The sequence below is a fragment of the Microcoleus sp. F4-D5 genome (genome assembly GCF_036704885.1).
Lineage (GTDB): Bacteria > Cyanobacteriota > Cyanobacteriia > Cyanobacteriales > Microcoleaceae > Microcoleus.
Genome location: NZ_JAUBSX010000043.1, coordinates 1 through 57,671, shown reverse-complemented (window position 1 = coordinate 57,671; position 57,671 = coordinate 1). Strand labels below are relative to the sequence as shown.

Below are 57,671 nucleotides of genomic sequence, written 5' to 3'. Positions count from 1 at the left end.
GCTGGGCAGCAAAATTCGCTTCTGGCATTTAGCCGTTGCTGTCATCACAGTAACAATGTTCCTGAATAACTTTCAAACCCCAGCACAAGCCATTTTTCTAAGCGGTCTCCAAGCATTTATGACCAATCTAGCAACCGAAGCTGGAGCAGCCGGAGGAGGAACAGCCATTGACGAATCAACCATCGCTTTAATTTTCAATGCCATTCGAGGCGTATTTCTCTTATTAGTAGCCGCCGCTGCTTTATTCTCTTACAACCAAGCGCAGCAAGGTAATGATTGGCGGCCAATTGTCACCCAAATTGCCCTCGCCTTCGGCATTGTAATTGCCATAGACGTTGTTACCTTCTTATTCGTCGGCGACGGTAGCGGTACTACAGCTCGTTTTGCCCCCAACCTGCCACCGCTGGGAGTAATTACAACTTTGACCTTTTAGAACTAAAAAAAAAGGGCGTTGCTGAATCAGGGTATGAATTCTACTTAGACAGAAACGCTCTCCTCGCAGAGATTAAGAGCTTGAAATATCGAGCGCGTGAAATTTCATACTTCAATTCAGCAACGCCAAAAAAAGGAGTCACCAATGGCTTTACGAGATCCAGAAAAAGACTTTATCAGAGTCAATAAAATCCTGGGCAAACAAGCAAGTATCGGGTTCATTCCTGCCAATCAAATTCTACCTTGGTGCTTCTTAACCGCCATTGCCTACACCTTAACAATGGGTCTATTTAGCCTGGGATTGGGTTGGTTCTTCACTGTCTCACTTTGGCTAATTGTAAGCTGGTGGCTCCTCACAGGGAATCAACCCCACCTCTTTACTGACAAATTCCGCAAGCCCCCCGGAGATGAGTGGTGTAGCGGCGACAGCTTCTATATTTCTCCCATCTCTTCCCTGCGCCCTCCTAGCATCCAAGGCAAACCTTACGATTCACAAATCCGCATCAAATTGAAACCCAAAATTGTACCCAATCAATATGGTGGAAGGAGCAAATTTATGCCTTTCCAAAATGAAATCAACCTCTGCTGTTTGGTGGAAATTGAAAAAGATGGCAGGCAAGTGTCTGGGATGCTCCTCAATAACGGAACTAGCTACCAACTGGTATTTGGATTCCGCCTCCGAGGACTTCACAACCTACTATTTAGGAACGAAGTATCGGCATTTGCAGCTTCTCTTGAAGAAGGAATGAAAGACATCCCACCCAGTGAAAAAATCACTTTCTGCACCGGCTGTTACAGCAGCGATGCTGCGAGGCAAAAAGAGTTAGAGCAATTGGCTGACACCGCTGAACTCCAACCCGTATCTGTACTGATCCGAAACGAACAGTACCGCCTCCGCCAACAAACTCATCAAGGCACTAGACAGGTTTGGGAGCAAATTGCTTTCTGTACTTGGACGGCCGATAACGAAGGCGAAATTATCTCCAGAGATTTCATTGGCAAAGCCATTGATGGAGTCAAAAAATTGTGCGATTCCATTGTGGAAACCATTGCGGGCAACACCCGAACTTACAGAGAGCAATTTTACACGAAGCTGCTACTCAACTCTTTTGAACAAGGATTCCTCCGCTGGGAAATTCTCCTGAATACCAAAATGGGACTCGAAATTAGTCCCATGAATTCCTCAGAGCTTTGGGAATGGCTGTGGCTGCGGTTTAACAGCAGTAAACCACCGCAAATCCCTCAAGTTGTCAAACTTGAAGAAACGCCTTCTGGCTATCAACTCAGCGAAATTAAGACAACTGACAAACACATTTCTACAGTTTTAATTGAAGGAACGAATGGCGTATCCTCTTGCCCCGAACACCGCAAGAGCAACAACCGCGTCTATCTAACGGGAAAGGGAAAAGAATGCGCTGTTCTGACAATGTATGACGCGCCCGCAGGCTGGATTAATACCCGCCAGCAATTGAAATGGATTTGGGAGGTGATGTCCTCAAGCTACGTCCGCGATACAGAAGCTTGGGTTGAAATTAGTGCCGGAAATTCTCTCGTAATTAATGATAATTTAGCCCGACAAGCGAAAGGAGCAAAAGCCGCTAGCAGCAGAGCTATAACTAAAGGACAAGGGCGCGATATTGGCGCTGAAATTAAACAGGAGGAATCTTTTGATGCCCAGCGCCGGCTTTACCAAGGAGCCGTACCCCTCAATGCAGCCGTTGCCTTTTTAGTGTACAGAAACACTGCGGAAGAATTAAGCCAAGCCTGCAACGTCCTCTCTAATAGTTTTGGAACTGCGAAAGTCATTCGCGAGCGGAACGTTGCCTGGGATATTTGGCTGCAATGCCTGCCCGTTACTTGGAAATGGTTGCTGCATAGCGGTTCATTTTTGAGCGAACGCCGCCTCACCCTCGACACTGAAACTGCCGCAGGAATTCTGCCGCTAACAGTTCCCCGCGACTTGGATAAAAAAGGAGTTGAATTTATCACTCATCGAGGCGGAAAGCCAATTTTTATTGACTTGTTCTACAGCCAAATTAGTCGCGCTTTAATTACTGGCGAATCGGGTTCGGGTAAGAGCGTTTTGGGTTGGCGTTTTGCCATTGAAGCTCTGGCGAATAACATCCCTGTTGTCGGGATGGACATCAGCAGCGGGGGTAACAGTACCTTCAAAACCGCGATCGAACTTTTGGGCGATCGAGGCGCATATTACGACATCAGCCAAGGGTCTAGCAATTTAGTAGAACCGCCCGACCTCCGCAAGTTCGACAAAGCTGAAAGAGAACGGCGGATGGAATCTTGGAAAGAATTTATCCGCAAAGCTCTGGTGGCGATCGCAATGGGCAAAATTCACAATCCCCACTTAGCCCAGCGGGTCGATTCGATTATCCTGCGAATGCTCGATATGTACCTCAGAGATCCAGAAATCATCGCTCGGTACAACAAAGCATTTGAAAAAGGTTGGCAATCTCCCGAATGGCAGCAAATACCAACTTTGCAAGACTTACTGAGGTTTTGCAGCAAAGAAAGGCTCAATCTTAAGTCCTTTGAAGAACTAGACAGACTAGCCATCAATCAAATCCTCAGCCAAGGAAATGCTTTGCTAACATCCCGCTTGGGAAAAGCGATCGGTCAGCCCAGCACATTTTCCCCAGAGCCGGCTGTTAAATTCTTCGCCCTATCGGGACTCTCTAACGAACAAGATGCCTATTTAATGGCAATTAACGCCCATGCTGCTTGCGTCCGCAACGCTCTTTCTCACCCCAAAAGCTTGTTTATTGGAGATGAATTGAGCGTCCTACTCAAAAAAGATGGTTTTGCATCAGTTGTCGGCGAACTCTGCGCCACTGGCAGAAAAGATGGCATAGCTGTTTTGCTATTGAGCCAAGATTTTGATGCTATCTGCGAATGTTCGGCAGGAGCACAAATTCTGCAAAATATGGTCTACCGAATTACTGGAAGGATAACCAATTCTGGGGTAGCAGCCGCTCACAAATATTTGGGGTACGACCCGCAAATTATCAGTTCAAATGCAACGGAATCTTTTCTGCCAAGAGCTGCTGACCTCTACTCCTGCTGGCTGATTGAGAAAGGAGGAAGATTTTGGCGATCGCGATTCTACCCCGGAGAGATGATGTTGGCATCAGTTGCTAACAATCAAAATGAAAAAGAAGCCCGCGATCGCATCATGGCTCAATATCCTCCTACCCTCAAAGGGCAGCTTCAAGGGCTAAAGCATTTCACCCAAGAATACATTGCAGCGGTGAAAGAAGGAAAAGGCTTCGATCGCATCGGTCAAAATTTAGAAATTGCCACCATAGCTACCAATGCTCAGCCAAAAATGGCATCCGATGTTCGCAGCAACAATTCTCAAGTTTTTGCAAAAATCCAAAAATAACTCCCATGAAATATCGACTTCAATTGATGCAGCAACCTGCTACAAAACTAGCAGCAGTTTCCCTGTTAGCCAGCTTGGAATTAATCGTTCAAGTCAGGCCAAGTTTAGCTCAAACAACTCCTCCTTTCGTACCCGGTACACAAGAAACGACCGTGAAATCTCCAGCCCAAAACATTTTGGTGCCACTTACACAAGAAGCGACTGTGAAATCTCCAGCCCAAAACATTTTCGTGCCAAGTACACAACAAGCGGCTGTGAGATATCCAGCCCCTACTGCTGGAAGTTTCTTAGCTCCCATTGAAGATGTTTTCAAACAAGTCAACGATTTTATCGGCGACATCCAAGGGTTCGTGCAAAACGAGCTATTTGGCTCTTTAAACGAACTCCTTTCCTCTTCTCTCGGAGCTATCCAAATTCCCGATTTGAGCCAAGTCAGCAGCCAAATTATTAAAGCTCCAACGTCCCAGACAGAAGGAACAAAACTGTCAGATTTACTCGAAACTAAGTCGAGCAAATTAGACGGCAAAGGTTCATATAACATCATGTCTGACTTAGACGCTCAAGCTCAGCGCAGCGCCGCTATCGGCATAGCTGACGGAGCAACCCTCAGCAAAGAAGCTCAAGAAAACAGCTTCCAAGTGTTAGAAGCAACTCGACAATATACCGAACAAAACGTCCAATTGGGCGAAGAATCGCAGAGCCTCGACGTTACTCAACAAATTCTCCAAAACCTCTCGCAACAGACTGCATTGAGCGCACAAGTTCAGATGCGAAATTTACAGGAATCTCAGCAAGCTCGCACAGATCGAGCCATTAATAACGTGCTGCTATCGCAAGCTGCTAAGGAAATATCCGCGCTGAACACGGGCGATCGCCGAGGCAGCACTGCGTCTGGAAACCAAGCCAGCTATCAGGCGGGAATGTTGATGCTCCCCGGCGGCGGCTACTTGGGAAAACCGAATGACAGCAGCACAACCTCACTTTCAACTAACAGGTTTGTCGCTCCCAATTAATGCTCCGAGCCGTTAAATTGAATCCGCGATTATCTGCCTAGTTTAGGTACAGACTGACAGTTTTGTCGAATACAAAGTTGAAGTTTTTTCCGAGGAAAAATGAAAGAATTTCTAGCACAAATTACACCCCCAACGAGTGGTGCAGAAGGGTCATCCTTAGACATCGTTAGCGAGTCAATTAACCTGGCTAAGACTACCTCAGAATCTTGGGACAAAGTTTGGATTAGCACGATTGACCCGATCGCTTCTGGGCTGTGGGTCGGTCTAGTATCGCTCGGCATCACCCTAGCAGCCGTCAGCATCCTGTTCTTAACTCTAAGCAGCGGAAAAGACATTATCGAAAAGCAGTCATGGTCAGAACTGGCAGCACTGTTCGTCTGGCCGCTCGTCATCATGCTGTTCCTCGGCGCTAACGGCAAATTGCTAGCAAATACCGTCATTTTTACCAGGAGTTTTGCCTACAGGCAAGTCCAAGGTGTCCTCGAAGCGCAACTAGGAGAAATGACATTTAGGGACGCGATCGCCAATGTCACTATCAGCAATATCGGCCGCCAACAACTAGAAAATCTCTACGGTGAATGCCGAAATAAAGTCGGACAAGAACTGCTAACCTGCTGGAATTCCAAGCAAGAAGCTGCTCGGAAAATTGTTAGCGAAGCTGAAAGGCAAGCCGCCGGCTCTGTCCCTCTGCAAGCGCTGCGGGCTTTTGGTGAAACCCTCTGGAATAATAGCTTGCTCGGTGCTGCTCAAGATGCCGCGACTTTTATAACTGACCCCGGTTCAGTGTTTCGAGAAAAAGCAATACCAATCATCCGATTCATTCTTTATAGCATCCAGTGGGCGTTTGTCAACATCCTTGAAGCAGCCCTTTTACTAACAGCATTCTTTTCGCCGATCGCGATGGGGCTGTCGCTACTTCCCTTGCAGGGCAGGCCCATTTGGGCTTGGGCAACTGGATTTCTGAGCTTATTTGGTGTCCAACTTGGATACAACATCGTTGTCGGGCTAGCAGCCACCGTGCTAGTCAATTCTGGAGCCGAATTAGCCAGCGATGTCGCCTTCCTCTTTTTTATCAGCATTTTCGCACCCGGCTTAGCCCTATTAATCGCCGGCGGAGGAGGAATTGCCCTGTACAGCGGCATCGCTAGCAATGCCAAACAACTCGTCGATGTTTTGAGCAACGCTATAGGAGCAGCCGCTAATTTGGCAATGAACAAAGGATTTAAGTGATGTCAATGTAACTCGGAATTGATAATTCGTAATTCGTAATTACCCACGCATAAATGCGGGGTAGTGAAAGTAAATCGTTTCTTGATAATTAGTATTTCGGAATTAGCGCTCGGTTTCTTTAATCCTGAATTATGAATTACTAATTAATAATTGCGAAATACTAATTATTTGAGCGCTCGGTTTCTTTAATTGCGAATTCCGAATAACTAATTGCGAATTACTAATTATTCGGTCACTAACCCTAGGTGCTTTTTGCGCCAGGACTGGAAAGTAGCTAAAGCTACTCGTGCCGTGTTTTATCCCTAACTTAAAACTACGGGTTTTTCACACTTACCGAAATGTTTTATGAAGCTACAAAGATTTTCACAAACTGCATTGTTGCCAGAAGCTAAAAATCTACTGGCATTGTGCTTCCTCATCCTAACTGGAGTAAATATCCTCGCCCTAATTCTGCACCTCTTCGTCGCGTACCGAATCAACTCGGTAGCTGCTATGAAGACAACGCAAGTCCAGCTAATCAACGGTCAGACTTATTACGTAGCAGAACGAGATCGGTTTTTTCGGTATCCCTCAGTCATCCAAAATTTTGTCAAAAATTGGGCAGAGTTAACCTTCAACTGGGACAATAAAATACCAGGAACTAACGATACAGATTCAGGGATTAAAGTCAATTCCAAACGAGTTCCTACCAGCACTTATTTTGCTTCGTTACTCCTAGAACCCAATTTTGGCAAAGCTTCTCTCCCTGACATCGCTGAACTCGTCCCCAATAAAGTTTTTACGGGTCAATTGCGAGCGACTGTCATCATTTCTTTTTTATCCGAACCCAGAGAAGTCCGTCCGGGCGAATGGGAAATTGACATGATTGCTACCCGGCTGCTCGTCGATCGCACGTCAGGAATTGATGAAAGAATTCCTTTCAATCGCACTTTCCGAATCAAAGCTGTAGAAATCCAAACCCCGCCGCTAGGTAGCCAAGCCTCAGCTTTTGAACAAAAAGTTTATGACCTTCGTTCGGCGGGCTTAGAAATCAACAAAATTACCGAATTTCAACCCAAGTAATAGCAGGTAAAAACATGAGCGAAAAAGAACTTCAACACGGGCGTGAATTTGATGGCGAACCTGATGAAATTGAAGAAATTTCCTACAATACGCCTAGCAGCACAACTAGCCACGCTTTTAATGGCAACAACTCCTCTAATGGAGCCAATAACTTTTTTAACAGTTCTAACGGCAACAACTCTTCTCAGGAAACCAATAACTTTTCTAACATTTCTAACGGCAACCACTCCTCTCAGGAAACCAATAACTTTTCTAACAGTTTTAATGGCAACAACTCCTCTCAAGAAACCAATAACTTTTCCAACTGTTCTAACGGCAACCATTCCTCTAATGAAGCCCATAACTTTTCCAACATTTCTAACAGTTTTCAGGCAGCTAACGCTCCCAATGGTGCTGGCAGCAATGGCAAAAAGTTGAGCCGTGAGGAAGAAAGAGAACTGGCCGGACATGACGGAGACGCCGATGAATTATTGGCCTTTGAACACAGAATTAAACAGGACAGCGAAGGAGCAGAAACCCGCTCTGTTTCTGAGAAACCCGAAGTTCGGACGTTTTCAGTATTAGTAGGTACTGGCGCAGTTCTCGGCATCTTGGGATTCTTTTGGTTTGTGTTTTTTGCTCCTAAACCCGTCCGCCAACAGGCAAAGACGCCGAACCCTAAACCTGCTCAAGTTTCTGAAGACGAGTCAGGAGAACTAAAAAGCCGACTGGCATTTCAAGATCAGCAGCGGGCGCTGGAAGTTCAGCCGCCTGAACCTAAAAATCGATCGACCCCAACTCCCAAACCGACACCTGCACCAAAACCTGCACCAGTCGCTAGAAGGTCTGAATCCCCGAGGCCGGTTCAAAATTTTAATCCGCCACCGCCAAGGACGGTACAGATGATTCCTCCTCCACAACCACCTGCACCGCGCCCTGCACCGCGCCTTGCACCGCCCCCGCCTCGCCCCCATCCGACGCCATTACCGCGCCCCGTACCGCCGCCCGCCGTGCTGGCACTTCGACCTGCGCCACCACCCCCGTCGCCCTCACCAGAAAAAGTAGATCCTTACGAGCGCTGGGCGCAATTAGCTTCTCTGGGGCAAAGCAGAGGTCAAGCAGTTAAAGAGCTAAATGCTGAAGGTATTTCTGCCAGTTCCGCAACTTTCCCTAGCCAGATCGCGCCGGGGATGACAGCGGCAAACTACCCTGCCGTGCCGCCAGCAATGCCAGTACCGGCACCGCCCCCCAGCACAGTAGCAATTGCGCCTGCAGCAGCACAGGCACCGCTCCCCAGTGCAGTAGCAGCACCGATACCATTGCCCCAACAGCAGCCGGTGCAGCCGATTTCTCAAAACCCGCAGTCAGTGCTAGTCAGTTCGCCAAAAAGCCCACAATCGACCGCACCAATGGAAGAGATACCCGCGATCGCAATTGGAGATCCTGGCTCGGCTGTAAACGCCAAAATCATGAGCCCTGGAGAAGCTGGAATCCTCAACCGCACAACTGCGGGCGAAAACACTGAAAGCAGCACAGCAATGAGAGAGATAGCCATCGGGTCATCTGTTCAAGCCAAGGTAATCGTGCCGATGATTTGGGACGAAGCAGGCCAAAGCCCGACAGCCGGAAGGTTTGCCGTCCAATTGACGGAGGACATAATGGCAACTGACGGGGCGATCGCCTTGCCATCTGGCACCGTCTTAATTACTCAAGTAGAAAATGTCACGCGCGGAAATCGGCTGGTTTCTCAAAGCGTGGTGGCGCTTGTTTACCCCGATTCTGCTGGCCGCATCCAACAAGTACCCATTCCTCCGGGAAACTTGATCGTTCGCGGAACCGATAACCAACCTCTCATTGCCGACAGTTTATTTGACAGAGGTTCTGAAATAGCCAAGGCTGATATTTTAGTGGGAATTCTCGGCAGCTTGGGGCGGGTAGGAGAAATAATTAATCGACCCGCCCAAGAAACTTTCAGCCAGCAGAGCGGCTTTTTTGGCAGTACGGCTGTTAAAACAACAACCTCGCCTGAACCTAACATTTTAGCAGCCGCTTTAGAGGGATTCTTTACACCTACTGCCCAACGGCTGCGAGAAAGATCGGATCGCGACGCGCAAGAACTTTTGAAGCGAGGCAACGTGGCGATCGTACCAGAAGGAACTCAAGTTTCGGTATTTGTCAATGCGTTTGTCACAGTGCAGAGATAACGGAGTTGACATTTTCCCCCCTTTCAAGGAACCGAGATTCCAAGAATCACTTCTCGGGCTTCCTCTTTCCACGACTCAGCTTACTCAGACGGGGCTTTATACAAAAATCTTGGAGGTAAGATAACCGTGAAAAAACTAACTCGAAAAATTCGTTTGGCTTTACTTTCTCCTGCCTTAATAATTGCCACTGCATTCAGCACCGTCAATATTGGACAAGCTCAAACATCGGCGCTAAAAATTGTAGGAAGAGATGCAGCAACAAATACAACTACCAACCTTCAAGTATGGTCGGGTCGTTCCAGCGTTATTGACTTTAGCCAGACTGGTGAAGTCATTATTTACATCCGCTTAGCAGATCCATCCAGGGCTGTCTTTAATACCGATGCTGAATTAAAAACTAACCGAGCTAGAACCATATTTGTCCAACCGATTCAACCCTTACAATTCCCTGGTGCTACAACAGCAAACATTACTAACCTATTCGTTAAAACTCGCTCTCCTGAAGGAATTGAACGCCTTTATACTTTCAATGTCGTTCATAGCTCCGGGGAACCTACTAATAATGGCATTGCCATCTCTACGGTAGTGCCCGGGCAGGAGCCAAGCGTAACTTTAGCAGACAATCGAACGGCGACGATCGGCGACATCGAACGGGGATTAGACATTGCCATCCTTCGAGGATACACGCTTCCCAATGACCCCGTTGTCTTCAAAGTTCGAGAGTTCATCGCTCTAGCTCGAAATGGCACAGCTATTGCTAAAGCTGCTGAAAAAACTAATCTATCAATGTCTGTTGTTATTTCACTAGGGCAGCTAGGGTTGAGTCGCGAACCTTTGTATGAAATTCCAAAAACACCATCTCCTTCGCTCCCCCCTTTAACTCGAACTCCAGGAAATTAAATCCGTTTGCTCAACCAGAAATTTCAACTTCGTATCGAGCAACAGTCCGGACAGTTATTAGCTCACAGCCTGAAATCCTTGATTTTTTGTTGGTAGCTTTGCTTTGATATCTGGGTAAAACCCGCTTTCTATGGTTGGCGCTCTAAAACTGTCCGAAGTCTCGATCGAGAACGTTATAGCTGGTAAAAGTATAGTCATCTATTACATGACATGGGAGGCATTAAGTCCCTCCCCTTTCACTTTTACTTTGAGCGGATTAACCCGCACATATTGCGGGTGGGGTCAACCCGGATTTAGTATTAGCTGTCATCGGTAACGTCTTCATGTGTAGAAACTGGTAATGGCTGCCCCACAGACAACAAAGTGCTTTGCGGTAACTTATTTTCTATCTGCCTTAACATTGCCTCAAGCTCTACTCTTGGACTGGTTTGTAGACCGAGACACTGTGCAATTCCATTAGCATCCGTACTCCAACGCTTATTAAGTTGGATGCGATAGCTTCCAGTTTCTGCTAGCAGTTCGTAAGAGTGAAACTGCATGGGATCTCCAAGGCGTGCCTCTTGAATATGTTCAAAATAAAATTCACGTTGCATATAATCAATCAGGCAATCTTGAACTACTAGAACAAGATGCTTGCTGAGATGTTCAAATGTATGAATTTTGTGGTGGAGTTGCATCAAGGTTGTTTTGGCAGTCATCTTCCAGTTCATACCAAATCCTTTTTTCGATGTGGTATCTACATCTCTCACTGTGATGCCTTGCTGTCGGAGAAAGCGCTGCCGTTCAGGCCACACCGTACCAGTAGTATCAAGAGTTTGCAGTTCAATGCCAGTAAAATCGATGACTTTTCCTGAACGTACAGAAGCGAGGCAGTAGTCAATACTGCCTCCAGGTACGGCAATTTCGGGAATGACTCGAAGTTCGTTACCAGGCTGGTGAAGTGTTAGCAAATGAAGGCAATCAATAAAAATTTGGCTGCGATCGAGAAGCCGAAATGGACAAATAATAATATTTCGGCCTCCTCTACCATAAGAAACAGTGCAAGTGCCAATGGTAATGTCTGGTTCGCTTTTTCGATTCTTAAGACATTTACGAGATAGAAAAGGACAGTGTTGACTAGAAGCAATATCGCTCCAGTCAAGCGATCGACTCGTAGGATGTCCGTACAATTCGATAACTTTGGTCATGTAAGTAGGCTGCACCTTTTACGAGCAACAGTGAGATATTCACCTGAGATATCAATTCCAATCGATCTGCGTCCTAGTTGAAATGCAACCTGATTTGTTGTACCTGTGCCTGCAAACGGGTCGAGAACAATACCAGCTTGCGGACAGGTAGCCAGAATGGGAATTTTACATAAGTCTTCAGGATAGGGTGAAAAGTGAATAGTACGCTTCTGGGTATCCTCTGGCAAGATATCCCAAACGTCACTGGGTTTACTGCCATTTGGGTGATATTTAAGAAAATAAAAACCGCGTTCAGCAAGTTCGCGCGCTCGCCCAGAAACTTTTGCTGAGTCAGAGTGTGTTGTTCTTTGCTGACCGCGAATAATCATACGAAAGTCAGATAGTTTACCGGCGCGTACTTCTTCCAAGACGAACTCAAGAGCTTTCAGAGCATTTATACGTTCTGAATCGCTAAGTGCTGTGGACAATTCAATTTGTCGGCGGTAGCGCACACCAGAAACGCCAGTTGCAGAGACTACAGAACCATTGACAACTTTGGCTTGTCCTGGTTTTGAACGAATTGCATCAACATCATAAAAATATCTATCTGCTTTGACAAAATGAAAAACGTGTTCGTAAATATTTCGGAGTTTGTCTTTTGCATTGTCAGGATTGCCTTTTACTTTGTTCCAAATCACACTATTGCGGAGAATCCAATTCTGTCGATCTATCATTGCAAGTGCAACTCGCCAAGGGATACCTACCATTGATTTCTGCTGGTAAGCATCTCCTATATTTAGCCAAAAAGAACCTGTTGGCTTAATAATGCGCTTTACTTCACCAAATATTTCCAGCAATTTATTAACGTATTCTTGCCACTTATCTTCAAGTCCAATTCCCCCATTGATATAAACTCTCTGTCCCCAATAAGGTGGAGATGTTATTACACAATCAATGCAATTAGGAGGGAACTGTTTTAAAAGTGTATAAGTGTCACCTTGTAAAAACAAAGGCTCACGTTCCAATGAAATGAGGTAGTCTTTGACCCTACCTATGCTTGGAGGAAGTTCGTTCTCCTCACCTATTGAAATATCGGATAGCTTCATTATTTTAACCCAAGCCGTACTTTGCCTTAATCTAACTGCAATTGCTGACTAATTCGGGTATTGTTAGCTCCCGAATCGGCTGCCAATACCAGTCGAGCGCGTCCGATCGATCTGTAGGGGTTGGTCGAGGAGCGCGCGATTTTTTGGAGTAGCCTCCGTTCGTTGTCTGAGAAGATGACACTCCTCGCGTAGAGATGGGGCATTATTACCAGCGATATTTCTGAGATTCGATAACCCGATCCAATCCAGTTTACAGTATGTTATCTAGTGTAACACCTATACAGGTTCCTTTTGTTCTAGCTGGTAAGTTATTTCTGCCTTGCTAGAGTAGAAACTTGGTTATTTTACTCTAAGTTTGACCTCAGTTCCTACTTTCCCATCTCAAATTTATCGGTCATCTTTTAGTAACTATCTCATTGAAGCTATAGCTATAGATAGGGGTTCAGCCATTTGCAAGTCTTCAATCAGATGATCGACCCACCCCTGATAAGATATGTATGGCACCTTAAAAACAGGTCTTAACTCTTCCCAATTCTTTACTTGAAAAAGATAGGGCGCTAACTCTTCTAAATAGGAACGACCGAACTGAAATCCCATGTCTAGATTCCGAATCTTCGACAGTAATTTCTCCGAAATGGAAGTTGTTTCAAAGATTTCTAATTCTGAAATACCCTTAACTGCCATGCTGTCAATTAACAAGACATAAAGCCTTTTACGGGATGTTATATCCGGTAATAAATCAGCTTTAATTCGTTGTAAAAATAATTCGCGCTTCTGGATTTGTTCGGCAGTTAGCGTAGCATTGAAATATTGAATAAATGGATCTTTTTCTGTTGTTAAGACGCTTGACGGTACTTCTGCTGTTGTGCTTTTTTTTTACGAGCGATCGCCTCGTAGGGATCTTCATCCCCTTCCGCATATTGCATCAACTCTGTCATAGACCAACCGATCGCATAGGCAAACTGCATTAACTTTTGCAGCCTTGGATCGGCTTTTCCCTCGCACCAGTTAGCCAGCGTGTTGAATGCAATTCCAGTCAGTCTCCCTAACTCCCTAGAGCTACCAACGCGCTCATCTTCCACCAACGCCGTTATTAACTGACCGAGACGTTTGTGGATTCGATTATCTGCTACTACATTTTCTTCTACTTTTGCTGACATTCCAGTTTCCAACTAGCCAATGAGTAATGGCAGGGGTGGTTAGACGGCCTACATTATACCAGGATAACTTATCTAACTGCCATCGCAAATCCCTGGTTTGAGGTAAGTACACATTTAAGGTATTTCGTCAAGCTCTAATTAGATGCGATTGCCCGGCGCGTACAAGTAACTGAGGGTGATGCCTCAACCTGACTTTAACAAATCTTTACTCGATCAAATTTATGGTCGGTTATATGATAGTTTGTGATCAATTTTATGACTATCCCTCCAACACAAGCCAATAATTGGCTTTTCTGATAGTCTACCCTTTCAGATAAAAATATTGCCTCACTCTAAACTCTAACCGAATCGCAAGTGAGGCTATTGGATGACTCAAAGCGAACAGTTAGTCAGAAAAACAACCTTAGAATCCCCATTCTGAACGTTTTTCTTTAACCGTATCGCTTCTTACAAATCAAACAACCGGGGCCTTTTAACAGTTATGACCACCGATCCTTTTCACAGTCGAAGCTTTCAGCCCTTTTGGGAGCCAGAGCTTTTAACCATTCTCGCAGCCGGAGCTTTTAACCATTCTCACAGCCGGAGTTTTCAGCCTTTTTCAGAGCCGGAGCTTTCAGCTCTTTTGGGAGCCAAAGCTTTTAACCCTTCTAGGAGCCGGAGCTTCCAGCCCTTTTGGGAGCTGGAACTTTTAACCCTTCTCAGAGCCGGAGTTTTTCATCCTTCTCAGAGCCGGAGCTTTTCACCCTTTTGGGAGTTGAAGCTTTTCACCCTTCTGGGAGCCGAAGCTTTTCACTCTTTTGGGAGCTGAAGCTTTTAACCCTTTTGGGAGCCGGAATTTTGAGCCCTTTTGGGAGCCGGAATTTTGATCCCTTTTGGGAGCCGGAATTTTGAGCCCTTTCCAGAGCCAAAAACTTTAGTGTTAGTCCTTCAATAATACCAAATCAGAAGCTCTGAATCAACAGATATGTTCTGGTAGCTCTAACATCTAGGACCTTTTTGCTTGAAACTCCGGCTCCCGCAAACCAAGCAAGCGTAGGAGCTTTCCATGCCTAACAACTCATCCCCTAGCAACCTAAATATTCGTCTTCTTCAAGGCTTATCCCGGATTCCTCAAGACTGGCAACTCTGCCTGCTCGACGGCAGGAAAGTCCCTCAAGGCACGGGCTGGCAGCAAAAACCGCTCAGTCCCGCCCAAATGAAAGAAGCTATAACTCTTGGCCAAATGGTAGATAGAGCCGACGGCACTCAATACCGCTGCTACCCCAAAGGATATGGGCTGATCACTGGAACTGCGATCGCTGCCAACGGGAGCACCTACTATTTAATGGCAGTAGACCAAGACGGAGCTAGTGCTAGAGCGAAAATCCTTGAACTGTCCGATGGCGAAGAATTACCCCACACCGTCGCCTTTACCTCCAATCGGTCCGGCCGCTGCCAATACCTATTCCTAGTCCCAGAACAATACGCCGGAGCTATCCGCACCAAAAAATTCCCCACAGGCGAAATTGGAGACGACGGCAAAGGCGAACAACTCGAACTGCGCTGGGCGGGGTTGCAATCCTGCCTGCCTCCCAGCGTCCACCCGACTACTGGCGAGTACGTCTGGCGTGTAGGCTGCGCTCCCGATGAAACGAGCGTGGCATTAGCCCCGCAGTGGATCGTTGAACAAATGCTGGCCCCAGCCCTGGGGGAATCAGGAAATTCTGAACTCCTCCCTCTAGAAGAAGCTCTAGAAGAAGCTGAAGCCAATTCTACCGCTCCCCGCCGGCGACACCTACACCGCACTCACCGCCCAGAACCGGAGTGGACTGATATCGATTGGGCGCTGTCCTACCTAGCCGCTCTGTCCCCGGCCCGTGCCGATAACTACGACGAATGGTGTGGGGTGGGAATGGTTCTCAACTCCATTGATGATTCTCTCCTCTATGAATGGGACAAGTGGAGCCGCTACTCCCCCAAATACAAGCCGGGAGAATGCGACAAAAAATGGAGGAGTTTCAAAAGCAGCGGGGTGGGCATCGGCACGCTAGCACACTGGGCGAAACAGGACGGGTGGACTTCACCATTTAAGGGGCACAATGCAGCCAACAGTCAAAAAAATGGACAGCAGAAAGCAACTCAAAACTCCCAGGACATTAGCAATGCTAGCGAACTAAATTCTAATAACCAAAACTCTGAAAAGAGCGATCGCACGAACGGCAGCAAACCTAATCCTGGTTCCTTTTCTAACGCCTCCAGTGTCAACAGCTCCAACAGCGGTCACTACTTGTACGATCGCGTCACTGACATTATTAACAGTGAAATCAACCCGCCCCAACAGACAGCCGCTTTTATTGAACTATCCGCCCGTGAAAGGTTTCCTTTGAAAGGAGTAAAAGATTTAGCCACCGAAATAGAAACCCATATCAGCTACGGAGAAACTCGCGCACAAGAAGTTCAAAAACTCAAAAAAATCCTCAATTACGGCCAACAGCAACTAGACATCGCTCAAATTCTGCCCGCTCCTCTAGCCCGAGCAGTTTTGACTAAAGCCACTTCTGACCGCATCGACCCCATTTACATTTACCAGTACCTTCTCTCCGCCTGTGGCAGCCAAATGGGGGGACATATTGGAATGATTGGCAAAGAAGGTGCAACAATAGCCGACAGTTGGGTAGAGTATCCTATCTTCTGGACAATGGTAGTTGCTTTAGCTTCGGCTGGCAAAAGCCAGACAATGCGCTCAGTTTTTGGCAGTCTCAAACAGCGTTACAAGCAAGCCAAATCCGCATACAATCTGCTCAAAGAAGAATTAAAAAAGCTAGAGGAAGCATGGCAACAAAAATCTACTCAAGAGAAAGAAAAACTCAAAAATAGCCCGTCAAATCCCGCAATTTTTAAAGCTTCAATGCCTTCGCCCGTACCCAAACGACTTATTGAAGGAGGAAGTCCCGAAGGCGTTCTGCGACGGATGAGCGAACTCCCTCCCAGGAGTGGCAGTGCTTGGGTTTTCGACGAATTGATAAGGTTGTTGAAGCTGGATCAGTATAAAGACAGGGGGGGAGATACTCGGCAAATCCTGCTACAAATGTGGAACTCGCCCGCAGATATTGAATTTGAACGGGCTGACGATAAAGATGCCTTTGAACTTAAAGATTTGTGCTTGAATTTGACAGGGGCTACTCAATTATCCAAAGTCCAACAATTGTTTAGCGACCCCGACGACGGCGATGGGCTAATCAGCCGCTTTTTAATCGCGGTGCCGTCAACTCCTGATAACTTTGCATCTTGGTCAGACTCGCAAGTTGCAATCTCCGGGGAATTGCAAGAATTGTACGACCACCTGCGATTGCTCCACGGCGATCTCCGAGAGCTAGCGGGGTTGCCTGCCGCTCGTGAAGGTGGAGAATTGCCCCCCGTCCTGCTGTCGTTTACGGCCGAAGCAAAGCAGCGGTGGCAGCGGTGGTGGGAAGAAGTCAGGCGCAAGCAACAAGCAGTGGAATTTGAAGACCCAGCATTTTTTGCTTATTTGGGCAAAATGCTGTCTCAAACCTTGAGGTTAGCCCTCCTGCTGCACTGCATGGAATTGAAATACGAAGAAAAGCCAAACCCGCTGCGCGTCGGCCTCGATACCTTAGAGCGGGCGATCGCCGCGGCTAAGTTCAGCATCGGGCAATTCCGCATCTTGCAAACGAATAACCACGCCTCCGATTCGGCCGGGGCCCATCTCTCCTTAATTTACACCTATGCCCTGCGGAAGGGAGAGGAGGTTTCAGCCGCTCAAGTCCAGAACAGCGTCTTCAAGCGGTGCAAGCGCAAACCCACATTAGCTGAAATTCGCTCCAACTTCGCCGTTCTCACAGAAAACGGGTACGCACTTCTCTCTGGCAAGGGAAAAGACCTCCGCATTCGAGCGCTTCCATTATCTAAAACCCGCGTCGGAATTCCGACAGATTCCGGCAAAAGTTCCGGCAACCAAGAAATGGCCCAAGCGCTTGCCAGGGTCAACGCTGAACCCCCCTTAACCCGCTATTCCGGCAATTCCGACACTCCAGCGCAGCGCTCCGGCAATTTACAAGATGAATGGGTAAGTCCGGCATCATCCATGTGCGCCTCGGTATCGGAAGCTGCTACTGCGATGCTGACAGCAAGCGAATTGGAAATAGAAGAGGATTGGCCACCTGCTACCGCAGCGCCGACAGCGAGCGAATCAGAAATAAAAGAGGAGTCGCCACCTGCTACCGCAGCGCCGACGGTGAGCGAATCAGAAATAGAAGAGGAATCGCCACCTGCTCAAATGTGTCGGAATTGTCGGAATTCTGACATTGATGAGGTTTCAGAGGTTGAGCCAGAGCCAATTGTAGGCGATCAAAACTTGTCGGAAAATGGTCGGAACGAAGTCGGAATTTCCGACGAGTTAGGCGGTGAAGGTGACGATGCCAACAGCGAATGGGAGGGTGAGTTAGATCCAAGTGACGATGCCAACCGTGAATGGGAGGGTGAGTTAGATCCAGGTGACGATTCAGACTTGGACAGCGACCCGCTATACGGCGATCGCGTGCCAAAACCGACTGCGCCGCCCGACCGCATTGGCAGTACGGAACTAACACCTCCAAGCGCGTCTAGCGTCCGGGGCAATAGTGATAAGGAGGCTGCCACAGTAAGCGATCGCCCCGATCTTCTGCCCAATCCCGCTATTCTACCCACCGAGCCGCAGACTTCCAAAACACCCACTGACCAACCTGGCCCCACTGTTGAACTGAGCGAACGCCCAACCCTAGGCGAAAGTGAGGCGAGTTCGCCGTAACGACTAAAGCCGAAAAACGGAATAATGACGCCTACAGGCAATTTGCGGATCGTGTTTGACAACGTGAGTGTCCAAGTTGAACTCCATTTCTGTGCGATGCAAGGCCGTGCGATCGCGCGCGGAGGTCAGCTTGTCGGTGATGGAAAATTTTCCATTGCCTTTCTCACGGACGCACCACTCCGTGAAATTTGAGTCTGCAAGGCGCCGGTCAGTTTGTCGGTGATGGAAAATTTTCCATTGGTCTTACAAAGATCGCCACTTATTAAAAGCTGAGTTCGCAAAGACGCTGACCAGCAAATCGATGATGGAAATTTTTCCATTAGCTTGATTCCCGTTTGCTGCTTGTCACATAAGTTTGTCTCACTTGAACCATAACGAAAGCAGTAATTGCCGCGCAGAATTATGCGATCGCTTCCTCTATAGGGGTGAAGTGGGCAGTTCGGTAATGTCCGATTAATTTTTGATTAACCTCCGCGCCTACCGTCGCGGAGCGGCTAAAAAAGTCAGCTACTGAAACCACTCTCCGCAGAGAGTGCTAATTGTGACGGCTGAATGCTCATCCGCCAATGTCCCGTTCGCATTGGTGTCCGTCACGCGCGAGGCGATCGCAAAGAAAGAAAACACAACTTTTCGCTTTCCTGAAACCGCTTAGATCCTCGTACAGCAGGCCGGGACTGTTGAATTAATTATCAGATTAGGTGGATTTCTCCTCAGTTAATCATCCAAAAGGATGAAGTTAATTCTCCGGTTCTTCAGCCCGTGTAGCCATGCTGCACCATGTTGTCAACTGTTGCAATCTAAAAAAGGTTAGCAATGCTTACCGCAAAAATTTTGATTGGGAGTTTTTTGTTCAGATGACTATCGAAACTATCAACGATGTACTATTTCCGCCTTTCCTTTTTTCCACCCTTTTTTGCTTAGCCTCAGCATTCCTGCACGAGCCTGAAGCAGCCCAATCGGAAGAACTCACAAACAATCGAACAGAAGTAAATGTGGCAACAGCCACAGCGCAATCCGACGGTGCCGGCAGCGAGGTAAATGGAGCAACAATTGAAATTGAGAACCCAGCCAGCACCCATTGCTTTCGCCATCGGCGTGCAGGCAAACAAACACCGAACGAACCTGCAAAACCTATTGATTTTGCCGCACATTTAGGCACAAGCACGACCTCAATTTCTGCCGTTAATACTTCGCTGATTTCACTGAGACAAGCTCGCAAAATTGCCAGCGCCATCAAAGCTGCTGCACCGTCTATGGGGTTCAAGCAAAAAGTCAATGGTTCTGATTCCTCTGTTGAATGGTTGCAGGCTCAAATCAAAAATAGGCTGGAAATTTCTCCCGAAATTGTGATGCCTCTCATCCTCAAGCTTGCTCCCAAAGCGGTTATTGCAGACACTCGAACCTTCGCTACTTCTGACAGAGGTAAAGGTGCGCGTTCGGCGTCAAGACGGTGAACGAAAAGTTTCGATCGCCAACCAATTAACCAGAGCGCACCTTTACCCTCTGAAACTTATAACAATGCTTTTGCTCGCCGACTGCAATGGCATTTTTTTTTGCATGAGTGAGGGAAGCTCTTTTCCCAAAGATTCCTAACTTTTTATTAAGGAGTAACAAAAATAGCAAAAAAAATTGCAAATTGAATCAAAAAATAGTATAATCAAATTATCTGAGCGCCAGTTTTATTAGATCGTGCTGTTATGACTGCCCTTGAACCTGTTACATTCCGAGACCTCATAGACGCGATCGCCACCCTGCCAATTATCAACTTGCCTGAGAATTTAAGTCAGTTGAGTAGCAATAAAAGCCACTCTAAATGCAATAAAAAGCGCGGGCTCCGGCACCGGAGGCGCAGCGCCCCGCAAGTGTCCCATCAAGCAATAAAAGCTTTTCAGCAGACTTGACGAAACATTACTTTCGTCCAATAATAAGGGAGCTTTCATTTTGGAGGGCTGCGCCATGAAGGTTCAAGGCAACGGGCGTGCTAAGATTTTGACGCCCGCCGAAATCTCTAGGCTGTTCGACCGAGGTTTTGTTACAGCAAGGGATAGGCTTTTGTTTGCTGTGACTTTTTATTGTGCCTGTCGTATTTCAGAGGCGTTAGCTTTAACAACTCAGGACATTGTTGGCGGTGTGGTGACGCTGCGGAAAGCGACAACTAAGGGCAAGTCAGCAACGCGAACGCTGCCGCTACATCCCATGTTGGCTAAGTTTTTATTGGCTTACAATCCAGATGCGGGTTTTTTGTTTCCGGGGCGAGAGGGTACGAAACCTTTGACGCGCTCTCAGGCAGATTTGATTTTTAAAGAAGCTTGCAAGCGGGTAAGAATTAAGGGAGCTTCCACACATTCGATGAGGCGGACAGCACTCACGAACTTGAGCAATGCTGGGGTGCCACTGCGGGTAATTATGGAGATATCAGGTCACAAAAATTTGTCGAGCCTCCAGCGCTATTTAGAAGTGCAGCCGGAACAGCTTGTCAAGGCACTCGGGATTCTGAAGTGAGGCGATCGCGACTTTGGTTCGCCAGATTGTTTCAACAGTTGAAGGGCTCTCCCGTAAGTCTTCTTTGAATTCAGGCGATATTTGGACGCAAGGCTCGCGATGGCTACCCATTTCTTCCCGGATGTATTTTAGCTAAAACAAAGGCAACTGCTATCCGCGACAATCCTGACTGGTTTGAGCCGCCTGCTCAAGAGTGAGGTGTGAATAAGCTTTCCTGACTCTTGAGCTGTAATTGACGTAATCCCCATAACTCCATAAAAACTATCTTACGGAACCAGTCAAAGGGCAGATAGATATATACTTACTGCTGCAAATGCTAGGAAATGCCCAAATCATTAAAAATGACTCCACCAATCAACAACCAGAAGGTACTTATCAGTGCGACACCAGCAGTAAATACACCGGAATCCTGATTGTCATTACACCCACAAACCGCCAATATTTCCCCCAAAAAAGTTAGATGTTTGGGGGAAATATTGTTGGTAGCGACTACTATTTTACTTAAAAAACAGCTAAAAAATTAAGCGATTTTCAGGCGAAAAGCCATTGTAAAAATCTATGGATATTCACTGATAGTCGGAAAATTGAACTGACAAATTTATCGGTACAAGACAGGTTTTGCCTTGTCAAAGAGCGGCAGCCCTGTCACGCGCGCGTGAAGAAGGCTCTCAAACACCTTCCATTTGGTTGTTGACGACGTTAGCGCAGCCGGAGAAGAGGATCGCACTCAGCCAGCGGGCTGGTCAAAGAGCGGCTATCGCCGCTATTGGGAGTGACCTGCTCATTTAAGTTTCATCCATTCTTAACAATTAGAGGGGTAAAATCAGTTCGCAAAAATTTACTCAATCCTAGTTAAACTTCTTTATCTTCTGTTCTAATATAACGAAATGAGCAAGTTAACCATCTCTGAAGCTGCTAAACTGAAAGGTGTAAGCGTCTCAACCTTACGGCGGTGGGAATCTGAAGGAAAGTTAATCCCAGATCATCGCACTGCTAATGGTCATAGACGTTACGATTTAGCACAATTGTATTGTTGAAGAACTCAGAGAAGTCGCTCAAAAACTTTAACAGATTATGTACGCCATTAAACTCGAACTAAAACTTAATAACTGCGAACAGACTTTAATGGCGCGACATTCTGGTTATGCGAGGTTTTGCTATAACTACGCCTTGAATCTGTACAAAAATGCAATGGATATCAAGATCGGTAGTTCTAAAAAAGTAGCAGCGATTGAAAGAGTTTTTACCAACCACGTAAAAAAGCTACCGGAATATCAATGGACTAACACTCTGTCTTCTAGAGTTTACAAGATGACATTCCGGCACTTTCAAGAAGCACTTTCTCGTTATTTTAAAGGATTAGGAAAGTTTCCCACCTTCAAACGGAAGAAAGATGGCGATTCATTTACTGTAGATGCAGCCGATTGGAATCATTCCATTTTGTTAGAGCCATCCAAGCGAATAAAAGTGCCAACATTGGGGACTTTTAGGTTAAAGGAAGCCATTCCATTCAAGTGTATGGCTCAGACCTTTACTATTTCTCGCTCAGCTAACAAATGGTATATTTCTTTTGCTATCAAAGCCGAGAAAGTTCCACCTTTGCTGCACTCAATCGCAGAACCCGTAGGGATTGACCTCGGTGTTTCCACCTTTGCCACCCTTAGTGATGGTACTGTATATTCTTACCCGAAACCACTCAAAAAAGCGAAAACCAAGCTGAGTAAATTACAGTGGAAGAATAGGAAAAAGCAGCTAGGAAACCGTCGATTGGGAATTAAAGCATCCAAAAATGCTCAAAAATATTATCGCTCCCTGGCGAAAAATTATGCAAAAGTAGCCAATCAGCGGCGGGATTTCTTGCAGAAAACCACAACAGAAATCAGCAAAAAATATGCCCACATTCGGATCGAGGATCTGAATGTGAGCGGTATGCTGGCTAATCACAAATTAGCAGCATCGATTTCGGATTGTGGCTTCTATGAGTTTCGGCGGCAGTTGGAATATAAATCGTTCATGCATGGTACGAAAGTTGAAGTTGTCGATCGTTGGTATCCGTCCTCTAAGACGTGCCACCAATGCGGTAATATTCAACCCCTGCCATTAAAAGAACGAGTTTTCAACTGTCAATGTTGTGAGCTGCTAATCAATCGAGACTTGAATGCGGCGATTAATTTGTCTCAAGCCCCTTTTGAGAAACTAAGGCTAGTTCGGCCTGAAGTTACGTCTGTGGAGTAGAAGGGGCCGTCCCCCTACGTTGAAGCAGGAAGCTAACGTTGAATCTGAGTCGTCAGATTTAAGTAAGTTTAGTAGAACGGTTAGGGACTTTCAGTTACTATGCTGTGTACGAGCCACTTACTGAACATCCCGCTCTCGCCCTCGATCTGGAACCATACCACCTCGGTTCAGATGATGAATTTCCCACCCATGCAATTGTGTGCGATCGCTTGGAAGGAAAGATGTACGTCGGAGATTACCCAGAAGTAGAGAAATTTCTCAACATCCAGCACCCGCCGCTGCCCACTCTGTCACCAGAAGAAGTTGAACAGCTCAGGCATTGGATTGAGGAAGAACTGGCAAACTTTGACATTTCCACGTTCCAGAAGTTGGGGATGTTTGAGTTGTTGGCAGGGCACAATCAACAACAAAAGCAGGAGCTAGTGGAATTAACGCATTGGCTTGACCAACAACTAACTGAAAATTCGATCCGGCGATACGTCGAAGCTGCTAATAAAGGTAATTGGACAGCGATTTCTGTACTGCAAAGATTTTTGCAACGCATCCATTAAATTTGGGTACAGCAGGATCATTCCCATTAAACGAACGCAATCTTTCCTTGTAACTATGAGAGGGATTGGTATTAGTGCCAATTTCTAGCAACACTAATTAATTGCCAAAAACTATGTCTATTACCGTAACAAAAATAAAAACACAGAATCAAGTAGTCGCCATTGGAGAAAGAGCGCTTGTACAATGCGTTAAAAGCTGTTGTCCTCCCAGTTTTGAATCAAGATTTCCAGGGAAAGTCATCCCTTTCTGGATTCCTATACTTCCCGATCGACCGCACTCTGATGCAGAGATTCTCAAGTTTGAACCGCTCCACTATCACTTTGACTTTCGCTTTTGGCATGACCGACTTATCAACTTATTCTTCACAGATGGGGAAACAGCAGAAGATTGGCAAGCACGAGTTCAATTAGCTTGTGAAGTTATCGAAATAAAACAAGTGGTGCGGTTGTGCTACCGCAATATACCAATCCTTTCAGCAGACTACAACTTCTTGCCACGCTTGGAGGAAGCTTACTCGAATTGCTCCTTGCTGCCTGGTAATATTTGCCCCCACAAAGGTTATAAACTTTTGCCAAATACCAAGCACCCTAATTTAGGAACCTGCCCGGGTCACGGCTTAGCATTTAATTTCAAAACAGGGCAATTATGCCGGAGAAAGGAATTTACACAGCTTGATTTCAGTTGATTGATTTAGGCGAAGATCGCGCGGCAATTTCTTTATCAAGAAATTTGCCTGAAAACCTGTCAAAAAAAGTCAGGTGCAATCGATTCACAGCTATGAACTTATGTCAATCTTAAAAGGAAGTCGAGATTTGATTTCGGCGCTGCCGCTAAGAGATTTGAAGGGGATGCCACCTTCGATCGAATTGCCTGCTAATTTTGCCAAAATTCACACGCCGCGCTTTGAGTGCGGCGAGATGGTGCGCTGGACGGGTGTTGGCTCAGAAGCCGATCGGGGAATAGTTATTGGCAAATTTTACAACTGCGAACCGCGCCGGTGCTGTTGGATGTGGTGCTACATAATTTGGCTGGCTCCTAATTCCAAGAGCGCTGCTTGGTGTCAGTTTGATACGGCGCGGGAGGAAGATTTGGAGGGGTTTGAGGATGAAAAAGCCGCATACTTTGACAGATAGAGATCGCAATTTAATTGCAGCTTACAGCCAATGCCAATTGGGAATGACACCGAAGCAGTTTTATGACAAGTGGGCGGTGAGTTACGAGGAAATCGCTTTTATTTGTTCCCGTTCTGATTCTACAGTGCGGGGTTGGTTTAAAAAGGGGAAAAATCGAAGATTTCCTACTCCTGTCGATTTGCGTCATCTGGCAGTAATGGACTTTCTGCTGGAACATTTTGAGGAAATTCCAGAGGCACTGACAACCTTGCTATGTCGGCTTTCTGAAGATAATAGCGTGCATTAGTATAGCATTTCTCAGGTCTGGAGGAGACGCACTTGGGCGCTCGCCTTGCGAAGGTAATTGGTAATTGCTTGAGTGTATACCTCACGCCCCGAAAAGAACTGCTATAGTGGCGCGCATGCTTGAAATTAGTGCATTGAACGATTGTTCGTGTTTTCTAAAATTGATAAACTTCAGAGATTTGTAATGCCTCATTTCCAAATAGACGCGCCACTATTGTTTTTGATTTCACATAGAGCGAGTTTTTTCAGCATCAAAAGATAATTTGAGCTTGTTTCACCACAAACAAAGTCAATTGTCAAGATCGCCGTGACCTGTCTTTGACAATATTGTTTCAATTAAGGTAATGGCTGGTAATTAAATAAGAACACAATTTGTTACTGCGCTCTGGAGGTTAAAATGACCTATTTTGAGAAGTTGCACCCGTGGTGCTTAGTTCGCTTACTTCCTAATTGCCAGCGTATTGTTGTGGCGCGATTTCGCAAGAGAAACGATGCAGATGCTCATTTGCGGGTTTTGCAACGGTTGGTTAAAAATCGCACATTTGTGATTGTTTTTGACACTGAAGAACAGCCAAGATTGCCTCAAATTTGATGGAAAAAGCTTATTTTGAAGTCGAATTAGTCAAAGGACATTCATTAGATTAATAACTCCGCTACTCCAAAAATAATCCTAGCTACAAATCCAACTGATAGCTAGGATTATTTTTGATTGGTGCGCTAGGATTGTTTTTGAGTTGTGCGCAATTCATAACTATGTAAAAATTGACGTGCGGTAAACTAAATCGAACAAAATAAAGTTATTATTATCGCCTCATCAATTAATTGTTGTGTAAAGTTCAGCTACCGCTGATTAGTGTTTGAAAGATAATGGAAGAAACCAACCCTATGATTCAAACACTGGTAAAACCGAATTTTCAATTAACTTCTCAACAAAACAACGCCCTCCAACTCCTCGAACAATTTGTAACAAGCTCTAAACGGGTATTCGGGCTATTTGGATATGCAGGTACGGGAAAATCAACCCTTGTCAACCTGGTAGCAGAACAATTAGTCAGTGCCGGAAAGAGAGTCGCTTTCACCGCTCCCACCAATAAAGCTGTAGGCGTATTGCGGCGGATGGCTGCTGAAAAAGGACTCAGAGGAGTAGACTTTATGACCATCCACCAGCTACTGGGATTAGCTCCAGTCAAACAGGGGCAAAATAAAATCCTCAAACAAGTTTCTCCTTCTTTCCTTCACCTGTACGACACCATTTTTCTTGATGAGTGCAGCATGGTTACAGCAGAACTGTGGAATATCATTCAAGAAAGAATTGCTAGCGCTTTGCTCATCGGCAGCAATCGGCAGCTCATCGTCATGGGCGACCCCGCACAATTGCCTCCTGTTAATGGCGAAATAGAAGAGAAAAAATCTCAATCTTTCAACGTACCTGAAAAAGCCGTTTTAACAGAGGTCGTCCGGCAAGGTGCGGGCAGCCCCCTGCTAGAATTCGTAACAGCTTCCCGCACGGCTGTCAAGAACAAAGAGGCGTTCAAACCCTTCTCCAAATTCAGCCTCGATAAAAAAAACGGAGCCTTCCTAGTCCGAGAAAAAACGCTGCTGAAATACGCCTTAAAAAAGTTCTCTTCTACTTTTTCTCAAGACCCTGATTGCTTTCGCATCCTCTGCTATACTAACGAGCGCGTCGCCTACTGGAATAGCAAAATCCGAGCTAAAATCTACGGGAAAAATGCTCCCAGATTTGTTATTGGAGAGAGGTTGATTGCTAAAGCTCCCGTTATTGCTCCCGACGGCAAAACCGTCATCCTGCCCACATCAGCAGAAGTGGAAATTGCCGAATTTCGAGAGGATAGGTACTCTGGCTATAAAGCCTGGAATCTCCAGGTTAAAACCGATGCAGGCGACCGACGCCAAATCTATATCCTCCACGAAAATGACGCTCGCCGATTCCAACAGGACAATGCTAGGCTGCTGCAAAATGCTAAAAGCAATCCGAGCTTATGGAAGGCATGGTACGACCATTGTGAAATCTTTGCAGATATGAGAAATTGTTGGGCAATTACCGTACACAATTCTCAAGGCTCTACTTTCACGGAGGTGGGAATTGATAGCAGTGATATCGGCAGGAAAGTCGCTACTAAATTGCTGTACCTCGCTCGGGTTTGTCCCAGTCAAAAAACTCATTTTCTCAAAGAGTACCGCGACAGCATTCGAGCGCACAATCAGCTTATGTACGTGAGTTGTAGTCGTGCGAAGCGCCGGGTTTTTCTTAGTAAGTGAACCCATTTTAGATTTAGTGAACCGCGCTTTTAGAGTTGAACCCTCTCCACCTAAATTTCCGATTTAGGTGGGGAGAAGTTACACCCACTCAAAGACCACGCCACACATGACAACTTTCCATCGGAAAATGCTGAAAGGGTACTGCCACCATAGCGTTAGCTTGGTGGCAGAGGAATTGAAGCCAAATAAACAAAGCGTTAGCAACATTATTATTCTGGAGCATCTTGGCTTTGGACATAGGCCTCATCGTTTCTCAAGAGTAACGCTACCACAACTAGAGACAAAGTAAGCCCCCGTCCAGAAGACAGGTTTGTAGTAAAACTTGTTAACTTGGGCGGGAAATTTTTTTCTAATTAACCGGCTACTAACCGTTTTCAGGTTGTTGACAAGCTTGCTCATTTGCACCTTTGGGATGTCACTCAATAGTACAGATTTAGTAGGGTGATTGAGGTTAGGGTTGGTAGATTGAGTGACAAGCTGAGTCGTGCGAGCTATTCTCTGGGCAGCTAACGCTCCCCCCGCTTAGCAGCTATTTTAACTCACAAAGATGCAAACCAAATCCCGCACCGCGACAGCTAAAAACCGAAAAAAAGAGAGCGGATTTTCCAAAAGAAAACCCAAGGCAAGTGTTCCCTTAGAACAAACCGAACCTTTGGTCGAAGATGAACCAAAACTAGAAGAAAAATCCGATCGCAATTCTTCCAATAGCGCAGGCGATTCTCCCGACCTTTTACCAGCAGAAATTAAGCTCGTCTGCACGCAAGACAATTTAGCCAACCATCTCGAACTTGTCAGCAAAGCTATCCCAGCAAAACCCACCCACCCCGTGTTAGGAAATGTCCTCTTAGTCGCTTGCAAAAAAACGCAGCGAGTCCAACTCAGCGTTTTCGACATGAGTTTGGCCATTCAAACATCCTTTGAGGCCCACGTTCAATCTCCCGGCGAAATGACCGTTCCTGTCGGACTTCTCAGCGATATTGTCGGGAAATTCTCGCCCGGAGATATCACTTTGGTCAGTCGCGAAACCTTGAATCGCGAAGGTGAAGATAGCGAAGATAACGAAGATAGCGGGAATAACACCATCTTGCCAGAGGCTGTTAGCAACAGTCCAGTTGCTACCTTAATTGCTGCTTGCGGTCGCTATCAAGTCCGAGGGATTTCGAGTGAAGAATTCCCCGCCATTCCTGAAGTAAAAACAGCGCAAACAATTTGCATCCCCGCTGAAACGTTGAAAGAAGGGCTGAAAGGGTCACTGTTTGCCACCGCTACCGATGAAGGCAGGCACATCCTGACAGGTGTTTGCTTCAAAATCTGCCAAGATAGCCTCGAATTTGCTGCCACAGACGGCCACCGTTTGGTTGTCCTCAATACTTCAATTCAAGGTTTTTCTAAGAAGAAACAAGCGGAAATCGCACAGCCTCTAGAGCTTACAGTCCCAGCTAAATCGCTCGCCGAACTGGAGCGAATTTTATCGAGCAGGACATCCACTGACCCAGTAGAGCTTTCTTACAGCACAGAGAGCGCTCTGGTAGAATTCCGGTGGGGAGCGCAGCGCTTGGTGACGCGCTGTTTAGAAGGCGCATACCCAGCTTATCAGGAATTATTGCAGCAGGATTTCCAACATCAGGTAACGCTGGAAAAAGCACCTTTCATCAAAGCTATAGAGAGAATTGCTGTGCTGGCAGACCAGAAAGAAAAAACGCTCAGCATCCGCATTAATAGCGAAGCACAGCAAGTGTCACTGTCGCTTTTCAGAGAATTTGGAAACGGTTTGGAACAGATGGCAGCGCAGGTTAATTCAGACGGCAATTTGTCAATTTCATTCAACATAAAATACCTGTTGTCAGGTGCAAAAGCGATCGCTAGTTCCCAACTCCAAATGCACCTCACTCAGCGCGACGGCCCCGCCATTTTAGTTCCTGCTGGCAACCGCTCCAAGCCAAACATCCTAATGGATGCCAAATACTTGTTAATGCCGATTTTCAAAGAATGATGTCTTTTGCAGAAAAGGCTCGCTTGGCAGAAGTAAAAATATTGAGTTTTTTACTTCTCTCTTCTTCTGAGTGCAAACTCCGCAAATATGACTCTAATTCTCAGCAAACAATTACACCAAACCATTCAATTATGCACGCAGCATTGCCTCAAAAATACCGCCCTCGCAGCTTGTCTGAACTGGCCGGACAGGAGTACATCCAAAGGACACTTTCCAATGCAGTCAAAACTAATAAAATTGCTCCGGCTTACTTGTTCGCCGGCGAACGGGGAACGGGCAAAACTTCAACGGCCCGCATTTTAGCTAAATCTCTCAACTGCACCAGTGCAGGCGAACCCACAGTAAAGCCGTGCGGCAAGTGCCAATCCTGCCGCTCGATTGAAAAAGGCAGCAGCTTAGACGTTGCTGAAATTGACGCGGCTTCCCACAACGGTGTGGATGATGCTCGTACCCTGATCGAGCGATCGCACTTCGCACCAGCTATCAGCCGTTACCGAGTGTTTATTTTAGATGAAGTTCACTGCCTGAGTTCCCAAGCTTTTAACGCTCTTCTAAAATGTTTGGAAGAACCTCCGCATCATGTAGTGTTCATCTTGTGCACGACAGAGCAACACAAAGTGCTGCCAACAATTAACAGCCGCTGCCAAACGTTTCTGTTTCGATCGCTGCCAATCCCAGCCATTGTCAAACAGCTAACAATGGTAGCCCAGAAAGAGTCAATTGCAATTGCCGAAGCAGCTAAAATTGCGATCGCCCGCGCCGCGAATGGCGGGATGAGGGACGCCTTGCAGTTGCTCGACCAGTTGAGCTTATTAGGAGAGGAAATTACCAGCTCTCACGTATTGGAATTGTCGGGGCGGATACCGGAGTCCGATTTAGTTGCAATTTTGAAATCGGCCCGCACCGGCAACGCGCTGAAGCTGCTGCAACTGTCCCGCGAACTGATTGACAGTGGGAAAAGCCCTAAAATGCTGCTGGCGTCGCTGCTAGCCTGCTACCGGGACTTGTTGCTGGCAACGAGCGTGCCGGACTGTGAACGTTTGTTAACTAGCGGGATTTCGCACTCAAAGCTGCTGGAAATTGCCTCTAATTGGGACTGCAACGCGATCGCTGCCGGCCTCGAACAGTTGCGGGCTTCGGAATGGCAGCTCAGCAAGAGCGCTCACCCTACGCTGTGGCTGGAACTCTGCTTGCTGGGATTGGCGAGGATACCACAATTAAAACCGCACGCTACAGAGAGCGCTCTTGCTAACCCCAGGCAGCCCGATCGCACCCAGAAGCTGCCCAGTACCTCCTTGTTGCGATCGCCCCGTTCCAAAGAGCGAGCCATTTGGGAAAAAGTGCTCTCAGCAACTTCTGAGAAGAACCGCGCTTTACTCTGTGCTGCTTCCCTGGTAGCACTGACGGAAAAGAAAGCGGTGCTGGCCGTACCCGCCCAATACCTGGACAAGTTCAACCGAAATGCGGCTAAGGTGCAGAAGATATTTCTGGCTGCAACAGGTGTCTGCTATCAAGTGTCGTTTGAGGAGAAAACCCCATGATTAGTTTGCTGATAGGGGATGACCTCCACGCGATTCACAAAAAGCTTTCTGCCTTTAAAAAGAACCTCGACCCCGCTTGGATGAGTTTCAATTATCACCGCTTTGATGCTTCGGCATTGAATGAGGCGGTTGACTGCGCCTTAACTCCCGCCTTGGGAACGGAAAAAGCAAAGTTAGTGGTGGTAGAAGGGTGTAATTTCAAACAGTTTACTGAAGAAACACTGTTTGTTCTCCAGGTGCTCCCGCAGGTGCCGGAAAAGACGCACCTGGTTTTTGTAGCGCCTTCCATTGACAAACGCCTGAAGGTGGCAAAATTCCTGCTTTCTCAAGCTAAGCTGTTTGAGTTTGACCTTATTCCCCCCTGGCGAACGGATCTCATTGCCCGATCGATCCGAACTCAAGCTTTGGCAATAGGGCTGTCGCTGAACTCAAATGCTATTGATTACTTGGCGATTGCGATCGGCAACAATCCGGCTCGCGCTGAATCAGAACTGCACAAGTTGGCGACTTACAGCAGTGGCGCGAACCTCACTTTAAACTCTGTGCGATCGCTGGTTCCTTCAACCACTCAAAATAGCCTCCAGCTTGCCGAAGCGCTGAGGGAAAATAACTCTAAGAGAGCAGTTTGTTTGCTACTTGAACTTTTGGCAATAGGAACTTTTCCGCTGGCGATTTGTGCGACGCTGATTGCTCAATTTAGAACTTGGTTGTGGGTAAAAGCGGCGATAGTTGGAGGAGTTAAGCAAGACGCTGAAATTGCCCGGATTTGTCAAATTGCTAACCCGAAGCGAGTGTACTTTCTGAGAAAAGAAGTAGCTGCTGTTTCTCTAACATCCCTTTCGTCTGCGGTGTCCCTGCTGCTTGACTTAGAGGGTTCGCTGAAGCTTGGGCGTAAAGGGGATTTTATGTTGCCTGCAATTCTGGCGATCGCCCAACTGTTTTCTCCTAAGAAAGCAAGGAAGCGCGGAGTAAAAGCGATGTAGGGGCGAAGTAGAAGCGATGTAGAAGCGATCTAGGGGCGATGTAGGGGCAATCGCTAGTGCTCATCTAAACCCCCAAAAGACCCCCGCTTACTCGAAGAGAAGCGGTGGAAAGAATGGGGGCAAATTTCGGGGTTCGATGCCCCGAAATTTGCAACTTCAACGTATTTAGCATAGTTTTCAGGTTGAATACGGTATAATGTAAGAACTGCTGAAGTAAATGCTGTAATTCAAGCATCTATTGTTGACTATAGAAAAGATTTTCTGCACAAGCTCACAACTCAACTGGTACGCGAAAACCCAACGATTGTGGTTGAAAGTTTGGCTGTCAGAAACATGGTTAAAAGAGGATGTCAATTCCCTCTTTTTACTAATTTTGAAATAAAACGGGGGAAATTTTATCTTTTTTAGTTAAAAACATTGTAAAACTTCTTAATTAAACTAAATTTACTCCAAATCGCTCCACCAAATGCGCCGGAGGCTAAGCGAATTGCATTCTTTGATTAGCACTCCGCGTTGAGGTTTAATAAATAACTTTGTTACTTTCATGGGGGTTATTTAATCGAGTAAGTTTATTATTTTATAAGGGCAACATTTCGATCGGAAACGAGTTCCTAATAATCAATAATGATTGAAAACACTTTAAAATTAATAGTCTTTTATTATACCATTCTGTAGCGCATTGCTAGTTTAAGAAATATGCTATTCTTAAGAATGTAAAGGCAGCGAACCTTTTGACAGTGAAGGCGACCTGCCGATACAGCCCGCGCCGCCCCGACAGAAAACAACCCCAGTTTTCTATTAGGAAACCTTATTGGTTTTAGCAAGCAACGGTACAAAGCCCCAATCCCCAAATAAACAACCAGGGCTATCCAAATGAATAAAAATGAAACTGTGTCGCTCTCAGTCAGCGACGCGATTCAGTATATCGGTCTTGACCAACTCAAGCCTCACCCTCGCAATGAGGAAATTTACGGAAGCACCGAAAGTATTGCTGACCTGGTAGAGTCGATCCAACTCAAACGCTACGTCCAACCGCTGACCGTCAAAACAGATGGCACGATCGTCAGCGGCCATCGGCGGTGGAGGGCGCTGGCAGCGCTGGGCTGGAAGTCTGTCCCAGTTATTGTCTGCCACTTCCAGACTGAAGGTGATGAGCTGTTTGTCTTGGTAGCAGAAAACCGCCACCGCCACCAAAGTCCTGTACAGAAAATTCGGGAAGGAATTGTTGTGGAGCCTATAGCTAGAGAGCACAGGAACAGACACGCTGCCAAGAAAGCTCGCCACCAAGCTGCTGGCTCAGCAGAGCCGCCGTCGGGCAACCAGCAACCGCTGATGGAAAATTTTCCATTGAACCCGATCGACTTGGGCCTGACTCCAAGGGAAATGGAACTGACGGAAAATATTGTGGCGGCTATAGTCGGCTTGGGGTGCGGCAGGAACTACAGGAAAGGGCGCATTGCCGTCAAAGCTGCCGACGAGCTCAAGAAAGATCGCCCCGAATTGGCTGCAAAGTGGTTGGACATTATTAATGACCACAGCATAGATGTGGGGTACCAACTTGCGAAGATGCAGGAGGACAAGCGAGTAGTGGCGTTGGCTGCGATCTCGTCGGGAGCAGCGAAAACCCCGAAACAAGCTAAAGCTCTGATTAAGGCTGCTTTGAGAAAATCTTCCGCCTCGAAGGAAACCGAGGGCAGCATTAGTAGCGAGCCGGTTCAAGAAGGCGATTGCGGTGGAGAATGTAAAACTTGCACTCCTTACGAACCAATTACGGGTGAGGGAGTCAAAACGCGCTTTGGTCCAGACAGCGCGGGGGCATGGGTTATTGTCAAAATCCCTTTTATTCCTAAACAAAAAATAGCGGAAAGGAAGTGGAATAGATTTTGGGGCCGGATTGTGGAAGTTGGAGCGACTTTGAAAGTCGATATGGGTTCAGAGGTGGTATCGCTCCTTCAATCGGATGTGGTGGCGATATTGAACCCAACGCCGAGTTTTTGCTCAATAGCTGAGCGCATTCTCAGGCTGCAAAGCTTCGGCACGGTGTACGAGTTTGGGAAAATCGTCTTGAACAGGATGCAGAGAAGAGTGGTTTGGGATGCTGCAGCGCTAGCTTATCTGGATGCTGTGGAACAGGTGGAGTTGGCGCGACGGGCGATCGAGCAGGCTTTATAATTATTAGGCTCTCGTTTGCTGGCACTAAATTCGTAATTAGCCCTTGAATTTACCCTTTTAATTCTCGGTAAATCTAGGTATTTTAGCTACTGCTACAACCCCTCGTTCGGGCGATGGCACAACTAGAATTTGTCGGCACCACTGGAACACGGTAAATACGACGGCATCACCCAAAGCGTGCAGCAACCGCAACCCAGTCTCACCCTTCCCGCAGCTATCAACTTAGGGTCGCACCTAGCCTCAAGTCACAGAGTACCTGCGGCTCAAGGTGGACTCTTCCGACGTAGAAAACCTTGAACACCTGCACAAAACGTGCCATAAGCAGGTACATTCAAAAACCAAGTTGAAACGGGCTTGAAGCAAAGCTTGAGCGCAGTGAGATGGAAACTCTCATGCTGCGTTCTTAGGGGAGGGGACAGAGGTGACTCTCGAACCTTACCCGACCACTCCCCTTGACTCTACCTCTCGGCTATACGCCTTATTTAGCAACACGGACATTTGACGGTGGCGGAAGGTCTAAAGGCAGGCGGATGGTAAAAGTACTGCCTTTACCAAGCTCGCTTTGTACCTGTATGCTACCCCCGTGAGCTTGAACAATTGCAGCCGCGATCGCTAACCCCAACCCCGACCCGCCTGTATTGCGAGAGCGATCGCAATTCACGCGATAAAAGCGCTCGAAAATTTGTTTTCGATCCTCTGATGCAATGCCAATTCCCGTATCTCGAACCTCGATTTCAGCATGACCGTTGCTGCGGTCTAAAACAACTGTTATCTGACCCCCAGCAGGAGTGTATTTAATCGCATTAACAATTAAGTTAGAAACTAAGCGGTAAAGTTGATCTTCGTCCCCTAGAACATACAGCAGCTTGCCTGCGCGCACCTGAGATGTCAGCGTCACCTTGGCAGCAAAAGCCATATCCGCGAACTCTTCTACCAAATCGATCGCCAGATCGTTGAGGCAGCAATGGATGTACTGGGTCAAGGTTTTTGGCTGTTCCAATTGAGCCAAAAGCAATAACTCCTCAATCATTTCAGCCAATCGATGATTCTGACTTGCTACGTTTTTTAGAGTATCTTGCGCTTCTTGTTCGGATAGATAAGGCATCCTCAGTACAGATTCGATCGCTGCCCGAATTGCTGCTACAGGAGTCCGCAATTCGTGAGCGGCATCTGCTGTAAATTGTTTCATTTGTTGATAAGATTCGTTAATTGGTTGCATTGCCAACCTCGCCAACCACCAACTAGAACCTCCAACTAGAAGTACCGTAATTGGCAATCCCAGTCCTAAAAACAATTGCAGGGCGGCGAGACGGCTATCGAGGTCTTTGAGACTTCGCCCGACCTGCATATACCCCCAGAGCCGATTATCTTGGGTATGCAGCGGCAGAGACATTTGATGATAGCGATCGCCTCGTCCGTCTTTGAGCGTTTGCCAAGATTTTTGACCGCCACTAACAGGCAATCCTTCAGGATGAGACCCCGCCAAAGCAATCAACTTTCCCTCACGATCGATAAACCGAATGTAATAGAAATTACTCTGATAAATGGCACTAAAAATATGGCGTTTATTAGAACTGTGATTATTTTGGGCGTAAATTTTTCGGTTCGAGCAGCTAGAAGAGGCCAGACAAATATCCGGTAAAATTTGCTTGAAAATAGGCTCCAAAACTTTAGGCTGTTTCAAATTTGGTTCCAGGCTATCGTGTAAAGTTCCCGTAACCGACTCTAGCTCTCGGTCTATTGCCACCAAATGGGCATAAATCATTATTTCATAGACCCCGAAACCGCACAAGCTGAGAATAAAACCCATGACGAGTGCATACCAGAGTGCCAGTCGAGTTCTAGTTTTACGAAACGGTCTAGTTTGCATCATTAAGATTGAACCGATAACCCATACCAGGAACAGTTTCGATTAAACCATCGCAGCCAAGTTCTGACAGTTTGCGTCGCAACAGTCGAATTTGAGCCGCTACCACATTGCTAATACGTTCTGCACTCATTTCGTAAAGATAGTCTAAAAGTTGGTCGCGGGTAACATATTGATTGGGGTGTTTTAAGAAGTATTCCAGTACTTGGAACTCTTTTCTGGTCAAAGGAATAACTTGTTTTTCACCATTGGGGTGCTGAAAACAAACCGTACAAATGCCGTAATCTAAAATGAAGCGACCGACTTGAAGTTGCTGGGGTTGAATATGAGGCGATCGCCGCTGCAATGCCCGCAGTCGTGCTAACAATTCTTCCATACTAAACGGCTTCACCAAATAATCATCTGCCCCAGCATCCAGTCCAGCCACTTTATCTTCCAAGCGGTCTTTTGCTGTCAGCATCAGCACGGGCAAAGCGTTTTTGCGATCGCGCAGCCTGCGCAGCAATTGTACACCCGATATTCCCGGCACTAACCAGTCGAAGATTGCCAGCGTATACTGTGCTTTTTGGTTTTCTAGACAGTCCCAAGCCTCAGTGCCATCTAAAACCCAATCAACAATATATTTTTCTTGGTTTAAGGTTCGCTTAATCGATGCACCCAAGACTGGCTCATCTTCAACTAGCAGGACTTTCATAATAATTAACCGTGTCTAGCCACTGTATGTTTGAATCCGAACTGTACCTAGAGGGATCTCTCCATTTACACCAACCATTTTGCCATAGATTTTGTACAACCAAATGCCCTCATAACCTGGAGTAGTAACGCCTTGCATATTAATTGACAGCTTTGTGTCAGTAGGAAAAGGTTGGGAAAACACAATCCTAGCTTTTCGATTTTCGATAGAGGCTGTTGCCTCAACTTTTTTTCCCGTTTGATTGGTGATTTCAATTCCTTTATGAATGCTTATGTCTTTTGGTAACTCAATTGCAAGTTCTGAAAGGGCTTTTCCCCGGACATAAACTTCAAATTTATGAGTAGCACCTTGAAATTGAGCGCTATTCGGAATTGCTGCACTGCCGCCCAAATGGGTAACTGGGGCATCCTTAAAATTTTGCGCTTGAGTAGCGGTAACGAAAGAGGCAAACAATAGGGTAATTGTTGCAGTGTGAACAAACTTTTTCATGGTGATGCTCCTGACATAATTAACTCATTAGTTTGATAATATTGGATGAAGTTTTCCTTCTTTTCAACTTTATCTACTAAGTCAGAACAAGGCATTTTAAGTAAGATTGAGAGTGCGGTATAAATGTCAAAAAAAAGCAACCAAAACTCCACACTTAGTCATTACTAAAAATGTTAAAAAAAGTCAAGGCAGAAATTTAGATAACTTGCCCTGCCTGTTTGTCTGTAAGTCGGAATCTGACATTAATAGATACGAATCCGAGCTAATCCAAGGGGGATATTAGCATCAATCCCGACGAATTTAGCAGTAACTTGGTATGTCCAAGCGTTAGAAGTCCCTCTTATTTTTACATTGTGCAGAATGATTTCCAGTTTTGAATCAGGAGTAATTGGTTGAGGGAAATTAACCATAACTTGGTTGCCCGTAATAGCCACATCGGCATTAGTTGACTCTCCTGAATTTTTGTTGATAGTGATATTATTGTTCGCTCTCAAGCCTTCTGGAACATCGATCGTCAACTGGGAAAGAGGGCTACTACCTTGAGGAATGTGCAATCGAATCGTGTGGCGAACTATCCTCGATCGAGTTTGCGGAAATTGTACGGCTCCATCGATATGAGGAGTAGATTTTGTTCTAGCACTGGCACAATCTGCAGAAACTGAAACTGCGATCGCCAAGGATACAGCAGCATAAATTAGCTTTCTCACTCTGTCACCCCTCAAAAAAATTGACTTTGTTCATCTTGTTTTAGACTCATTTTTAATCAAAAAGCCTATTTACTTAGATTGACACAGCGAAATGAAACCATAATGAAATTTCTGCTTGATATTTAGTTTTTTTTACAAATGCAAATTTATCCTAATAAAATATATTTAACTTACTGGATAAAATATCTCAAAACATAGATTAACTCGATCGTATAAGCTCACTAATCCTCAAAAGATTCGCAAATTATTGCATATTTTTATCATTAAACTAAGAACGCTCTTTGGATAAAATTGCATTACAGCTTGTCAATCTAAACACTGCTGCATAAATAAGTTGGTAGCGAAGACAGAGAAGCCCGGTTTTTCTAAAAAACCGGGCTTCTAGAGTGCGTTTGTTTACCTTCACCTACTTATATGACCAATTTATCTTCGATCGAATTTTTGACAGAGGTAAATCAATTAGCGATCGCGCTCTGAGTTAGATTCTTGCTGCTCTATAGATTATCGCTTAAAGCTAAAACGACCGTTAAATTTTTCCCCCTTAATGTCTGTTTGGAGAACGACTTTATACTCTCCTGGTGCTGTGTCTGGCAATAGAATCCCATAATGTTTTTCATCAGCTTTGTAGGGAATTTCCAGAGTTTTACTGCTGCCATCGGGTAATTGAACTTGAGCCGTTATTTTGACATCAGTAACTTGCTTATCTTGTTCGTCATTTACAAAAATATCTAAATGACTTCCATCTTTCTGTGGATCGGCTAGAAACTCTACGTGATATTTTCCTACCTCTAAAACTTGACCATTGTGAGCATGACCCCCTTTCCCATCTTTGGAATGGTCGTGACCATCGCCTGCGCTGTGTTTCTCGCCATTTTTAGAATGGTCGTGACCATCGCCTGCACTGTGTTTCTCACCATCCTTGGCAGCCGTTTCTGTTTTAGCAGCCGTTTCTGTCGTTGTTTGATTGGCACTGTTTCCTGAATTAGCTGCTTGATTTTGACCGCTACAAGCAGCTAATAAAAACAAGCTGACACTGCTTAAAACAATTAAGCCGTTCTTCAGTAAATTCATGGTTTGACACTCCTCTATTTATCGTATTTTAACAACTAAGAGGTTGCTTCTCCCACCACTTCTGTACGAGCAATATCTTCAGCCTTTTTGGGAACCATAAACTTGCCAAATTGTACGTACAAAGCCGGAAGTACCAGCAGAGTTAAAGCAGTAGAAGTAAACAATCCTCCCAATACTACAACAGCTAGTGGTTGAAGAATTTCTTTTCCTGCTCCACTACCAATTACTAAAGGTCCCATACCCAGAGCTGATGACAGTGCGGTCATTAAGATAGCAGCTAACCTTTCTAACGATCCTTCCATCAAAGTCTGCGACAAAGGCTGTCCTTCCGCCATCCTAGAATTGTAGTTTTCAACCAGCAATAGTCCATTGCGTGTAGCAACGCCGAATAAAGTAATAAATCCTACCATCGAAGCTACAGATAGAATACCGCCAGACAAGGCGATGGAAATGACTCCACCGACTAATGCCAAAGGTAAGTTGATCAAAATCATAATGGTAGCAGGAATCGATTTTACAGCAAAGTAAATCAGGATAGCAATAGCTATAAAAGCTAACGATCCAGCCCAAAGTAGAGTTTTTGTGGCTCCCTCTTGCGCTTCAAATTGACCGCCGTATTCAATATAATATCCTGAAGGTAGTTGTACTTCTTGCTTAACTTTGTCTCGAATATCTTTGATAACAGAACCCAAATCTCGTCCAGAGACATTGGAAGATACTACAATAAATCGGGACACATTTTCGCGGTTAATAGTATTGGGACCCGTTCCATAATCAATTTTGGCAACTTGGGCTAAGGGAATTTTCTGTCCGCTAGGAGTGTCAACTAACAAATTGCTGATGACTTCTATATCGTGACGGTATTTTTCTTGCAACCATACAACGAGGTCAAAAATTTGTTGTTGTTCCAAGACTTGGGAAACAACTCTCCCATTGAGTGCTGTTTCGATCGTATCTGATAGTTCTCCAATGGTTAGACCATAACGAGCAGCCGCATCGCGATCGAACTGAATTTGCACCTGTTTCATCGGTACTTGGGGTTCGAGTTGCAAGTCTACTAACCCAGAAACCTCGCTCATAGCCGATTGTACTTGTTTGCCGAGAGTGCGGAGTTGTTCCAAGTCGGGACCAAAAATTTTCACAGCGATCGCACTCCGCACCCCAGAAAGCACTTCATCCATGCGGTGGGAAATAAAACCACCGATATTGGGAACTACTCCGGGAATTTTCTCAAATTCTTCCCGTATCATTTCGATTGTTTTGTCTCGATCTTTTCCTCCCTCCTCACTCAATTGGACATCCAATTCTCCAGCGTTGACACCCGCTACCTCAGTATCGCCTTGAGCGCGTCCCGATCGGAACTGAACAGCTTCAATTCGAGGGTCTTTTTTGAGGGTTGTTTCTACCGCCAAACCGACTTGATTAGTAGCATTTAGAGATTCACCAGGCATGAGAACTGTGGCAATGACTAGGGCGCGGTCTTGAAACTCTGGTAAAAAAACTTGCCCTAACGAGGTCATAATCACGATCGCAGCTACAAAACTAGCGATCGCACCTGCCAAAATAATTTTGGGACGACGTAGAGAAAATTGCAAAAGCGGGCGATAAAGGCGATGGGAAAATCGTTCAACCCAAGTTTCCGTATTCGGCAGTCGTTGATTTACCAGCAACAGAGCGCATAATGCCGGAGTCAATGTCAGTGCTACCAATGTAGAAGCTGCAATTGACAATAAATACGCCACACCCATTGGCGTAAAAATCCTACCTTCCACACCGGAAAGGGCAAAGATTGGTGCAAATACGACTGCGATAATAATTGTCGAAAACAGCACGCTCACCCGCACCTCTACTGAGCCATTAAAAACAACTTGCAATGGTGGTACAGGATTGCCTGCCATCTGGTTTTCTCGCAAGCGGCGGTAGACATTCTCCATATCCACAATTGCGTCATCCACTACCGAACCAATAGCAACAACAAGTCCACCTAAAGTCATCGTGTTAATGCCTTCTCCCGTCCAATTAAGAATCATCATTCCCAGCAACAACGATACGGGAATCGCGCTCAAACTAATAATGACAGTGCGCCAATTCATCAGAAATAGAATCAAGATAACACAAACAATGATGGTGCCATCCCGTAAAGCTTCTTCAACGTTTTTAATAGAGGCTTCAATAAAATCTTCTTGGCGGAAAGTTTCAGTGACTTTAACATCTTTAGGCAAGCTGGCTTTTAGTTCCTCCATTGCTGTTTCAACCACCTTCGTAACGGTCGGAGTATCAGCAGTTGGCTGTTTGTTGACAGTCAAAATCACCGCTTTCTTCCCCGCAAAACTGCCATCTCCGCGTTTGAGTGCTGCACCAATTTGTACATCCGCCACTTGTTCGAGAAGTACAGGTCTGCCATTACTGGCTTTAATAACCGATTTTTTGAGCTGTTCTATAGATTCAATCCGCCCAACACCGCGTACCAAACTTTCTTGGTCGGGAGTAATTAAAAATCCCCCTGGTGCATTGGCGTTCGCTGCTTCTGCTGCTTTAGTGACATCATCAAGGGAAACATTAAACGCTTTCAGTTTATCTAGGTTTACCAAAACTTGATACTGACGTTCATCCCCACCAAAAACCACAATATTACTAACACCAGGGACAGCCAACAGGCGGTTTTTCACTTGCCAATTGACAATCCGCCAAACCTCCATTAGGGGAGTGGTTTCAGAGGTGAAGGCGTATTTAACAGTCCATCCTAGAGGCGAACTGACGGGAAGAACCTCTGGGTTTTCCACGCCTCGCGGTAGCTGGCTGCGTGCTTGTTGCAACCGTTCTGTTACCAATTGGCGGGCGCGGTAAATTTCGGTGTCCCAGCTAAAGGTAGCTCTCACAGCAGAAAGACCGACAGCAGAGGAAGAACGCAATGTTTCTAGTCTAGGAGTTCCGTTAATCGCACTTTCTATCGGTCGGCTGACTAGGGATTCTACTTCTTCTGGAGCAAGTCCTGGAGCTTCGGTCATGATTTCGACTTGGGGTGGTGCAAAGCTGGGAAATACGTCCAGCGGCATTTGCGTTAATACGCGGAAACCCCACAGACTAATCAAAATCGAGGCTAGAACTACCAGCCAGCGTTGAGCTATTGACCATTTGACAACGGAGTTAAGCATAATGTCATTCGCATAGGTATAGTTAGAAGGGATTTTCAGCAAGAAAATCAATTTTCCACACTAACTTTGGCAACTCGACCATCCTCAACAACTGGCTGAGTTGGTTTCGTGATTAGAAACTTGCCAAATTTAGCGTATAAGGCTGGCAACACCAATAGGGTTAAAGCGGTAGAAGTAAACAACCCACCTAACACCACAATCGATAGCGGTTGCAAAATTTCCTTACCAGGTCCAACAGCTACTACTAACGGCACCAAACCCAAAGCTGAAGTTAAAGAAGTCATCAAAATAGCATTGAGTCGTTCCATTGAACCAGAAATCAAAACTTCTTTTAAAGACATTCCGGCTGCAAACTTAGTGGTGTAATTGTCCACTAATAGCAATCCGTTACGAGTCGCAACTCCAAACAAAGTGACAAACCCCACCAGCGACGCAACCGAAATAACGCCTCCAGTGAATGCCACCGCAATCACGCCTCCGACTAAAGCGATGGGTAGGTTAATCATAATCGTTGCAGTCGAAGCGATCGACTTAACAGAAAGGTACATCAGTACGGTAATGACTGCAAAAGAAATGGCACTAAAAATAAACAGGTTTTTAGAAGCTCTTTCTTCTGCTTCAAATTGACCCCCGTACTGAATGAAATATCCAGAAGGTAGCTGAATTTGCGCCTTCACTTTATTTTGGATATCCGTGACGATCGATCGCAAATCTCTCCCTTTGGCATTGGCGGATACTACAATCAGACGCGAAACATTTTCGCGGTTGATGGTATTTGGTCCAGTGCCGTAATCAACTTTAGCTACCTTTGCCAAAGGAATTTTATTCCCATCCGGCGTATCAACTAACAAATTTTCAATTGTTTCTAGATTGTTGCGATATTGGGGTTGCAACCAAACAACTAAGTCAAAACTTTGTTGTTTCTCCAAAACTTGAGAGACGACTTTGCCATTCAGCGCTGTTTCGATAATATTAGAAAGTTGCCCGATCGTTAACCCATAGCGGGAGGCAGCCACGCGATCGAATTTTATTTGAATTTGTTCGATGGGAACTTGCGGTTCGAGTTGTAAGTCTACAAGGCCCGGTACAGATTTCATCGCCTCTTCGACTTGTTTGCCAATGGTGCGAAGTTCTTCTAAATCAGCTCCAAATATTTTGACCGCGATTTGACTTCTGACTCCCGATAATATTTCATCAATTCGGTGGGAAATAAACCCACCAATATTAGGTGCAGCGCCGGGAATTTTATTGAACTCTTCCCGCAGCATTTTAACCGTTTCTTCCCTGTTTTCCATACCTTTATCGTTCAATCCAATATCCAAGTGAGCCAGATTTACAGGTGCAGCATCGGGGTCATTTGGGGCGCGTCCTGCCCTTAATTGAACGTACTTTAATCTGGGGTCATCTTTGAGTTTAGATTCTAGGACAAAAGCTGCACTGTTTGTGGCTTCTAAAGATAAACCCGGATAAAGTGCTAAAGTATTGACCAAGGTTGATTCCTGAAATTCTGGGAGAAATGCCCGTCCCAAAGTGGGAAAAATGATAATTGCTGCGACCATTGCAGAAAGCGCGATTGCTATCACAATTTCAGACATCCGGAGCGCTAAATTTAAAAAAGGAGAATAAAGTCTTTTACAAAATCTCGGAATCCAAGGCTCAATTTCTGGCATTTTTCCGTGGGGCAATAAAAGCGCACACAGAGCGGGACTAATCAGCAAAGATTCTAAACTTGAAACAATAACAACCACCAGATAAGTTATCCCCATAGGCCCAAAAATCCGACCTTCCACGCCCTCTAGGGCAAACACTGGTGCAAAAACGACGATCGTAATTAAAGTAGCGCCGATCAACGATTCCCGGACTTCCTGACCGCCTTCAAAGATGACTTCTAGTACGGGGCGAGGGTTTGATGAATATTTATTTTGTCGCAAATTCCGATAAGTATTTTCCGCATAGACAATGGCATCATCAATTGCCGTACCAATTGCTACTGCTAACCCTCCCAATGTCATTGTATTCAGCCCCAAACCGAGCCAAGATAATATCTGCAATGCCAATAAAAATGTCAGAGCAAAATCTAACAAGACAACTGTCAGCGTTCGCCAATTCATTAAAAAAGGAATGAGAACGATCGCAGCAATGATGCTACCTTCAACTAATGCAGACCGGACATTTTCTACCGAAGCATCGATATAATCTGCCTGACGGAATGTTTCCGTAACTTTGATTTCTTTGGATAGACCTGCTTTTAACTCTTCCATTGCTGTGGCAATGGCGCGAGTAACGGTGGGAGTATCTGCAAGCGGCTGTTTGTTAACCATAATTACCACAGCATCTTTCCCATTCAAACTGCCATCGCCAATTTTGACAGCGCCACCAATTTTGATCTCGGCAACATCGCCTAATCTAACTGGCGTTCCTTGACGAGCAACGATCGCAGATTGCTGGAGATCGTCGATGGTTTCAACTCGTCCGATTCCCCGGATTAAAGTTTGTTTATCTGGAGTCATTAACAAGCCGCCAGGAGCATTAACATTGGCAGCTTGTACGGCGTCGCTAACCTGCTGTAAAGAGACGTTAAAAGCTCGCAATTTGTTGGGGTCTACTAATACTTGATATTGGCGGACTTCCCCGCCATAAATCAATACCTGACTGACTCCAGGAACTGCTAAAAGGCGATTTCTGATTTGCCAATCGACTATTCGACGCACTTCCATGAGGTCGATTTTAGATTGTGCTTCTGGTTTTTCTTCTACGGTTAAGGCATATTTTAATACAGTTCCAATCGGAGAACTAATAGGCGCAATTCTGGGGGGGTCTACGCTTTCTGGTAAACTGCTGGCAGCTTGTTGCAATCTTTCTGTAACTAACTGGCGAGCTTGATAGATATCGGTTCCCCATTTAAAAATAACTCGAACAACCGAAAGACCTGCGGATGAAGAAGAGCGAACTGTGGTGATTCCAGGGGTGCCATTAATTGCGCTTTCAATAGGTAAAGTGACTAAAGATTCGATTTCTTCTGGTGCAAGTCCTGGGGCATCTGTTTCAATTTCAACTTGGGGGGGTGCGAAGTTGGGGAACACATCCAGCGGCATTTGGGGGATGGTGTTGAATGCGATGATTAATGTAGAAACGATCGCTGCAATGACTACAAGCCAACGTCTGCTGATGACCCACTTAGCAACAAAACTAATCATTTGAGTTTACAGGTTAGATTCAGGAAAGATTTTGCACGGCGAGGTTGGAAAATTGGTTGCGAGTGCGATCGCGAATAGACTTCTCCATAAAACCAGCTAAAAGACAGGCAGGATGCTTACCCCACAAGAGTTTTTGGATAGCTTTAATGGGTAAAACTCCGGCTTCCTTTGGGTAAGTTTTCATTTTTTAGTGGGAATGGGGCAGATTTTCCTGGTCTTCCAGTGGTACAGCTACAGCAGACAAAGTTGGCTCTTTGTGGTTATCGAGATAAACCTCTGTTGCATAAATGAAGGATACTTGCGCGTTCGGGTGCGATTCCCTTGCAGGAACGCTGCGCGAACGCATTTGACGGCGATTCCAAAAAGCACCAGATAGGAACGCCGCCCCACCAAATACGCTTGCTCCAGCTACTCCCACTGACCACCAAGGCAATGACAATGGCAATGGGAAGCTGTTAGTTTTAACCTCTTTACCTGCCGATTTTTCTTCTTCCCCATCTGCGTGTCCGTCTTCTTTGGGTTTACTACCCCCCCGCAAAGACTGGGCGTAAAGTTGTGGCGCTCGCTGAGTTACTACCAAATCTCCCTCAAATAAACCACTTTTTACTTCAACTAAATCCCCAGACTTTTGACCTAAAGTTACTTCAGCCGACTGGAAGGTCTTACCATTTTGGACGTAGACCAATTTTTTGCCATTGGCATCTACCACCGCTGTAAAAGGAACTGCTAATAAAGGTGCTGATGTTTGATCTGTGAGTACCTCTAGTTCGGCAAACATTCCAGGCTTTAGTTCCCCGTCGGGATTAGTCAGTTCGGCTTGAACTGGCACTATTCGCGTTTCTCCTTCCACCACCGAACCAATCCGCGTAATTCTTCCTTCAAAAGTACGGTCAGGTAGAGAAGCAATTTTCACCCTGACTCGTTGACCCATCTTGACTTTGTTTAAATCTTTTTCATAAATATTCGCCGTAGCTAAAACCCCGCTGTCGTTGATAATTGTCATCAGTTTGCCACCCGCATCTTGAAGCGATTGACCGATGCTAATAGAGCGGTCTGCAATTGTGCCAGAAATGGGAGCCGTTATTGTTATTAATCCTGTGGCATCCGCACGAGTTCCCAGTTGTTGCAACCGAGTTTGATAAGTGGTGTTGCTCAATTGCAACCGAGATTTAGCTACATCCATATCTGACTGAGCGCGTGTGAGTTGCGCTTCTGCTTCTAAAACTTCCCGGCGAGTTTCCACTCTGCTAAGTAAAGCTCGTGCTTCTGCAACCTTTGCTTGGGAATCCCGCAATTCCCGGAGTGGCAAATCTACCTCAGCGCGTTTGACTTCAGATTCGGCTTGGACTACTTCCGGACTGCTTGTCGCCTTAGCAAGTTCAGCTTTGGCTCTTTCTAGGCTGGCTTGCGACTCCAGCATCTGCCGTCGCGGCAATGCCCCTTGTTCCACCAACATCTTATCTTTGTCATAGCGTTCTCGAGCGACTGCTACTTCCGTCGTAGCTTGAGCGATTTGGGCTTGGGCGATTTGCAACTGACGCCGATAGTTTTCTTGGGCTACTTTCAAGACCGAACGCTGGGAAATCACAGCTCGATCGCGGTTAAACTGTGCTTGGGCGGCTGCCAGTTGGGTGCGGGCTTGGGCGATTTCGGCATTTGATATTGTTTGCTGTCGTTCCAGGTTTTCTTTGGCTAGTTTTAAGTCCGCTTGCGCCTTTTCCAACGCTGCTTGTGCGTCTGCCTGTTTTTCCTGGGAGTTCACCCGCAATTCCACCAATTCAGGACTGGATAAAACTGCGAGGGGTTGACCCGCCTTCACTTTAGTTCCCGGTTGTACCAATAACTCAACTACTTTTGCTGTCAGCGGTGCAGTTACTTCCACTCTTTGGTTGGGCAGGGTTTCGATTTGACCTGTGGTTTTGATGCCAATATCAAGGGGACGAGGGGCGATGCGCTCGACTTTAACTTCTAGCAATTTGGCTGTTTCTGCATCAATTTCAACAGTTCCCGTTGGTTCGCTTCCACCTTGAAATTCACTGGCACCGCTATGATCGTGTCCTGCACCCGCTAACACAGCATTCGGAGGCGTCAGTACCAGACTCAGGATTGCCAAAGATACGCAACTCAGCGTCACAGAAAGTTGAAAACGGTTAGATATGCCCATCACTAAGAATTTCCTTGAATCACAAGGGAGTGAAGTTTGGTTTGACTGTTGACAATTTAAGCAGGAAGTTATATACACTTTCAGCTAGCTTAGAGAGCTTACCAGCGCTAACTACTTAGTTTTTCACACCCAAATGAAATGGATGTGAAATTTTTCAGAAAGTAGAGATGAGGTAGAAGTGCATCTTTTCAAGTTCTTGACTATTGCCTTCTACGCTGTAATGCGGACGATAGCGTACCCCGTCGCGCAGACGCCTTTAGAACGACTTCTCGAACAGTAACAACAAGTAACAACTCAGCCAAAGTGTATTTTATTACTGGTTCTTGAGTTTAAATGCCTTTAGTCACTTGCCAAAATCTACTATCTATGCAGCAAAAAAACGTCACACCCGCTCACCAGAATCACCCTGTAGTTGAAAATTTTTCTCTACAGAGCCAGTCCAGTGCATTAGAACCTTGTTCGCAATGGGTGCAGCGATTAATCCGTCGCGCCCCGATCCGACAAAAAATTGGCTTGGGGTATGCTGTGGCGCTTGGTATTGCTGTTTTGGGAGCAATCGCCGGACAGCTAGTAGGAGATTTTTACACCAAACAAGCTTCGCAGAGATTAAACATTGAATAAGAAGAAGCACAGATTCTAAGCGAACTTACAATTGCTGTGGTACAGACACAATCCCATCAGCAAGAGATGGTTATTCTCTTAGGCAATCCCGCGCAGTTTGAACACGAACGTGCTGAATTAAAAAAATATGTCAAACAAAGCCAATACTTGTTTTTGGAATTACAGTCTTTGATTGACAAAAACTCCAAAAATCCAAATACCGAACTCGAAGAATTAAAAAAATTTACACAAACTTTACCTAGCACGATAGAAGCTTACAACCAAAAACAGCAAACTCTTCTCAAAAAAATCGATTCAAAGAGTTTGCAGCCGGGAAAAATTTCCGCAGCCCAAGCGTTACTTGGGAATTTTACTAAAAGCAAGGAGGCGGTGGAGTTTAATCAACTTTCAGAGGACTTATCAAAACTGGTTAAACTTGCTTATCAGGGACAGGATAAGGCAGAAGATGATTGGTATCGCGCCCAAAACGTGTGTGTTAAAATAACGATTGCTAGTCTTTTGCTGTCGATCGCGATCGCCACAATTTTAGCAGTTTACACCAGTCGTGGAATTTCTCGTCCCCTAGAAGCGATCGCTAAAGTCGCTCAACAAGCCACAAAAGAATCCAATTTTAACCTAAAAGCCTCGGTCACAACCCAAGATGAAGTAGGTACATTAGCCACCGTCGAGTTGTCCCGGAACTCACGGAAGAGATTACCGAAAAATTTTTTGGAGATCGAGGTGATATTTCTTCACGTTTATTCAAACAACTGCATGAAAAAGGACTACAGTTGATAACCCGACTCAAGAAAAATATGAAAAATAAACTGATGCTCCTTTCAGATAAAATGCGATTAAATCAGAGAGGAATCATTGAGTCAGTCAATGACAAATTAAAAAAATATGTGTCAAATTGAACATACAAGACATCGAAAAGTTGCTAATTTTATGGTGAACTTAGTAGCAGGATTAATTGCTTATACATACCAGCCTCAAAAACCTTCCCTGTATGACATTGATGCCCCTATTTACAATTTTAGTTAGTTCAGTTAATAGTGATGGTGTCGGATCGATCGCGCTTATGGGAGTTTTGGCCCCGGATGACGTTGACACCCTGGCTGTAATTTTTCTGTTGAGATATTTGTTAACTGTAAAACATCTGGATGTGTTGTTCATAATGTAACAAATAAGTTTGGTCTGAGGTATTTATTGGCACATTTAATACATACTTATTACAATAAAAATTTAGTCCGCACAAATTTCATTTAGTCCGCAACAAAATTTCACTTAGTCCGCACAAATTTCATTTAGTCCGCAACAAAATTTCACTTAGTCCGCACAAATTTCATTTAGTCCGCACAAATTTTATTTAGTCCGCACAAATTTCATTTAGTCCGCACAAATTTCATTTAGTCCGCACAAATTTCATTTAGTCCGCGAACCCACATCTATGGCTGACTCATCCCAGATTAATTTGTCTCGCTACTTATACACTATCGGGTCTGGTTAAGGTTGGGGTTAGCATAAAATTTCATTTTCTCGGCAAAATGTGTCGGAAAATTTCATTATCTATGCGAATTCTCAATTTGAGGCAACCCAATTTCATTTGAATTTCATTTAATCTGCGAAATGCTCCCGGCCCGAACCCTTATGGTGTCGTTACCTGAATTTCATCTTTTCTGCGAACCCACACACAGTACGCAGGCCAGTGCTGCCAGTGCTACTATAGCACATACAGGCATACCCGCTCGGAAATAGTCAGGGGGTTGAGTATGCCTTAAAAGCACGCGCTGCGGCATACTGCGAGCCGATCGCGGGAGCGCCAGCAGCGAGCCTTCCCCCAGTCCGGCTCTAGGAGAAGTCCGGCAGTCCAGCAAACAAGCTCGCCAAAAGCAACTACTATCCCGAACCAGAGAGCCGATGGCAACCAAAAACGTCAGAATTGTGGGCTACCTGCCATTCGAGCAACACCAAAAGTTACGCGACTACATGGCAGAGCAGTCTTTGACCGAAAGCGCCGCGCTCGTGAAAATCATCAAGCAATTCTTTGAAGCTGCCCCAGCAATTTCGGCCGTTGCGGTAGCTTCTGAAACCAGGGAAAATTTCGCCCGACTTCAAGCAGAAATTGCTGGTTTGCAAGGGCGAGTTGCAGCCTTAGAAGCAGGAGGAGGAAAACGCCAATTCAATAAAAGTTCCCCGCCTCATTTTTCAGCAGGGCAGCCTGCAATGAAGCTGCGACCCCTGAAAGCTGTCGATTTAGCAAAACGGTTGGGAGTGAGTGCCGAAGCTGTTGAGAGCGCCGCATCAGGCGGCAGCGCTTCCTTCTTGGAATGGAGCAAGCGGCGAGATCCGGCTTCGCGGGCGTGGCTTCATCAGGGCAACCTCTTCCACCCGCAGCAAGATTGAGGCTTGCAGCGAACAAGAGTGCTAGCGGTGATCGAGTAATGCAGCCAATAGTTTGACGGTCGCACCCGAGCGGAGCATTCCCAATCGGAAGCAACGCCCTTAGAATTAGTTGTAGAAGGCATTACCGCGCCAGAAATCAAACAGCGTACTGGAGCGTTCGTGGCGGGAAATAATGCTGCATTAATTGCGTTAGCGGGTGCACCTACAAACCTGCTTTTAGGAGAATTGTTGTTGATGTGGCTTAAATACGGCGTTGCTCCCGGTGGAGAACTGACGGGCATTGATGGAGTTGTGCGGGGAAAAACTCAACTAACTTGTCTCTATTGTGGTGGTGGATTGACAGCAAAAAAGGGTTCAGTGAAAGAACATCACTTCGCGCACACCGGGGAAACTTGCAAGCCCGTGTCGCAGCGGATTAAAACCAAAGCTTTTCCCTCGCTTCCGCTCTACGACAGCTTCAATATCGAACTCAAGGGTGAGGAACTAGAGCAACTAAAAGTGCTGTGGAAAGAGTACGGCGCACGGGATTACGCCATTCCCAAAGACTTGGTAAACTTTCGATGGCAGTTGAAGGGATTGCTGGAGTCGGAAGGATCTCGCTCTTATCGGTTTACCGACTTGGGTAAAATCCCAATGGGCGCGCTTCCCCTGGCATCGTTCAACAAAGTTCAAGAGCCACTACTGAAGGGGGAGTTAGTTAAGTTAGAACGCTCAGCAGCGGTGGCTTTATCTGCGGGTTTATCTTGTTTGGAAGAACGGCGGGCTGATTTGCTGATTTATCGATCTCAGCTTCGTCGGATTCTGTCGAACTCGCTCTACTTTCTTGAGGTAAAAGCTGACGGTCAAACGTTCTATAAAATTGGGATTACGACTCGATCGATCTCCGAAAGAATCGCCGAGGTGCAGCGGGATGTGAGGGTGCATTACTCGGATGTTACTGTCAACTTGCTGGGATTCTGGGAGAGTCGGGGGAATGTGGAACTGTACTTCAAACACCGATACAAAACGTTTAATTACCGCATCGGTACGCTAACGGAGTATTTTCAGTTCCCCGAGGTCAAGGCTGTGTTGAATGATTTGTACGGGATGGAGCCGCCTGCGTTATTTGCTGGTGAGGTCGATGCCCGTGCTAAAATCAAATCGCTTGAGCTCGCGTAAAAAACGATAATGAAAAAACATCGAGATAGTTATCATCATTAAAATTTAATATTTTCTAAATTTACTAGAGAGATATATAGCCTTTCTGGTGGTATTTGAGGTACAGAAAAATGCTCAAAACCACTGAAATCCACAGCATCTGGTGTACCTCATGTTAATGAGAAGTGCTAGATTCGCCAACTTATTATTAATAAAAACTTTCTAACTGTAATATTCATTATCCAACGACAGCGTTCAGGCGACTAGCGTCGCATCCTCCTAGGTAAGCTGTAACTGCCTTACCGACTGATGCAATTAATCACCCTTACCGATTTAAGCTTTCTAGCCCATCCGACACAACTAGCAGTTCCCATTGAATTGGAACAAGAGGAATTTCAACTAATAATGAAACAAACTTTCTTGAAACTCCCTACTGAACCCCTGCTACTTGCAAATCCAAAAGTGGATAGGTGGATTATGGAAGTCAGCTTGCTATTTCCAGAGGTATTTGAATGGGAACCCCCTAAATTCTTAGTCGATACTCAGTTTAGCGCTAAGCTTAATAAAGATGTATGCGTACAAATCAACGCCAATGCAGCTTTTCTGGAACATCAATCCGTCCATTTAATTGAATGGGCAATCCGCCATCCTGCATTAAATTGGTGCGATCGAGTAAAATTGTGGACAGCAGCCGAATCTCTCTCGCTGCCACCAGAAAATATCAAGCTGACCGTGTTAGCGCTGCACCCCACCCATCCAGGGACGAGACACCTCATCAGTTGGGACAGCCGACAACACGCAGAGGCGAAAAACTGGCTCGCGTCCCTGCTGGCCAGACAGGCGAGATCGCCTGTTGCTGCTCGAAGAACATCACCGCCTGCGCTCGCGTCCCTAACTGATTTCGACATTGAGGAAATTCCAGAGCTAGAGATTTAAAGTATTGTCGCTAGCTAAGAATGCGATCGCAACTGTTGCTATCCGCATCGATCCCAACTTCCAGTCAACACTGATGGAAAATTTTCCATCGCGATTGTTGCTATCCGCATCAATCCCAACTTCCACTCAACACTAGACATCTCCTAAAAAGAAATTAGGTATGGGGGTTCTTTATCCTTCTGTGGGGCTAAGAGTGAAGCATTTGGGTCTAAAATATTGGGTTTTTAGCATAAATTGTCGCCCCCTTGCTTCACCCCTACATCGATCGAACCGCTGAAGATTCTTTTTAGGAGATGTCCACTGATGGAAAATTTTCCATTTGCTCCCCCACCAGCCTAGCGCTTGCCAATATCACCCGTGGCAAAAACCCGCCTGGAACGCCCAGTTTTACTGACAACTGAGTCTAGCGGGTCAGAGCCAAATTTCTTGAGAGAAGCTGGCGGCGTCGGCGATTGGGATGGAACGTTACCTCCGGCGTCTGGCAGAGGCAGCATCCGTTCTGCTTCCTCAATGCGATCGTACAAAGCGGCGGTAAGCTGGTCAAGACTTGCAAGTTGCACCCGACTCTCCAGCCGTAGCCTAACCTCTGCATCCCAAAGAGCCTCGCTCTCGCTTTGCCGCTGCAAGTCTGCTTTGGGAATAGGTATAGTCAGCGCGTAAGGAATTGACCCCTCGCCGCCGGAACTGTAGCCGGGGTTCGTAATTACACACCGCCCCTGGGGAAACCGCAAAATTTCGTCCACCGAAAACAACGGCATTTTTTGAAGCGACTCGTTCCAACTAATAGATTGATTGCTTTGAGATTGGCCGCCCATTGAACGGCTGGTGGACTTGCTTTTCAGCAAAACTTCTTTTTCTCCGTAGCGTTCGGAGTATTTTTTTGCAGTATCAGTGTTACCCGGATTGAATAAAATATGAGTGCTGCAAGCAGAGGCGATCGCCGCCCCCATTTTCTCTCCGTACCCTTCATACAGTTGCTCCAAACTCTGAATTCCTAGAATGAAACAAGCTCCATTCGAGCGATATTCGTTAATCCACTGCGGCATCCGATCCAATCGAATGGAGGGAAATTCATCGAGGGAAATAACCAGCGGATCTTTCCGAGGGCGGCTTAAGTTGGACACAACCAGGAGGTGAATCGCTGCTGCAAGCAGAGGCCCCACGACGGAGCGCCGCTCGTCATCTAATTTGAAAACAATCATCTGTCGGCCTTCTATTTTCGTCGGGATGTCCGACTTTCCCAAAAATGCTCGCAACAGGTCAGCTTGGATAAAACTGCTGAAGGTTCCGGCCGCTGTCGTCAGAATTCCCGAAATAGTTTTTTCTGCTTCTTTGGCACTCAAAAATTGGTTGAAGCTGGTGGCAACCCACTCATCAATTTGACGAGATTGAACCGCATAGTCAATCCGCTTTACCAAATTTGGCAACCTCAAAATTGCATAGAGCATTGCCATATCTGGATACCTAGAACCCTTAACTAATTGAAGGAGTGCTTTAGCCAATAAGTCTCCAGCTTTTGAGAAAAATTCATCACTTTTTCCATTGCCTGAACTTGCATTTCTATTAATAACCTGACCGATTTCCCCAGCCATGACCGAATCTTGAGGGGACTTCATAAAGTCGAGGGGATTAATGATGCCTGAATAAGGTTCTCCCGGTGCAAATACCCACACTTGGTAGCCATACCGCGCTGCCAGAGGTGCGTGGAGTTTGAGCTGGTTACCTAAGCACAAACGTCACCGTTTGTACTCGGCTTCAAAACCGGACGTAAACCTTTCGATTTATCCGGCTCCTCAGTGATTTGGTGCTTGTCATGCACACCACCAGCCACTCTATCGAGGGCTGTTTTAACATCGTGACAATGACGGTGTAGTAGCTGGAGATTTCGATACTCATCCTTACCGCCTTGTGAGCGAGGGATTTTGTGATCGATTTCCATCACATCTCCGTATCTGAAAAACAATTCGCAGAGGGCGCACTTTCCCTTTTGCCACTTCAAGAGCTTGGAAACTCTATGAGGGGCTTCGGGGTGTTTACCCATTCTTGTACTCCAGTAAATGAAGTCGCCATTAAACGGACTCACATCGCCTTTCACTTTGATATGTCGAACGATAGGAGTTGCGTTGTGTTTACGCAGTATTTGAGGGTCTTTATCCTCTGAGCGCGTGGCGAACACCCATTGATCCCCGCCGATTGTCTGCCAATATTTCCGTGAGATCCATTCCCAGGATTTATCAGCATGGCGGTGTCTTGCCCAAGCCCCTAGCTTTTGGAAGATGAGGTAATCCTGATGCGAAAAGGCTTCCTTACTAACTACCGTTGAGTAGTAGTTCGACCAGCCTGAGATAATAGGATTCAGCAGTTTTATCAGCGTTGCTTGGTTTGCACCTTTGTGAGCTTCGATGATTTCTGCAATTGCCTCATAGTGTTCCTTCTGCTTCGCTTTGCTTGGGGTGATGATTGTCTTAAAACCAAGCGGTTTGCCTATTGTGTTCTTTCCTGTTTGGTGTTGACCAACTGGAAATTGTCTGATGTTGAAGCCGAGGAAATCAAACCCCGGTTGTTCATCACCATACTCATTCAGCGTGTGAGCTAAACGAGTTTTGCTTGGTTTCAGTGTCAAGCCCATGTCATTTAGCCAGTCAGCGATGATTTCATGACATTTTTGGACGACGACTAAATCTTCGTGGAGAATCACGAAATCATCGGCGTATCGGATTAGGTTCGGAGTGTTGAAATATTCACCCTTTTTATGAAACCAAGTTTCCCTTGAGCTAGCTACTAGCCTCGGAAAGACTTCTTCGATCCGATTTTCCATTCCATGTAACGCCACATTTGCCAGTAAAGGCGATAGGATGCCACCTTGAGGTGTACCTGCTTCTGTGGGGAACAGGGTTTTGCTGTCCATTACCCCTGCCTTAAGCCATGCCTTGATTTGGCGACGGATAGTTGGGGATGTGTTCAGCTTGTCAAGAAGAGCTTTATGGTCGATTTGGTCGAAGCATTTTGCAATATCTGCATCTAGCACATATTTGGCTTTGTAGCGAATTGCGTTAAAAATTGCTTCTACCGCGTCATGACATGAGCGTCCCGGACGAAAACCGTATGAGTTGCCCTCAAAGCGAGCTTCCCATTCCGGTTCTAGCGCCAGAAGAACCAGCGCTTGCAAGGCTCGGTCTTTAATCGTTGGAATGCCCAAAGGACGCTTTTCATTACTTCCGGGTTTAGGAATCCAAACCCGTCGCGTTGGTGTTGCCTTTGTACCCAGTTTTAGTTGTTCAATCAGGGAAAGTCGCTGCTGGGGTGTAAGGGCTTTTACCCCATCTATACCAGCCGTCTTTTTCCCCTGATTATCCTGGGTCACTCGTCGGACAGCAAGACTTCTTGCAGACCAGGACTTCATCAATGTTTTCTGGAGTCTGCGACAGGCTTTAACATCACCACGCTGTGAGGCTCTGAATATTCTCTTTTGCAGCTTAAACACTCGACGTTCCAGCTTGCGCCAGTCGATCGATTGCCATTCCACCGTAGTCTTTACACTCGTTTTAGACATATTCACTGCTACTTGTGACTATTCATTCCAAATCACCGTGAGTCCGTGGGCCTATCCTGGGCATTACCCCAGGCATTCGCTTCTGACTCAATCCTTCCCCCGTCTATCATGCGGTTGGAACCTTCTCAGATATTCGACCATCCGAGAGATAGACGGGGGTTACTTCGTTCCTGATAGCCATTGATTGAACCTTTAGAGTGATGCTCTCCACCGGGTTTAGCGGAAGTGCTTGCTGGTCACGGCGACACTTGCCAGCTCCATATCCTTTGCCTTTTGGCTCCAGCGTAGTCAACCTAATTTCGCTGGTTCAAGATAACGATGGTTCAAACACATCTTTGCTTTCGCTACTCATGGGTTCCTGCTAACGGGATGTCAAGCTAGGCTGCCTGATTACCGTCTTTCGCCCCGCTTCACGGATTGATGTCCAGTCTCTACCGTGGGGGTCGTGCTTTCACCGCTGCACCTGCGGGGTCGGACTTGCCAAGTGCCATGATCGTTTATTTAACGACCGTGTGGCTCCGGTCAAAGTGTTTCTTGGCTCACCGACATGGCTATCAAGTTGTCAAGGTTCACACCTTGCGGCTAATCCTCCATGTCCTTTTTAAGAGACTGGTTTCTAGCCAACGAATCGCACATCTCCTTTCTTATCGTAGAGAATAATCGGAAATCCTTGCACCATTGCACTTTCTAGCGCCCGATCGATTGTAGAAAAAGTTTTACCCGATCCGGGCGCTCCAATTACTAAAGTCGATCGTTCTGCATGAGGGAGCCAAACAGTCGGTGGAGAACCAAAAGCTGTCTGAATAGTGGTAACAAAACCCCTAAGTTTTTTGCCCTTCCACCAATAGCGAGGGCTGCCACACCATAGCGTGACTTTATTGTGTTTGCGCTCTTTAATTTGTTTCAAGGCAAGCTGAGTAGCTGCCATCTTTTCGGAAGTTCCGCACACTTTGCCAGTGGTAATTTTACCCTTTCTATTCCCCAGAAACCGAGACAGTAAGAGGAGGAATATCAGCGCTCCTATTGTTAGATATCCATCCGGGTTATTGTATTGTTGGAAGAGACCGCCTAAGTCGATTGACGATCGGGGTGTGGGTTGCTGGGTTCTCCTCTGGGTTTGAGCGATAACTGGAGTAGAGTTAGCCTGTGCTATCAAAAATTTAATCTCAAAATTCATAAGTATGTATTTGAATGCAAAAGTCGATCGCAAGAGCAATTAAATCTGACCTGACTTGTAGCTACAACTTACTGTTGCCAGACAAATAAGCTTAAATCAAAATTACTCAGTGTTAGTTCAGTCTTGGGAACGAGCAATTACAGCCAACAGTTCTAACTTTCGGTAGAAAACAACCAGCACTTGATATTATCCCTGCTAGCGCAGTCAACAGGATAGGAAGCAAAATTATTGAAAGATATTTTTACCGTGAACAAGAAACAAAAAGAGTGGCTGTCAGAGCTTTTGAAGAGACACCCGGACTATAAATTATTAAAACGCAGCACCATCAAACTAGTACACTTGGGCGTGAATAGAGCTACCATTTATATGTAGATGTAGAAGGTAGAACAGATCGATGCCCAGACTAG

At 46.0% G+C, this 57,671-nt stretch carries 46 protein-coding genes and 4 pseudogenes (1 of these 50 running past the window's edge); 31 read left to right on the top strand and 19 right to left on the bottom strand.

Annotated features, from left to right (window positions below):
• The 7 genes from QUA80_RS19870 to QUA80_RS19840 all read left to right on the top strand — a co-directional run.
• Positions 1-433: the 3' portion of a hypothetical protein gene (locus tag QUA80_RS19870; protein WP_333426826.1), read on the top strand. Its footprint begins 173 nt before the window's first position; only the last 433 of its 606 coding nucleotides appear in the window; its start codon lies off the left edge, out of view; it ends in the stop codon at positions 431-433.
• A 144-nt stretch (positions 434-577) separates the two neighbouring features.
• Positions 578-3,829 (top strand): hypothetical protein, encoded by a 3,252-nt coding sequence (locus QUA80_RS19865; RefSeq protein ID WP_333426825.1) that lies wholly within the window; start codon positions 578-580, stop codon positions 3,827-3,829.
• A 5-nt stretch (positions 3,830-3,834) separates the two neighbouring features.
• The gene (locus QUA80_RS19860) at positions 3,835-4,842 is read left to right on the top strand and encodes a hypothetical protein (RefSeq protein ID WP_333426824.1); all 1,008 of its coding nucleotides are present in this window, start codon (positions 3,835-3,837) and stop codon (positions 4,840-4,842) included.
• A gap of 99 nt (positions 4,843-4,941) precedes the next feature.
• Positions 4,942-6,072: a hypothetical protein gene (locus QUA80_RS19855; RefSeq protein ID WP_333426823.1), complete on the top strand. Its 1,131-nt coding sequence runs from the start codon at positions 4,942-4,944 to the stop codon at positions 6,070-6,072.
• Positions 6,073-6,417: 345 nt separating this feature from the next.
• Positions 6,418-7,134: a hypothetical protein gene (locus QUA80_RS19850; protein ID WP_333426822.1), complete on the top strand. Its 717-nt coding sequence runs from the start codon at positions 6,418-6,420 to the stop codon at positions 7,132-7,134.
• Positions 7,135-7,148: 14 nt separating this feature from the next.
• Positions 7,149-9,317: a hypothetical protein gene (locus QUA80_RS19845; RefSeq protein WP_333426821.1), complete on the top strand. Its 2,169-nt coding sequence runs from the start codon at positions 7,149-7,151 to the stop codon at positions 9,315-9,317.
• A gap of 126 nt (positions 9,318-9,443) precedes the next feature.
• On the top strand, positions 9,444-10,217 hold the full coding sequence (locus QUA80_RS19840; protein WP_333426820.1) for a hypothetical protein: 774 nt from the start codon (positions 9,444-9,446) through the stop codon (positions 10,215-10,217).
• 299 nt (positions 10,218-10,516) lie between these two features.
• Here QUA80_RS19840 and QUA80_RS19835 read toward each other — a convergent pair whose 3' ends face one another.
• The 4 genes from QUA80_RS19835 to QUA80_RS19820 all read right to left on the bottom strand — a co-directional run bounded on the left by QUA80_RS19835 (position 10,517) and on the right by QUA80_RS19820 (position 13,649).
• Positions 10,517-11,404, bottom strand: coding sequence for a hypothetical protein (locus tag QUA80_RS19835; RefSeq protein WP_333426819.1), 888 nt, complete (start codon positions 11,402-11,404; stop codon positions 10,517-10,519).
• The gene (locus QUA80_RS19830) at positions 11,401-12,489 is read right to left on the bottom strand and encodes a site-specific DNA-methyltransferase (protein ID WP_333426818.1); all 1,089 of its coding nucleotides are present in this window, start codon (positions 12,487-12,489) and stop codon (positions 11,401-11,403) included. The genes QUA80_RS19835 and QUA80_RS19830 overlap by 4 nt, the downstream gene beginning before the upstream one ends.
• Before the next feature lie 408 nt (positions 12,490-12,897).
• Entirely contained in the window at positions 12,898-13,188 is a 291-nt protein-coding gene (locus tag QUA80_RS19825) for a lipase (RefSeq protein WP_333426817.1), read from the bottom strand.
• Positions 13,189-13,325: 137 nt separating this feature from the next.
• The gene (locus QUA80_RS19820) at positions 13,326-13,649 is read right to left on the bottom strand and encodes a helix-turn-helix transcriptional regulator (protein ID WP_333426816.1); all 324 of its coding nucleotides are present in this window, start codon (positions 13,647-13,649) and stop codon (positions 13,326-13,328) included.
• 1,045 nt (positions 13,650-14,694) lie between these two features.
• Between QUA80_RS19820 and QUA80_RS19815 the strand changes: the two genes are divergently transcribed.
• The 3 genes from QUA80_RS19815 to QUA80_RS19805 all read left to right on the top strand — a co-directional run bounded on the left by QUA80_RS19815 (position 14,695) and on the right by QUA80_RS19805 (position 19,889).
• Positions 14,695-18,435, top strand: a complete 3,741-nt coding sequence (locus QUA80_RS19815; protein WP_333426815.1) for a DUF3987 domain-containing protein — start codon at positions 14,695-14,697, stop codon at positions 18,433-18,435.
• A gap of 24 nt (positions 18,436-18,459) precedes the next feature.
• Positions 18,460-18,627 carry a hypothetical protein gene (locus QUA80_RS19810; RefSeq protein WP_333426814.1) on the top strand — a complete coding sequence of 56 codons (168 nt, stop codon included), beginning with the start codon at positions 18,460-18,462 and terminating at the stop codon, positions 18,625-18,627.
• 662 nt (positions 18,628-19,289) lie between these two features.
• A complete protein-coding gene (locus tag QUA80_RS19805; protein ID WP_333426813.1) occupies positions 19,290-19,889 on the top strand; it encodes a hypothetical protein in 600 nt (199 codons plus the stop codon).
• A 324-nt stretch (positions 19,890-20,213) separates the two neighbouring features.
• Here the strand turns inward: QUA80_RS19805 and QUA80_RS19800 are convergent, their stop codons facing one another.
• Positions 20,214-20,375 carry a hypothetical protein gene (locus QUA80_RS19800; protein ID WP_333426812.1) on the bottom strand — a complete coding sequence of 54 codons (162 nt, stop codon included), beginning with the start codon at positions 20,373-20,375 and terminating at the stop codon, positions 20,214-20,216.
• Between the two features lie 16 nt (positions 20,376-20,391).
• Between QUA80_RS19800 and QUA80_RS19795 the strand changes: the two genes are divergently transcribed.
• The 10 genes and pseudogenes from QUA80_RS19795 to QUA80_RS19750 all read left to right on the top strand — a co-directional run bounded on the left by QUA80_RS19795 (position 20,392) and on the right by QUA80_RS19750 (position 27,422).
• Positions 20,392-20,937, top strand: coding sequence for a tyrosine-type recombinase/integrase (locus QUA80_RS19795; RefSeq protein ID WP_015211723.1), 546 nt, complete (start codon positions 20,392-20,394; stop codon positions 20,935-20,937).
• 313 nt (positions 20,938-21,250) lie between these two features.
• Complete coding sequence (locus QUA80_RS19790; protein WP_333426811.1) at positions 21,251-21,397, top strand: hypothetical protein; 147 nt, start codon at positions 21,251-21,253, stop codon at positions 21,395-21,397.
• A 427-nt stretch (positions 21,398-21,824) separates the two neighbouring features.
• Positions 21,825-21,965, top strand: a pseudogene (locus QUA80_RS19785) (MerR family DNA-binding transcriptional regulator); the annotation flags it as partial.
• A 46-nt stretch (positions 21,966-22,011) separates the two neighbouring features.
• Positions 22,012-23,172 (top strand): RNA-guided endonuclease TnpB family protein, encoded by a 1,161-nt coding sequence (locus QUA80_RS19780; protein WP_333426809.1) that lies wholly within the window; start codon positions 22,012-22,014, stop codon positions 23,170-23,172.
• Between the two features lie 104 nt (positions 23,173-23,276).
• Complete coding sequence (locus tag QUA80_RS19775) at positions 23,277-23,723, top strand: hypothetical protein (RefSeq protein WP_333426808.1); 447 nt, start codon at positions 23,277-23,279, stop codon at positions 23,721-23,723.
• Positions 23,724-23,836: 113 nt separating this feature from the next.
• Entirely contained in the window at positions 23,837-24,409 is a 573-nt protein-coding gene (locus tag QUA80_RS19770; RefSeq protein WP_333426807.1) for a hypothetical protein, read from the top strand.
• Positions 24,410-24,509: 100 nt separating this feature from the next.
• Positions 24,510-24,857, top strand: a complete 348-nt coding sequence (locus QUA80_RS19765; protein ID WP_333426806.1) for a hypothetical protein — start codon at positions 24,510-24,512, stop codon at positions 24,855-24,857.
• Entirely contained in the window at positions 24,829-25,143 is a 315-nt protein-coding gene (locus tag QUA80_RS19760; protein WP_333426805.1) for a helix-turn-helix domain-containing protein, read from the top strand. Before QUA80_RS19765 ends, QUA80_RS19760 begins: the two co-directional genes overlap by 29 nt.
• A 396-nt stretch (positions 25,144-25,539) precedes the next feature.
• Positions 25,540-25,734, top strand: a complete 195-nt coding sequence (locus QUA80_RS19755; RefSeq protein WP_333426804.1) for a hypothetical protein — start codon at positions 25,540-25,542, stop codon at positions 25,732-25,734.
• A 275-nt stretch (positions 25,735-26,009) separates the two neighbouring features.
• A complete protein-coding gene (locus QUA80_RS19750; protein WP_333426803.1) occupies positions 26,010-27,422 on the top strand; it encodes an AAA family ATPase in 1,413 nt (470 codons plus the stop codon).
• A gap of 209 nt (positions 27,423-27,631) precedes the next feature.
• Here the strand turns inward: QUA80_RS19750 and QUA80_RS19745 are convergent.
• Positions 27,632-27,851 (bottom strand): annotated as a pseudogene (locus QUA80_RS19745) (IS200/IS605 family transposase); the annotation flags it as partial.
• Positions 27,852-27,969: 118 nt separating this feature from the next.
• Here QUA80_RS19745 and dnaN point away from each other — a divergent pair.
• From dnaN to QUA80_RS19720, 5 genes and pseudogenes are all read left to right on the top strand, one after another.
• Positions 27,970-29,415 (top strand): DNA polymerase III subunit beta, encoded by a 1,446-nt coding sequence (dnaN, locus tag QUA80_RS19740; protein WP_333426802.1) that lies wholly within the window; start codon positions 27,970-27,972, stop codon positions 29,413-29,415.
• A gap of 131 nt (positions 29,416-29,546) precedes the next feature.
• Complete coding sequence (gene dnaX / locus QUA80_RS19735) at positions 29,547-30,956, top strand: DNA polymerase III subunit gamma/tau (protein ID WP_333426801.1); 1,410 nt, start codon at positions 29,547-29,549, stop codon at positions 30,954-30,956.
• Complete coding sequence (gene holA, locus QUA80_RS19730) at positions 30,953-31,939, top strand: DNA polymerase III subunit delta (RefSeq protein WP_333426800.1); 987 nt, start codon at positions 30,953-30,955, stop codon at positions 31,937-31,939. Before dnaX ends, holA begins: the two co-directional genes overlap by 4 nt.
• 219 nt (positions 31,940-32,158) lie before the next feature.
• Positions 32,159-32,281: pseudogene (locus tag QUA80_RS19725) on the top strand (transposase); the annotation flags it as partial.
• A 531-nt stretch (positions 32,282-32,812) separates the two neighbouring features.
• Positions 32,813-34,111, top strand: coding sequence for a ParB N-terminal domain-containing protein (locus QUA80_RS19720; protein WP_333426799.1), 1,299 nt, complete (start codon positions 32,813-32,815; stop codon positions 34,109-34,111).
• Positions 34,112-34,589: 478 nt separating this feature from the next.
• Here the strand turns inward: QUA80_RS19720 and rppB are convergent, their stop codons facing one another.
• The 9 genes from rppB to QUA80_RS19675 all read right to left on the bottom strand — a co-directional run bounded on the left by rppB (position 34,590) and on the right by QUA80_RS19675 (position 47,455).
• Entirely contained in the window at positions 34,590-35,984 is a 1,395-nt protein-coding gene (gene rppB / locus QUA80_RS19715; protein ID WP_333426798.1) for a two-component system sensor histidine kinase RppB, read from the bottom strand.
• A complete protein-coding gene (gene rppA / locus QUA80_RS19710; protein WP_333426797.1) occupies positions 35,971-36,672 on the bottom strand; it encodes a two-component system response regulator RppA in 702 nt (233 codons plus the stop codon). Before rppA ends, rppB begins: the two co-directional genes overlap by 14 nt.
• A 15-nt stretch (positions 36,673-36,687) precedes the next feature.
• Positions 36,688-37,161 (bottom strand): DUF2808 domain-containing protein, encoded by a 474-nt coding sequence (locus tag QUA80_RS19705; protein WP_333426796.1) that lies wholly within the window; start codon positions 37,159-37,161, stop codon positions 36,688-36,690.
• Positions 37,162-37,403: 242 nt separating this feature from the next.
• Positions 37,404-37,868, bottom strand: coding sequence for a DUF2808 domain-containing protein (locus QUA80_RS19700; protein WP_333426795.1), 465 nt, complete (start codon positions 37,866-37,868; stop codon positions 37,404-37,406).
• A 501-nt stretch (positions 37,869-38,369) separates the two neighbouring features.
• Positions 38,370-38,939, bottom strand: coding sequence for a hypothetical protein (locus tag QUA80_RS19695; RefSeq protein ID WP_333426794.1), 570 nt, complete (start codon positions 38,937-38,939; stop codon positions 38,370-38,372).
• Between the two features lie 35 nt (positions 38,940-38,974).
• The gene (locus QUA80_RS19690) at positions 38,975-42,094 is read right to left on the bottom strand and encodes an efflux RND transporter permease subunit (RefSeq protein ID WP_333426793.1); all 3,120 of its coding nucleotides are present in this window, start codon (positions 42,092-42,094) and stop codon (positions 38,975-38,977) included.
• Positions 42,095-42,141: 47 nt separating this feature from the next.
• A complete protein-coding gene (locus QUA80_RS19685) occupies positions 42,142-45,291 on the bottom strand; it encodes an efflux RND transporter permease subunit (protein ID WP_333426792.1) in 3,150 nt (1,049 codons plus the stop codon).
• Between the two features lie 19 nt (positions 45,292-45,310).
• On the bottom strand, positions 45,311-45,475 hold the full coding sequence (locus QUA80_RS19680; protein ID WP_333426791.1) for a hypothetical protein: 165 nt from the start codon (positions 45,473-45,475) through the stop codon (positions 45,311-45,313).
• Between the two features lie 3 nt (positions 45,476-45,478).
• On the bottom strand, positions 45,479-47,455 hold the full coding sequence (locus tag QUA80_RS19675) for an efflux RND transporter periplasmic adaptor subunit (RefSeq protein ID WP_333426790.1): 1,977 nt from the start codon (positions 47,453-47,455) through the stop codon (positions 45,479-45,481).
• Between the two features lie 333 nt (positions 47,456-47,788).
• Between QUA80_RS19675 and QUA80_RS19670 the strand changes: the two genes are divergently transcribed.
• From QUA80_RS19670 to QUA80_RS19650, 6 genes and pseudogenes are all read left to right on the top strand, one after another.
• Positions 47,789-48,076, top strand: a complete 288-nt coding sequence (locus tag QUA80_RS19670; protein ID WP_333426789.1) for a hypothetical protein — start codon at positions 47,789-47,791, stop codon at positions 48,074-48,076.
• 66 nt (positions 48,077-48,142) lie between these two features.
• Positions 48,143-48,850, top strand: coding sequence for a hypothetical protein (locus QUA80_RS19665; protein ID WP_333426788.1), 708 nt, complete (start codon positions 48,143-48,145; stop codon positions 48,848-48,850).
• A pseudogene (locus QUA80_RS33870) lies at positions 48,739-49,099 on the top strand (transposase); the annotation flags it as partial. The gene QUA80_RS19665 and the pseudogene QUA80_RS33870, both read left to right, overlap by 112 nt.
• A gap of 876 nt (positions 49,100-49,975) precedes the next feature.
• Positions 49,976-50,461 carry a hypothetical protein gene (locus QUA80_RS19660; protein WP_333426787.1) on the top strand — a complete coding sequence of 162 codons (486 nt, stop codon included), beginning with the start codon at positions 49,976-49,978 and terminating at the stop codon, positions 50,459-50,461.
• 159 nt (positions 50,462-50,620) lie between these two features.
• A complete protein-coding gene (locus tag QUA80_RS19655) occupies positions 50,621-51,619 on the top strand; it encodes a GIY-YIG nuclease family protein (protein ID WP_333426786.1) in 999 nt (332 codons plus the stop codon).
• 288 nt (positions 51,620-51,907) lie between these two features.
• Positions 51,908-52,534 carry a hypothetical protein gene (locus QUA80_RS19650; RefSeq protein ID WP_333426785.1) on the top strand — a complete coding sequence of 209 codons (627 nt, stop codon included), beginning with the start codon at positions 51,908-51,910 and terminating at the stop codon, positions 52,532-52,534.
• On the opposite strand, the gene QUA80_RS19645 is transcribed toward QUA80_RS19650, so the two are convergent.
• The 4 genes from QUA80_RS19645 to QUA80_RS19630 form a co-directional block, all read right to left on the bottom strand.
• Positions 52,523-52,660, bottom strand: coding sequence for a hypothetical protein (locus tag QUA80_RS19645; RefSeq protein WP_333426784.1), 138 nt, complete (start codon positions 52,658-52,660; stop codon positions 52,523-52,525). The two genes, QUA80_RS19650 and QUA80_RS19645, sit on opposite strands and share 12 nt — an antisense overlap.
• 209 nt (positions 52,661-52,869) lie before the next feature.
• Positions 52,870-54,267, bottom strand: coding sequence for a TraM recognition domain-containing protein (locus QUA80_RS19640; protein WP_333426783.1), 1,398 nt, complete (start codon positions 54,265-54,267; stop codon positions 52,870-52,872).
• On the bottom strand, positions 54,258-56,087 hold the full coding sequence (gene ltrA, locus QUA80_RS19635) for a group II intron reverse transcriptase/maturase (RefSeq protein ID WP_333426782.1): 1,830 nt from the start codon (positions 56,085-56,087) through the stop codon (positions 54,258-54,260). Before ltrA ends, QUA80_RS19640 begins: the two co-directional genes overlap by 10 nt.
• A 616-nt stretch (positions 56,088-56,703) precedes the next feature.
• Positions 56,704-57,264, bottom strand: a complete 561-nt coding sequence (locus QUA80_RS19630; protein ID WP_333426781.1) for a type IV secretory system conjugative DNA transfer family protein — start codon at positions 57,262-57,264, stop codon at positions 56,704-56,706.
• Positions 57,265-57,671: the final 407 nt, after the last annotated feature.

What these genes read in the sequence shown, in the direction of transcription:
- QUA80_RS19765 (WP_333426806.1), top strand. Translation starts at nt 24,510, where the DNA reads ATGTCAATCTTAAAAGGAAGTCGAGATTTGATTTCGGCGCTGCCGCTA.
- QUA80_RS19800 (WP_333426812.1), bottom strand. Translation starts at nt 20,375, where the DNA reads ATGAAAGCTCCCTTATTATTGGACGAAAGTAATGTTTCGTCAAGTCTG.
- QUA80_RS19650 (WP_333426785.1), top strand. Translation starts at nt 51,908, where the DNA reads ATGCAATTAATCACCCTTACCGATTTAAGCTTTCTAGCCCATCCGACA.
- QUA80_RS19810 (WP_333426814.1), top strand. Translation starts at nt 18,460, where the DNA reads ATGACGCCTACAGGCAATTTGCGGATCGTGTTTGACAACGTGAGTGTC.
- QUA80_RS19790 (WP_333426811.1), top strand. Translation starts at nt 21,251, where the DNA reads ATGCTAGGAAATGCCCAAATCATTAAAAATGACTCCACCAATCAACAA.
- dnaN (WP_333426802.1), top strand. Translation starts at nt 27,970, where the DNA reads ATGCAAACCAAATCCCGCACCGCGACAGCTAAAAACCGAAAAAAAGAG.
- QUA80_RS19865 (WP_333426825.1), top strand. Translation starts at nt 578, where the DNA reads ATGGCTTTACGAGATCCAGAAAAAGACTTTATCAGAGTCAATAAAATC.
- ltrA (WP_333426782.1), bottom strand. Translation starts at nt 56,087, where the DNA reads ATGTCTAAAACGAGTGTAAAGACTACGGTGGAATGGCAATCGATCGAC.
- QUA80_RS19830 (WP_333426818.1), bottom strand. Translation starts at nt 12,489, where the DNA reads ATGAAGCTATCCGATATTTCAATAGGTGAGGAGAACGAACTTCCTCCA.
- QUA80_RS19630 (WP_333426781.1), bottom strand. Translation starts at nt 57,264, where the DNA reads ATGAATTTTGAGATTAAATTTTTGATAGCACAGGCTAACTCTACTCCA.
- QUA80_RS19845 (WP_333426821.1), top strand. Translation starts at nt 7,149, where the DNA reads ATGAGCGAAAAAGAACTTCAACACGGGCGTGAATTTGATGGCGAACCT.
- QUA80_RS19755 (WP_333426804.1), top strand. Translation starts at nt 25,540, where the DNA reads ATGACCTATTTTGAGAAGTTGCACCCGTGGTGCTTAGTTCGCTTACTT.
- rppA (WP_333426797.1), bottom strand. Translation starts at nt 36,672, where the DNA reads ATGAAAGTCCTGCTAGTTGAAGATGAGCCAGTCTTGGGTGCATCGATT.
- QUA80_RS19795 (WP_015211723.1), top strand. Translation starts at nt 20,392, where the DNA reads ATGAAGGTTCAAGGCAACGGGCGTGCTAAGATTTTGACGCCCGCCGAA.
- QUA80_RS19660 (WP_333426787.1), top strand. Translation starts at nt 49,976, where the DNA reads ATGGCAACCAAAAACGTCAGAATTGTGGGCTACCTGCCATTCGAGCAA.
- QUA80_RS19720 (WP_333426799.1), top strand. Translation starts at nt 32,813, where the DNA reads ATGAATAAAAATGAAACTGTGTCGCTCTCAGTCAGCGACGCGATTCAG.
- QUA80_RS19805 (WP_333426813.1), top strand. Translation starts at nt 19,290, where the DNA reads ATGACTATCGAAACTATCAACGATGTACTATTTCCGCCTTTCCTTTTT.
- QUA80_RS19770 (WP_333426807.1), top strand. Translation starts at nt 23,837, where the DNA reads ATGTCTATTACCGTAACAAAAATAAAAACACAGAATCAAGTAGTCGCC.
- QUA80_RS19760 (WP_333426805.1), top strand. Translation starts at nt 24,829, where the DNA reads ATGAAAAAGCCGCATACTTTGACAGATAGAGATCGCAATTTAATTGCA.
- QUA80_RS19695 (WP_333426794.1), bottom strand. Translation starts at nt 38,939, where the DNA reads ATGAATTTACTGAAGAACGGCTTAATTGTTTTAAGCAGTGTCAGCTTG.
- QUA80_RS19670 (WP_333426789.1), top strand. Translation starts at nt 47,789, where the DNA reads ATGCCTTTAGTCACTTGCCAAAATCTACTATCTATGCAGCAAAAAAAC.
- QUA80_RS19820 (WP_333426816.1), bottom strand. Translation starts at nt 13,649, where the DNA reads ATGTCAGCAAAAGTAGAAGAAAATGTAGTAGCAGATAATCGAATCCAC.
- QUA80_RS19680 (WP_333426791.1), bottom strand. Translation starts at nt 45,475, where the DNA reads ATGAAAACTTACCCAAAGGAAGCCGGAGTTTTACCCATTAAAGCTATC.
- QUA80_RS19835 (WP_333426819.1), bottom strand. Translation starts at nt 11,404, where the DNA reads ATGACCAAAGTTATCGAATTGTACGGACATCCTACGAGTCGATCGCTT.
- dnaX (WP_333426801.1), top strand. Translation starts at nt 29,547, where the DNA reads ATGCACGCAGCATTGCCTCAAAAATACCGCCCTCGCAGCTTGTCTGAA.
- QUA80_RS19860 (WP_333426824.1), top strand. Translation starts at nt 3,835, where the DNA reads ATGAAATATCGACTTCAATTGATGCAGCAACCTGCTACAAAACTAGCA.
- QUA80_RS19750 (WP_333426803.1), top strand. Translation starts at nt 26,010, where the DNA reads ATGGAAGAAACCAACCCTATGATTCAAACACTGGTAAAACCGAATTTT.
- rppB (WP_333426798.1), bottom strand. Translation starts at nt 35,984, where the DNA reads ATGATGCAAACTAGACCGTTTCGTAAAACTAGAACTCGACTGGCACTC.
- QUA80_RS19850 (WP_333426822.1), top strand. Translation starts at nt 6,418, where the DNA reads ATGAAGCTACAAAGATTTTCACAAACTGCATTGTTGCCAGAAGCTAAA.
- QUA80_RS19705 (WP_333426796.1), bottom strand. Translation starts at nt 37,161, where the DNA reads ATGAAAAAGTTTGTTCACACTGCAACAATTACCCTATTGTTTGCCTCT.
- QUA80_RS19675 (WP_333426790.1), bottom strand. Translation starts at nt 47,455, where the DNA reads ATGGGCATATCTAACCGTTTTCAACTTTCTGTGACGCTGAGTTGCGTA.
- QUA80_RS19855 (WP_333426823.1), top strand. Translation starts at nt 4,942, where the DNA reads ATGAAAGAATTTCTAGCACAAATTACACCCCCAACGAGTGGTGCAGAA.
- QUA80_RS19690 (WP_333426793.1), bottom strand. Translation starts at nt 42,094, where the DNA reads ATGCTTAACTCCGTTGTCAAATGGTCAATAGCTCAACGCTGGCTGGTA.
- QUA80_RS19815 (WP_333426815.1), top strand. Translation starts at nt 14,695, where the DNA reads ATGCCTAACAACTCATCCCCTAGCAACCTAAATATTCGTCTTCTTCAA.
- holA (WP_333426800.1), top strand. Translation starts at nt 30,953, where the DNA reads ATGATTAGTTTGCTGATAGGGGATGACCTCCACGCGATTCACAAAAAG.
- QUA80_RS19665 (WP_333426788.1), top strand. Translation starts at nt 48,143, where the DNA reads ATGGTTATTCTCTTAGGCAATCCCGCGCAGTTTGAACACGAACGTGCT.
- QUA80_RS19780 (WP_333426809.1), top strand. Translation starts at nt 22,012, where the DNA reads ATGTACGCCATTAAACTCGAACTAAAACTTAATAACTGCGAACAGACT.
- QUA80_RS19685 (WP_333426792.1), bottom strand. Translation starts at nt 45,291, where the DNA reads ATGATTAGTTTTGTTGCTAAGTGGGTCATCAGCAGACGTTGGCTTGTA.